Below are 56,692 nucleotides of genomic sequence, written 5' to 3' on the forward strand. Positions count from 1 at the left end.
GCAGTTCGGCCCGAACGAAGATCTCGACGCCTATCCGCGCACCCTGGCCGACGACCAGGCCAAGCTCGAGGCGGCCGGCTGCGACCTGCTGTTCACACCGTCCGTCGCCACGCTCTACCCCCGCGGGCTGAACGACCAGACCCGCGTCTGCGTCCCTGGCGTCAGCGAGGGGCTGTGCGGCGGCTCGCGGCCCGGCCATTTCGATGGCGTCTCCACCGTGGTCAGCATCCTGTTCAACCTGGTTCAGCCCGACGTGGCCTGCTTCGGCGAGAAGGACTACCAGCAGCTGGCGGTGATTCGCAAGCTGGTCGACGACCTGCACTTCCCCATCGAGATCGTCGGCGTGCCGATCGAGCGCGCCGACGACGGCCTGGCGCTGTCATCGCGCAACGGCTATCTCGACGAAGCCGAACGCGCCACAGCACCCGAGCTCCAGCGCACCCTGGCCATGCTGCGCGAGAAACTCGAGGCCGGCGAGCCCGTCGATGCGACCCTCGCGGCCGGCCTGACCCGGCTGCGCGAGGCCGGCTTCGTGCCCGACTACCTGGAGCTGCGTGCCGCCGACCTGGGGCCGGTGAGCGCCACCACCCGCGAAGCCGTGCTGCTCACCGCGGCCCGCCTGGGCACGACTCGCCTGATCGACAACCTGACCCTGACCCTGCCGCGCTGAGGCGGCGCGATACACCCGGAGGAAGAAGCCCGCATGTTCACCGTCATGCTCAAGGCCAAGCTGCACATGGCCCGCGTCACCCATGCCGTGCTCGACTACGAAGGCTCCTGCGCCATCGACGGCGAACTGCTGGACATGTCCGGCATCCGCGAGAACGAGCAGATCCAGATCTACAACGTCGCCAACGGCCAGCGCTTCACCACCTATGCCATTCGCGCCGAGGAGGGCTCGCGGGTCATCTCGATCAACGGCGCCGCCGCCCACCTGGCCGGCCCCGGCGACCGCGTGATCATTTGCAGCTATGCTCACTACAGCGAGGCCGAACTGGAGAATCACCAGCCGCGTCTCGTCTACCTGCAGGAAGGCAATGTCGTCAGCCACACCAGCAACGCCATTCCCGTCCAGTTCGCCTGACGGCCTGACGGCGCGACTGGGCTATCTCGGCATGAGGCATTGCCGCAGCGCACAATAGTCGCCTATGCTGAGCTCTCAGCGACCGTGAACGACTCAGGAGAATTCCAATGCAAGACGTGGTGATCGTTGCCGCCCGCCGTACCGCCATCGGCGCCTTTGGTGGCTCACTGGCCGGTATTCCCGCCAGTGATCTCGGCGCCCTGGTGATCAAGGACATCCTGGCCTCCACCGGCGTGGCCGCCGACCAGGTTGACGAGGTGCTGCTGGGCCAGGTACTTACCGCCGGCGTCGGCCAGAACCCGGCACGCCAGGCCGCCATCAAGGCCGGCCTGCCCGCCGCCGTTCCCGCCATGACCATCAACAAGGTGTGCGGTTCCGGCCTCAAGGCGCTGCACCTGGCGACCCAGGCGATCCGCTGCGGCGACGCCGAACTGATCCTCGCCGGCGGCCAGGAGAACATGTCCGCCTCGCCCCACGTGCTGCCCAACTCGCGCAACGGCCAGCGCATGGGCGACTGGAAGGCCATCGACACCATGGTCCACGACGGCCTGTGGGACGCCTTCAACAACTACCACATGGGCATTACCGCCGAGAACCTGGCCGAGAAGTACGGCATCACCCGCGAAGCCATGGACGAGTTCGCCGCCGCCTCCCAGCAGAAGGCCGCCGCCGCCATCAGGGAAGGACGCTTCAAGGGCCAGATCGTGCCGGTGGAGATCCCCCAGCGCAAGGGCGACCCGGTGGTCTTCGACACCGACGAGAACCCGCGCGAGGTCACCGCCGACAAGCTCGCCGGCATGCGCCCCGCGTTCAAGAAGGACGGCACCGTCACCGCCGGCAACGCCTCCTCGCTCAACGACGGCGCCGCCGTGGTGATGATCTGCTCCGCCGACAAGGCCCGTGAACTCGGCCTCGAGCCGCTGGCGCGCATCGCCGGCTACTCGAACGCCGGCGTCGACCCGTCGATCATGGGCATCGGCCCGGCACCGGCCACCCGCCGCTGCCTGGAGAAGGCCGGCTGGAGCCTGGACGATCTCGACCTGGTCGAGGCCAACGAAGCCTTCGCCGCCCAGGCGCTGTCGGTCAACAAGGAGCTCGGCTGGGACACTTCCAAGGTCAACGTCAACGGCGGCGCCATCGCGCTCGGCCACCCCATCGGCGCCTCCGGCTGCCGCGTGCTGGTGACCCTGCTGCACGAGATGATCGCCCGCGACGCCAAGAAGGGCCTGGCCACGCTGTGTATCGGCGGCGGCCAGGGTGTCGCCCTCGCCATTGAACGATAAGCAGAGCGGCGCCGCGAACAGGCCGTAGAGGGGCCCTACGCCAGGGATGGCGTCGGTAGCGCCCAGGGAAGGGTTTACCGCGCCCCCTCGATGGTCCGACACTTCGGCCCTGTTCCCGGATCAGCCGCGGCGCGTAAAAAAAACCGCCCCCATGGCCAGGCCATGGGGGCGGTTCGCTTTGCGGGGTCGAGTGGCGCTTACAGCGCGGTCTCGGCCTCGCCGGCTTCGAAGGCGGCCTTCTCTTCCGGCGTGATCTCCTTGATGGTGAGCTTCACGCGGTTGCGGTTGTCGATGTCGAGCACCTTGACCACCACCTCGTCACCCTCGTTGAGGAAGTCGCGCACGTCGTTGACCCGCTCGGGCACGATCTGCGAGATGTGCACCAGGCCGTCGGTCCCCGGCATGATGTTGACGAAGGCGCCGAAGTCGGCGATGCGCACCACCTTGCCCTTGTAGAGCTTGCCGATCTCGGCCTCGGCGGTGATCGACAGCACGATGTCGATGGCCTTCTTGGCCGCCGCCTTGTCTTCGGCGTAGATGCGCACGGTGCCGTCGTCGTCGAGGTCGATGGAGGCGCCGGTGTCCTCGCAGATCTTGCGGATGGTGGCGCCACCCTTGCCGATGACGTCGCGGATCTTCTCCGGGTCGATCTTGATGGTGGCCATCGAGGGCGCGTTCTCGGACACTTCGGAGCGGCTCTGGGCGATCACCGCGTTCATCTGCTCGAGGATGTGCAGGCGGGCCTCGTGGGCCTGCTGCAGGGCGATCTCCATGATCTCCTCGTTGATGCCCTCGATCTTGATGTCCATCTGCAGGGCGGTGACGCCGGCGGAGGAGCCTGCCACCTTGAAGTCCATGTCGCCGAGGTGGTCCTCGTCGCCGAGGATGTCGGTGAGCACGGCGAAGCCGTTCTCATCCTTCACCAGGCCCATGGCGATCCCCGCCACCGGCGCCTTCATCGGCACGCCGGCGTCCATCAGCGCCAGCGAGGCACCGCACACCGAGGCCATGGAGCTCGAGCCGTTGGACTCGGTGATCTCGGAGACCACGCGGATGGTGTAGGGGAAGTCCGCCTCGTCGGGCAGCATCGCCTGCACGCCGCGCCGTGCCAGGCGGCCGTGGCCGATCTCGCGGCGCTTGGGGCCGCCCATGAAGCCGGCCTCGCCCACGCTGTAGGGCGGGAAGTTGTAGTGCAGCAGGAAGCGATCCTTGCGCTCGCCTTCCAGCGATTCGATCAGCTGGGCGTCGCGCAGGGTCCCCAGGGTGGCGATGACGATCGCCTGGGTCTCGCCGCGGGTGAAGATTGCCGAGCCGTGGGTCTTGGGCAGGCTGCCCACCTCGATGGCCAGCGGCCGCACGGTCTTCTGGTCACGGCCGTCGATGCGCGGCTCGCCCTTGATCACACGCGAGCGCACCACGCGCTTCTCGAGGCTGGCGAAGGCGCCCTTCACCTCGTCGGCGTCGAACTGCCCCTCTTCCTCGCCGGCCAGCTGCTCCACCGCCTGCTCCTTGAGCGCGGCGAGCGCATCCTGGCGCGCCATCTTGTCGGTGATGCGGTAGGCTTCGCCGACCTTGGCCTCGAAGGCCGCGGCAACGGCCTGCTTGAGAGCGGTATTCTCGGCGGGCGGCTGCCACTCCCACTTGGGCTTGCCGGCTTCGGCGACCAGCTCGTTGATGGCGCGAATGGCCGTCTGCATCTCCTGGTGGCCGTAGAGCACGGCACCCAGCATCTCGTCCTCGAGCAGCTCATCGGCCTCGGACTCGACCATCAGCACGGCCTTCTCGGTGCCGGCGACGACCATGTCCAGCTCGGAGCTTGCCAGCTCCTCCACGGTGGGGTTGAGGAAGTAGCCTTTCTCTTCGTCGAAACCGACGCGAGCGGCACCGATGGGGCCGTTGAAGGGCACGCCGGAGATCGCCAGCGCCGCGGAAGTGCCGAGCATGGCGGCGATGTCCGGGTCATGGTTGCGGTCGGTGGAGAGCACCGTGCAGATGACCTGCACCTCGTTCATGAACCCCTTGGGGAACAGCGGGCGGATCGGGCGGTCGATCAGCCGCGAGGTGAGGGTCTCCTTCTCGGTGGGGCGCCCCTCGCGCTTGAAGAAGCCGCCGGGGATCTTGCCGACCGCGTAGGTCTTCTCCTGGTAGTGCACGGAGAGCGGGAAGAAATCCTGCCCGGGCTTGGTGTCCTTGCGGGCCACCACGGTGCACAGCACCACCGTGTCGTCCATGGTGACCATGACGGCCCCAGTGGCCTGACGGGCGATCCGCCCGGTTTCCAGGGTGACGGTGCTGCGACCGTACTGAAACGTTTTCTTGACCGGATTCACGGCGACTTCCTTCAACTTGTCTCTATTCACATGTATGGGTCGTTTTTGACTCGGCGACCATTTTAGGGGTTGACGCGCGCGAGAGCCACCTATACCGCCCCTTTTCCCCCTGACAAAACGCAAAACGGGCAGCCCAAGGCTGCCCGTTTCGTACCCGCTCAGCGTCGATTAACGACGCAGGCCCAGACGCTGGATCAGCGCCTGATAGCGCGACAGGTCCTTGCGCTTCAGGTAGTCCAGCAGCTTGCGGCGCTGGTTGACCATGCGGATCAGGCCACGACGGGAGTGGTGATCCTGCTTGTTGGTCTTGAAGTGGTCCTGCAGGCCGTCGATGTTGGCGCTCAGCAGGGCCACCTGAACCTCGGGGGAACCGGTGTCGTTGTCGCCACGGCCGAATTCCTTGACGATCTCGGCCTTCTGTTCAGCGGTAAGTGCCATCTGTGTCTCCAGTAAGCAATATGCCTGAAACGTGAATGTGTGAGACCACGCATATTTGCAGTCTCGGGCGTCTCTCCCTCGGGGCAGCTCGCGCCGCCCCTCAATCGGCTGCCGTACTGAGCAGCCGCTTCGGTGCCACCTCCTGTGGCCCCGTCACCACGCCGAGCCCGAGGAAGGTCTCGTCGCAGTAGAGTCTCGCCAGCTTGCCGGTCTTCTCGCCGACGGCATCGACGCTGGCCGCCTGGCCGTGGACGAGCCGCTGCCTGGCGCGCTCGTCGACCACGAGCTTGGGCAGATGCGCCACCAGCACGTCGACCGGCAGCAGCGCGGCCTCGCGCTCATCCTGGCCCGACAGCGCTTCCAGCGCCTCCAGCGGCAGCATGCCTTCGCTGTCGAAGGGGCCGGTGGCGAGTCGCCGCAGGGCGGTGATGTGAGCCCCGCTGCCGAGCGCACGGCCGATGTCCTCGGCCAGGGTGCGCACGTAGGTCCCCTTGCTGACCCGCACTTCCAGCTCGAAGGCATCGCCCTCGAAGGCAAGCAGCCGGGCATCATACACCGTCACGCGGCGCACTGCACGCTCGACGCTCTTGCCCTCGCGGGCCAGCTCGTAGAGCTTGCGCCCCCGGTGCTTGAGCGCCGAGTACATCGGCGGCATCTGCTCGATCTCGCCGCGAAAGCGCTCGAGCACCCGCTCGACATCCGCCGCCGTCAGCGCCGGCACCTCGCAGCGCTCGACCACCTCGCCCTCGGCGTCGCCGGTGGCGGTCACCGCACCGAGCTGCACCCGGGTACGGTAGACCTTGTCGGCCTCGAGCAGGTGCGCCGAGAACTTGGTCGCCTCGCCCAGGCATACCGGCAGCAGCCCGGTCGCCATCGGATCCAGCGTGCCGGTGTGGCCTGCCTTCTGCGCCTGCAGCAGGCGCCGGACCCGCTGCAGGGCGTGATTGCTCGACGCCCCCTTGGGCTTGTCGAGCAGCAGCACGCCGTTGATCGGCAGGCCGCGCCGACGCCGCGCCATCAGCCGCGCTCTCCCTCGTCGCCCGGGCCGTGCCCGTCGTCGGCGTGGCGGGCACGGTCGCTCTCGACCGCCTCGTCGATCAGCGAGGAGAGCCGCTGGCCGCGCACCACGCTCTCGTCGTAGTGGAAGCGCAGCTCCGGCACGTGACGCAGCTTGATGCGCCGGGCGATCTGGCTGCGCAGGAAGCCTGCTGCCTGGCGCAGCACCTTGAGGTTCTCCTTGATGCGCTCGGGGCTGTCCTCGCCGAGCAGGGTCACGTAGACGTCGGCATAGCCGAGGTCACGGCTGACCGTGACCCCGCTGACGGTGACCATGCCCAGGCGCGGGTCCTTGACCTCGCGCTGGATCAATACGGCCAGCTCCTTCTGCAGCTGGTCGCCGACCCGGTCGGTACGCTTGAACTCGCGCATGCTCCACCCCCGCTGCGATTACAGCGTCCGCTCGACCTTGACCTGGTCGAAGACCTCGATCTTGTCGCCGACCTGGACGTCGTTGTAGTTCTTGACGCCGATACCGCACTCCATGCCGCTGCGCACTTCCTGCACGTCGTCCTTGAAGCGGCGCAGCGACTCGAGCTCGCCCTCGTAGATGACGACGTTGTCGCGCAGCACGCGGATCTTCTTGTTGCGGAAGACGGTGCCCTCGACCACCATGCAGCCGGCCACGGCGCCGATCTTCGGCGCGCGGAAGACGTCGCGAACCTCGGCCACGCCGACGATCTCTTCCTTCCACTCCGGTGCCAGCATGCCGCTCATGGCCTGCTTGACCTCGTCGATCAGCTGGTAGATGACGCTGTAGTAGCGCAGGTCGAGGCCTTCGCGCTCGATGATCTCGCGGGCGGCGGCGTCGGCACGCACGTTGAAGCCGACCACGATGGCCTCGGAGGCCAGCGCCAGGTTGGCGTCGGTGCCGGTGATGCCACCCACGCCGGAGGAGACCACGGCCACCTGCACTTCGTCGGTGGAGAGCTCCTCGAGGGCACCCTTGATCGCCTCCAGCGAGCCCTGCACGTCGGCCTTGAGCACGATGTTGACCTTGGCCACCTCGTCCTGGCCCATCTGGCTGAACATGTTCTCCAGCTTGGCCTTCTGCTGGCGTGCCAGGCGCACTTCGCGGTACTTGCCCTGACGGAAGTTGGCGACCTCGCGGGCCTTCTTCTCGTCGGCCACGACCATGAAGTCGTCGCCGGCGTCCGGGGTGCCGTCGAGGCCCTGGATCTCCACCGGCATGGCGGGGCCCGCCTCGTCGACCTGCTGGCCGAGTTCGTTGGTCAGCGCACGCACGCGGCCGTAGTGCAGGCCGGCAAGCACGATGTCGCCCTTCTTCAGGGTGCCGTTCTGGACCAGCACGGTGGCCACCGGACCGCGCCCCTTGTCGAGGCGCGACTCGACCACCACGCCCTTGCCCGGCGCTTCCGGTACCGCCTTGAGCTCGAGCACCTCGGAGACCAGCTGGATCGCCTCCAGCAGATCCTCGATGCCTTCGCCGGACTTGGCCGAGACGTGGACGAACTGGGTGTCGCCGCCCCACTCCTCGGAGATCACGCCGTGCTGCGACAGCTCGTTCTTGACCCGGTCCGGGTCGGCCGCCGGCTTGTCGATCTTGTTGACCGCCACCACCATCGGCACGTCGGCCGCCTTGGAGTGCTCGATCGCCTCGATGGTCTGCGGCATGACGCCGTCGTCGGCCGCCACCACCAGGATGACCACGTCGGTGGCCTTGGCACCGCGGGCGCGCATCGCGGTGAACGCCGCGTGGCCCGGGGTATCGAGGAAGGTCACGCCGCCGTGCTCGTCCTCGACGTGGTAGGCGCCGATGTGCTGGGTGATGCCGCCGGCCTCGCCGGTGGCCACCTTGGCCTTGCGGATGTAGTCGAGCAGCGAGGTCTTGCCGTGGTCGACGTGGCCCATCACCGTGACCACCGGCGAACGGGTGATCTCCTCGCCCTCGTAGGAGATGCCTTCGAGCATCTCGGTCTCGAGCGCATCGTCCTTGATCAGCTTGGGCACGTGGCCCATCTCCTCGACGACGATGGCCGCGGTGTCCTGATCGATGGTCTGGTTGATGGTCACCGCCGCGCCCATGGTGAACATGGTCTTGATGACTTCGTTGGCCTTGATCGACATCTTGTCGGCCAGGTCGGCGACGCTGATCGACTCGGGGATCGAGACCTCACGCACGATTGGCTGCGTCGGCTTCTGGAAGCCGTGCTTGCCGCCACCGGCCTGACTGGAACCGCGGCGGCCACCGCGGCGCTCGGCGCGCTTGACCTTCTTGCCGCCGCCACGGCGCCGCTCCTCGCGGTCGCCGCGATCGTCGTCGTCACGATCATGGCGCCCCTTCTTGGCCGAGGCCTTCTTGGGCGGCGCGGTACGGCGGTCGGTGCGGCCCTCCTTGGGCGGCGCCGGCGGCTCGGGCTCGCCGGACGGCTCCTCGGAGCTTTCCAGAGCGGGCACCGGGATCTCGGGCTCAACCGCGGGCTTGGACGCCTCGGCCTTGGCGGCCTCCTCGCGCGCGGCCTGCTCGGCGGCACGCGCCTTGGCCTGCTCGGCCTCCTGGGCCTCGCGCTTGGCCTGTGAATCGGCCATGTCGCCCACCAGCTGACGCGGCCCGGACTCCTCTACCGGCTCGGGCGCCGGCACCTCTTCCTCGGCGCGCTTGACGTAGGTGCGCTTCTTGCGCACCTGCACCTCGATGGTCTTGCCGCGCTCGCCGGTCTTGATCCGGCTTCTGGTCTTGCGCGTCAAGGTGATGCGGTTGCGCGCGCCGGCCCCACTGCCACCGTGGCTCTTGGTCAGGTAGTCGAGCAGCTTGCGCTTGTCCTCCTCGGACACGGCATCGCTCTCGGACTTGTGCTCGAGCCCAGCTTCTTTCATCTGTTCCAGCAGGCGGGGCACGTCGCGGCCCACCTTCGCTGCAAAATCCTTAACGGTCATTTCCGACATCTCGACCCTCCTCAGCCCGTGACCCGTTTACTGTTCGTTCTCGAACCAGGGCGCACGGGCAGTCATGATCAGTGCTGCAGCGCGCTCCTCGTCCATGCCCTCGATGTCCATCAGATCGTCGACGGACTGCTCGGCGAGGTCCTCCATGGTGACGATGCCCCGACTGGCCAGGATGAAGGCCAGGTGACGTTCCATGCCATCCATCTCCAGCAGGTCGTCGGCCGGCTGTGCACCGTCCAGCTCCTCCTCGGAGGCAATGGCCAGCGTCAGCAGTTCATCCTTGGCTCGCGCACGCAGCTCTTCCACCAGCTCTTCGTCGAGCTCCTCGATCTCGAGGATCTCCTCGAGGGGCACGTAGGCGATCTCCTCCAGCGTGGTGAAGCCCTCCTCCACCAGCAGCCGGGCGAGATCCTCCTCGATGTCCAGGTGCTGGATGAAGTGCTCGACCAGGCTGTCGATCTCCTGCTCGCGCTTGTCCTCCGCCTCGCCCTCGGTCATGACGTTGATGCGCCAGCCGGTGAGTTCGGAAGCCAGGCGCACGTTCTGGCCGCTGCGACCGATGGCCTGGGCCAGGTTGTCCTCGGCCACGGCGACGTCCATGGCGTGCGCGTCCTCGTCGACCAGGATCGAGGCGACGTCGGCCGGTGCCATGGCGTTGATGACGAGCTGGGCGGGGTTGTCGTCCCACAGGATGATGTCGACCCGCTCGTTCTGCAGCTCGCTGGAGACCGCCTGGACGCGGGAGCCGCGCATGCCGACGCAGGCACCGACCGGGTCGATGCGGCGGTCGTTGGTCTTGACCGCGATCTTGGCCCGCGAACCGGGGTCACGCGCCGCGCCCTTGATCTCGATGAGCTGCTCGGCGATCTCCGGCACCTCGATCTTGAACAGCTCGATGATCAGCTCGGGGCAGGTCCGCGACAGGATCAGCTGCGCGCCACGCGCCTCGGCGTCGACCTTGAGCAGCAGCGCGCGAACCCGGTCGTTCATGCGGTAGCGCTCGCCGGGAATCATCTCGCTGCGCGGCAGGAACGCCTCGGCGTTGTCGCCGAGGTCGATGATCAGACCGTCGCGGGTGGTCTTCTTGACGATGCCGGCGACCAGCTCGCCCTCGCGCTCGGCGTACTGGCGCACCACCTCGGCGCGCTCGGCCTCGCGTACCTTCTGCACGATGACCTGCTTGGCGGTCTGGGCCGCAATACGGCCGAAGGCGGCGTTCTCGATCTGCTCCTCGACCACGTCCCCCAGCCCCAGCGGCGGGTCGCGGCGTTCGGCATAGGAGAGCTTGATCTCGGCGTCGGGATTCTCGAACTCGTCGTCCTCGATCACCTCCCAGCGGCGAAAGGTCTCGTACTCGCCCGTCTGGCGGTCGATATGCACCCTTACGCTGACCTCGCGCCCCTCGAAGCGCTTGCGCGATGCGCTGGCCAGCGCCGCTTCGACGGCCTCGAAGATCACGTTACGGGGCACGCCCTTTTCGTTGGAGATCGCATCCACGACCATCAGAATTTCTTTACTCATGCCTATGCCTCGCCAGAAAACCTGTTCTTGTGCACCAGCAACCTTGGCCGGCGACCTCAGTCTTCGAACCGGGGAACCACCCGTGCCTGATCGATGCTCTCGATGGGAAAGCAGTACTCCTCGCCGTCGAGCTGCAGCAGCACCTCGTCCTCTTCGACGCCGGCCAGCAGCCCCTGGAACTTGCGCCGCCCGTCGAAGGGAACACGCAGCTTGAGCGCTACCTGGTGCCCGGCGAAGCGCGCGAACTGATCGAGGGTGAAGAGCGGACGATCCATGCCCGGCGACGAAACCTCCAGGCGATACTCCCCCGGAATGGGATCCTCCACGTCGAGCACGGCACTGACCTGGCGACTGACGTCGGCGCAATGATCCACGCTCACCCCCTCGGCATGATCAATGTAGATCACCAGTCGGGAGTGCTTGCCCTGGGGTCGATAGTCGATGCCCCAGAGTTCGAAGCCCATGGCGGTGACCACCGGCTCGATCAGCGCATATAGCGCAGCGTCCTTGAGTGCCACAGAAAGCTCCTACAGCCGTTGCATCAGGCACCTGGCCGGGAGTGAACAGGAAAGCTAGGTGGCTGATTGGCGTTGCCCGAACAAGCCCTGCCGGCCAGGCCGACAGTAAGCTGCTAACAAAAAGCCCCTTCGCAGGAAGGGGCCTTTCACAAGAAACCTGTAGTACCACTTTCGGCATCCTGCATCCCGTTCGGATGCCTGCCGGAAGATGGTAGCGGGGACCGGATTTGAACCGATGACCTTCGGGTTATGAGCCCGACGAGCTACCAGACTGCTCCACCCCGCAACATTCCAGGTCGGCGATTGTAGGCGCGATGCGGGCCTGAGTCAAGGTGACTTGAGCCAAGCGGGCGCCTACCCTCTTCCTGGTGCCAATCCTGCTTCTGACGACTCGCGACCCCTCGGGCCGCAGCGTTTCAGATGGTGCCGAAGGCGGGACTTGAACCCGCACGACCGTAAGGTCACTACCCCCTCAAGATAGCGTGTCTACCAATTCCACCACTTCGGCTTGCTAGACTGCCGGAGCCGCGACTCAGCCGTCGCTTTCCTCCAGCACTGGCGCGGTATTATCCACATCATCCGCGTCGTCGTCAAGGGTAGGCAGCCCGCGCTGCTGCTCGATCAGACGCGAGTCGGGAATGCCCGCTTCCGGCGCCTGCCCCGCCTGGCTGGCGAAGTAGGCCAGGGTCAGCGAGGTGGCGAAAAAGGCCGCCGCCAGCACCGCCGTGGTGCGCGAGAGGAAACCGCCGCTGCCGCGCGAGCCGAACACGGTCTGGGACGCGCCGCCGCCGAAGGCCGCACCGGCCTCGGCGCCCTTGCCCTGCTGTAGCAGGATGAGAACGACCAGCGCGATGGCGATCGCCACATGGATCATGAGAATGGCAACTTGCATGGGTTCAACCTGCTGACTGACAAATGGCTAGGAAATCGTCGACCTTGAGCGAAGCACCGCCCACCAGGCCGCCGTCGATGTCGGGCTGGGCCAACAGCTCAGCCGCGTTGCCGGCGTTCATGCTGCCGCCGTACAGCAGGCGCAAGCCTGCCGCGAGGTCACGATCGAAGCCGGCCTGGTACTCCCGGATGGCGGCCATGACCTCCTGGGCCTGCTGCGGCGTAGCGGTACGCCCGGTACCGATGGCCCACACCGGCTCGTAGGCGATGATCACGCGCTCGCGCTGGTCGGGTTCGAGACGCGCCATCGCGTAGCCCACCTGGCGCAGCACGACCTCCTGGGTCCGGCCGGCATCGCGCTCTTCCAGGGTCTCGCCCACGCACAGGATCGGCGTGATGTCGACGTTGAGCGCCGCCAGCAGCCGGTCGAGCACGGCCTCGTCACCTTCGCGGTAGAGCTGGCGCCGCTCGGAGTGGCCCGCCAGGGCGTACTCGACGCCGAACTCCCTGAGCATGCGCCCGCTCACCTCGCCGGTGCGAGCCCCGGAGTGCAGGGGATTCAGCGTCTGAGCGCCTAGGCGCAGCGGGGTACCGTCGAAGGCACGCCGCGCCGCGTCCAGATAGGGAAAGGGCGGCAGGATCACCACGTCCAGCGAAGCCGGCAGCGTCGTTTCGGCAAAGGCGCGACCGAACTCTTCGACCAGCGCGGCCGAACCGTTCATCTTCCAGTTCCCGGCGATCAGCGGCGTTCGCATGCTGCGTCCTCTTTCAAAGTGGAGCGAAATGGTATAGGAGCCGCCAGGCCAAGACAACCGCCGCAGCGTGTGTCAACCCAGCTCGCCCTCGACCTGGGCGGCCAGGCGGCTCGCCAGCCCTTCGACGTCGAGGTGAGCCCGCCCCTCGACCATCACACGGATCAGCGGTTCGGTGCCCGAAGGGCGCAGCAACACGCGCCCCTCCTCGCCCAGCTCCGCCTCCACCGCCGCCACGGCGTCCTTGACCGCCGGGCTCGCCATCAGCGCCTTGGCATCACTGCCCGGCATCAGGCGCACGTTGACCAGCGCCTGGGGCACCTTCTCCAGGCCGGCAAGCAGCACCTTGAGCGGCTTGCCCTCGCTGATCATGAGCGCCAGCACCTGCAGCGCCGAGACGATGCCGTCGCCGGTGCTCTGCACGTCGGCACAGACGATGTGGCCTGAGGATTCACCGCCGAGCTGCCAGCCGTTCTCCACCAGGCGCTCGACCACGTAGCGGTCGCCGACCTTGGCGCGCTCGAAGGGAATGCCCATGCCCTCGAGCGCCATGGCCAGGCCGAAATTGGTCATCAAGGTACCGACCACACCGCCGACCAGCTGGCCACGCTCGTGGCGGTCACGAGCGATGAGGTAGAGGATGTCGTCGCCGTCGACCTCGCGGCCGTCGGCATCGACCATCAGCACGCGGTCGCCGTCACCGTCGAAGGCGATGCCGAGGTCGGCGCCCTGCTGGATCACCGCGGCGCGCAGCGTCGCCGGCGAGGTCGAGCCGACCTCGCGATTGATGTTGAGGCCGTCGGGGCTGGCCCCTACCAGGCTGACCTCGGCGCCCAGCTCGCGGAACACGCTGGGGGCGATGTGGTAGGTAGCGCCATGGGCGCAGTCGAGCACCATGCGCAGGCCGTGCAGGCTGACGCGGTTCGGGATGGTCGACTTGCAGAACTCGATGTAGCGGCCGGCGGCGTCGTCGATGCGCACCGCCTTGCCCAGCTTGCCCGCCGCTACCGTCGTCAATGGCTCCTCGAGCATCGCCTCGATGCGCTCCTCGAGCGCGTCGGGAAGCTTGGTGCCGTCGGTGGAGAAGAACTTGATGCCGTTGTCGGCGAAGGGGTTGTGCGACGCCGAGATGACGATACCGGCGTCGGCACGGAAGGTTCGGGTGAGATAGGCGATGCCGGGCGTCGGCATCGGGCCGAGCAGCGCCACGTCGACGCCGGCCGCCGACAGCCCCGCTTCGAGCGCCGATTCGAACATGTAGCCCGAGATACGGGTGTCCTTGCCGATCAGCACCCGGGCGCGCCCCGACTCGCGCGCCAGCACCCGCCCCATGGCCCAGCCCAGCTTGAGCATGAAGTCCGGGGTGATGGGATACTCTCCGACCGTACCTCGTATGCCATCCGTACCGAAGTATTTTCTAGTCATTCTCGCAGCCTTCCCTTAGCACGGCCCAGGTCATGTTCACCGCATCCATGACCGGGCCAACGTCATGAACGCGCAAGATGCGCGCGCCGCGCTCGACGGCCAGCGACGCCAGCGCCAGGCCGCCGGGCAGGCGCTCCTCCACCGGCCGGCCCAGCACCTTGCCGATCAGGCTCTTGCGCGACATGCCCACCAGCAGCGGCAGCTCGAGCTCGGCCAGGCGCTCCATGCGATGGAGCAGCCGCAGGTTGTGCTCGACGGTCTTGCCGAAGCCGAAACCGGGGTCGATCAGCAGGCGCTCGCGGCGCAGGCCGGCGGCCTCGCAGGCCGCCACCCGCTCGGCCAGAAAGCCATGCACCGCCTCCTCGATGGGCTCATCATAGCGGGGCGCCTGCTGCATGTCCTGCGGCTCACCCTGCATGTGCATCAGACACACCGGCAGCCCCGTGCCGAGCGCCGCCTCCAGCGCGCCCTCGCGCGCGAGCGAGCGAACGTCGTTGATCATGCCGGCGCCCAGCGCCGCGGTCTGGCGCATCACGTCGGGATTGCTGGTATCCACCGAGACCAGCGCATCGAGCTCGCATACCAGGCGCTCGACCACCGGCGCCACCCGGTCCAGCTCCTGCTGGGTGGAAACCGGCTGCGAGCCGGGACGGGTCGATTCGCCGCCCACGTCGATGATCGCCGCCCCCTCCGCCAGCATCTGCTCGGCGTGACGCAGGGCGTCATCGACGGCGACGTGGCGCCCGCCGTCGGAGAAGGAGTCGGGCGTGACGTTGAGTATGCCCATGATCCGGGGGTAGGAGAGGTCGAGGCGATGCCGCCCACACGGCAGCCAGGTCGGTGCGGGGTTGTCTGTCATGTCATGGATCCTGTGACGCAAGCCTGGGCCCGGGGCCCCATGGCAAAGGCGCCCCGTCGGGGCGCCTGCTTCGTACCGGTCGTCGTCACGACCCGGCGGGGCCGCCCAGCGGGTCGGAGGGACGGCGGCGGGGCCTCTCGTCTTCGTCCTCGTCGCCATGCCCGCCACCGGCACCGTCGCTCGGTTCCTGGGCGGATTCCTCGTCACGCTTGGGCTCGGCCTCGCCGCCGATGGGGGCGCCGGATCCGGAGTCGCCGTCTTCCCAATCCTTGGGCGGACGCGGCGTGCGGCCCTCCATGATGTCCCTGAGCTGGTCGGCGTCGATGGTCTCGTACTGCATCAGCGCCTCGGCCATGGCGTCGAGCTTGTCGCGATTCTCCTCGAGAATCTGCTGCGCCTTGGCGTAGCACTCGTCGATGATCTTGCGTACTTCCTTGTCGAGCCGGGTCGTGGTCTCGCCCGACTTGAGCTTGCCGCCGCCCTGACCCGGGCCGCCGAGGAACTGGTGCGACTCGTCCTCGTCGTACATGATCGGCCCCATCTCTTCGGAGAGGCCCCACTTGGCCACCATGTTGTGAGCCAGTTCGGTGGCGCGCTTGATGTCGTTCGAGGCCCCGGTGGTGACACCGTTCGGCCCCAGCGTCATCTCCTCGGCGATGCGCCCGCCGAACAGCGAACAGATCTGGCTGATGATCTGCTGGCGCGACAGGCTGTAGCGATCCTGTTCGGGCAGGAACATGGTTACGCCCAAGGCGCGGCCACGCGGGATGATGGTGACCTTGTAGACCGGATCGTGCTCCGGCATCACCAGGCCGATGATGGCGTGGCCCGACTCGTGGTAGGCGGTGTTGAGCTTCTCCTTGTCGGTCATGACCATGGAGCGGCGCTCGGCACCCATCATGATCTTGTCCTTGGCCAGCTCGAGCTCCTCCATGCCCACCAGGCGTTTGTTGCGCCGCGCGGCGAACAGCGCCGCCTCGTTGACCAGGTTGGCCAGGTCGGCGCCGGAGAAGCCCGGCGTGCCGCGGGCGATCAGCGACGGCTTGACGTCGTCGGCCAGCGGCACCTTGCGCAGGTGCACGTTGAGAATGTGTTCACGACCGCGGATGTCGGGCAGCGGCACCACCACCTGGCGGTCGAAGCGGCCCGGGCGCAGCAGCGCGGGGTCGAGCACGTCGGGCCGGTTGGTGGCGGCGATGACGATGATGCCCTCGTTGGCCTCGAAGCCGTCCATCTCCACCAGCAGCTGGTTCAGCGTCTGCTCGCGCTCGTCGTTGCCGCCGCCCATGCCGGCGCCGCGCGAGCGGCCCACGGCGTCGATCTCGTCGATGAAGATGATGCACGGCGCCTGCTTCTTGGCCTGCTCGAACATGTCACGCACGCGGGAGGCACCCACGCCGACGAACATCTCGACGAAGTCGGAGCCGGAGATCGAGAAGAATGGCACCTTGGCCTCGCCGGCGATGGACTTCGCCAGCAGCGTCTTGCCGGTGCCCGGCGGGCCCACCATCAGCACGCCGCGCGGGATGGTGCCGCCCAGGCGCTGGAACTTGGAGGGGTCGCGCAGGAAGTCGACCAGCTCCTCGACCTCCTCCTTGGCTTCGTCGCAGCCGGCGACGTCGGCGAAGGTGGTCTTGATCTGGTCCTGGGAGAGCAGCTTGGCCTTGGACTTGCCGAAGCTCATCGGGCCGCCCTTGCCGCCGGCGCCCCCCTGCATCTGGCGCATGAAGAACATGAAGATGGCGAGAATCAGCAGGATCGGGAAGCTGGCGATCAGCAGCCGCGTCCACAGGCTCTGCTGCTGCGGCTCCTTGCCCACCACGGTGACGTTGTTGGAGAGCAGGTCATCCATCAGCTTGGGATCTTCCGCCGCCGGCCGGATGGTCTGGAACTGCGACCCGTCGGCGCGCTCGCCGGTGATGGTGTAGCCATCGATGGTCACACTGCGGATCTGCTGGTTCTGCACCTGCTGGACGAACTGCGAATAGTTCATCGTCTGCGGCGTGCCATCGACAGAGAAATTGTTGAACACCGTCAGCAGCACCGCCGCGATGACCAACCACAGGATCAGATTCTTCGCCATATCGTTCAAGGGACCACCCTCATTGCAAGCATCTCTCGGCCGTAACGCCTGGCACCGTGACCACAAGGGACCACTGTATGACCACAGGCGGGCAGGGCATGTTCCTCCCGGCCTTCTTGCCCACACTGTGACACAGTTGGGCCGCGCTGTCCGGTCATTGCGCCGTTAGTCTGTCTCTATCGGAAGGGCCGAGCCGGCGGTGCCGGCTCAGCCGCGGAAACCATCCGCCAGCAGGTAGACCTCGCGCGAACGAGCGCGGGAGGCCTCCGGCTTGCGGGTCACCACCTTGCCGAAGCTGTCACGCAGCTCCTTCAGGTAAGCATCGAAGCCTTCGCCCTGGAACACCTTGGCCAGGAAACGGCCGCCGGGACGCAGGGTCTGGCGCGCCAGGTCCAGCGCCAGCTCCACCAGGTACATCGCCTGGGGCTGGTCGATGGCGCTCATACCACTCATATTGGGGGCCATGTCGGACATCACAAGGTCCACCGGGCGGCCGCCCAAGGCGGCGAGGATCGCCTCGAGCACCGCCTCCTCGGTGAAATCGCCCTGAATGAACTCGACGCCGGCCAGGGCATCCATCTCGAGGATATCCGAGGCGATGACCAGCCCCTCCGGCCCCACCCGGTCCGCCGCCACCTGGCTCCAGCCGCCGGGGGCGGCGCCCAGGTCGATCACGCTCATGCCGGGCTTGAACAGCCGGTCCTTGTCGTCGAGCGCAAGCAGCTTGTAGCTGGCGCGGCTACGGTAGCCGTCCTGCCAGCTCTGCTGCACGAAGCGGTCGTCGAAGTGTTCCTTGAGCCAGGAAGCCGAACTCTTGCTGGCAGCCGGCTTGCCACCGCGGGGCGGGGAAGTGGATCGAGCCACACGATCACCTTGACTGAAGCTGCCGAACCTCGCGAGCGCGCCGGCCCGGTTCGGTGGGATGCGGAGCGGGTCGAAGCCGAACTCGAGCCTCGCCCTGCTTTCGCCGGCGCGCGTTTCACCGTACCATGGCAGGTTACGCGCAACCGGGAAGACGCAAGATACCATGAGCTTGTCACAGGCACAAAAGAAAGCATTTCGCAGCATCGGTCATCACCTCAACCCGGTGGTGACGGTGTCGGAGAACGGGGTTTCCGAGGGCGTGCTGGCAGAGCTCGACCGGGCGCTCGCCGACCATGAGCTGATCAAGGTGAAGCTGGCCCTGGCCGAGCGCGACGACCGTGCCGCCATGCTCGAGGAGCTGCTCGCCGCCAGCGGCGCCGAGCGCGTGCAGACCATCGGCAAGATGGCGCTGCTCTACCGCAGAAACCCCCAGGCCAACCCCAAGCTCTCCAACGTCAAGCGCTTCGAGAACCATCACGGTCGCCACTAGGCGCCGACGCGCCAGCGGCGACCCCGGGCTCCGAGCTGCGGGGCACTCCACAAAAAGCCCGCGACAAACGGCCGCGGGCTTTTTGCTGGCTCGTCGCTCGTGGCTCAGCGATGCTCGACGCTCGAAATCTCGTACTCGACCTCGCCGCCCGGCGTGCTGACCACCACCACGTCGCCCTCCTCCTTGCCGATCAGGGCACGGGCGATGGGCGAGGTAACCGAGATCTTGCCGGCCTTGATGTCGGCCTCGTCCTCGCCGACGATCTGGTAGGAGACCTCCTCGTCGTTGCCGAGATTGATCAGCTCGACGGTGACGCCGAAGATCACCTTGCCGGTCTGCGGCAGCTTGTGCACGTCGATCACCTGGGCGCTCGCGAGCTTGCTCTCGATCTCCTGGATACGTCCTTCGATGAAGCCCTGCTGCTCGCGCGCCGCGTGGTATTCGGCATTCTCCTTGAGATCGCCGTGCTCACGGGCCTCGGCAATCGCCGCGATCACCCTGGGACGCGCCTCGCCCTTGAGCTCCTCGAGCTCCTTGCGCAGGCGTGCCTCACCGGCAACGGTCATCGGGACCTTGTTCATTGCGTTGCTCCTGCATGCAGTTCCTGTAGCCGCCGCACCGTAATTTCGTTGCCATATTCCAGCGCCATGCAAACGGCACTCGCCCCTGCCAGGGTGGTGGCATAGGGTACCTTGCGGGCCAGCGCGGTACGGCGGATGACCGAGGAGTCGTTGATCGCCTGGCGACCCTCGGTGGTATTGACGATATAGGCGATGTCGTCGTTCTTGAGCAGATCGACGATATGCGGACGACCTTCGTAAACCTTGTTGACGACCTCGACCTCGAGGCCGGCGGCTTCGAGGGCGGTAGCGGTACCGCGGGTCGCGCACAGGGTGAACCCCAAGCCTAGCAGAGAACGCGCCACCTCGATAACACCCGCCTTGTCAGGATCGCGCACCGAGAGGAACGCCTTGCGCTCGCCCGAAAGCGCCGGGATCGCCTCGCCGGCCCCCAGCTGCGCCTTGTAGAAGGCCTCGGCGAAGGTATCGCCCGAGCCCATCACCTCGCCGGTGGACTTCATCTCCGGCGACAGGATCGGGTCGACGCCGGGGAACTTGTTGAACGGGAATACCGCCTCCTTGACGCTGAAGAAGTGCGGCACGACCTCGCGGGTGAAACCCTGCTCGGCCAGCGTCTTGCCCGCCATGCAGCGTGCGGCGACCTGGGCCAGCGAGGTGCCGATGCACTTGGAGACGAAGGGCGCGGTGCGCGAGGCGCGCGGGTTGACCTCGATGACGTAGATCTCACCGTCCTGCCATGCCAGCTGCACGTTCATCAGCCCCACCACGCCGAGTTCGAGAGCCATTCGCTTGACCTGCTCGCGCATCTCGTCCTGCACCGCGGCGGGCAACGAGTAGGGCGGCAGCGCGCAGGCGGAGTCACCGGAGTGCACGCCGGCCTGCTCGATGTGCTGCATGATGCCGCCGATCACCACCTCGTGGCCGTCGGAGACGGCATCGATGTCGATCTCGATGGCGGCGTTGAGGAAGTGGTCGAGCAGCACCGGCGAATCGTTGGAGACCTTGACCGCGTGGGTCATGTAGTTCTCCAGCTCGTCGGCGGAGTAGACGATCTCCATGGCACGACCGCCGAGCACGTAGCTCGGGCGCACCACCAGCGGGTAGCCGATCGCCTCGGCCTTGACGAAGGCCTCGTCGAAGCTGCGCGCGGTGGCGTTGGGCGGCTGCTTCAGGCCCAGCTTGTCGATCATCTGCTGGAAGCGCTCGCGGTCCTCGGCGCGGTCGATGGCGTCCGGGGTGGTGCCGATGATCGGCACGCCGGCGGCCTCGAGCTCGCGGGCGAGCTTGAGCGGGGTCTGGCCGCCGAACTGCACGATCACGCCGACCGGCTGCTCCTTGTCGGCGATCTCCAGCACGTCCTCCAGGGTCACCGGCTCGAAATAGAGACGGTCGGAGGTGTCGTAGTCGGTGGAGACGGTCTCCGGGTTGCAGTTGACCATGATGGTTTCAAAGCCGTCGTCGCGCATGGCGAAGGCGGCGTGAACGCAACAGTAGTCGAACTCGATGCCCTGGCCGATACGGTTGGGTCCGCCGCCCAGCACCATGATCTTCTGGCGCTCGGAGACCTCGGCCTCGCACTCCTCCTCGTAGGTGGAGTACATGTAGGCGGTGTTTGATGCGAACTCGGCGGCGCAGGTGTCGACGCGCTTGTAGACCGGGCGAATCCCGGCCTTCTGGCGAGTCCTGCGGAACTCCTTCTCGGAGACGCCGAGCAGCTTGGCCAGGCGCGCGTCGGAGAAGCCCTTGCGCTTGAGACCGAACAGCTCCCGGGCGCTGAGCTCGGAGAGCGAGCGCCTGGCCACGTCCTGCTCGATGCGCACCAGGTCCTCGAGCTGGACCAGGAACCAGGGGTCGATCTTGGTCAGGGCGAAGATCTCCGCCACGCTCATGCCGCTGCGCATGGCATCGGCAACATAGAAGATGCGCTCGGCGCCGGCGGCCTGCAGCTCGCCCTTGATATGCGCCATGGCGTCGTCGCTGAATTCAGTGACCTTGGGGTCGAGGCCGTCGTTACCGGTCTCGAGCCCGCGCAGCGCCTTCTGCAGCGACTCCTGGAAGGTGCGCCCGATGGCCATCACCTCGCCCACCGACTTCATCTGGGTGGTCAGGCGGTCGTTGGCCTGGGGGAACTTCTCGAAGGTGAAGCGCGGGATCTTGGTGACCACGTAGTCGATGGACGGCTCGAACGAGGCCGGGGTGCGCCCGCCGGTGATGTCGTTGGAGAGCTCGTCCAGGGTATAGCCCACCGCCAGCTTGGCGGCGATCTTGGCGATCGGAAAGCCGGTGGCCTTGGACGCCAGCGCCGAGGAGCGCGACACCCGCGGGTTCATCTCGATCACGACCATGCGCCCGGTATCCGGGTCGACGCCGAACTGCACGTTGGAGCCGCCGGTCTCGACGCCGATCTCGCGCAGCACCGCCAGCGAGGCGTCGCGCATGATCTGGTACTCCTTGTCGGTCAGCGTCTGCGCCGGGGCCACGGTGATGGAGTCGCCGGTGTGCACGCCCATGGGGTCGAAGTTCTCGATCGAGCAGACGATGATGCAGTTGTCGTTCTTGTCACGAACGACCTCCATCTCGTACTCCTTCCAGCCCAGCAGCGACTCGTCGATCAGCAGCTCGTGGTTGTTGGAGAGCTCGAAGCCGCGGGTGCAGATCTCCTCGAACTCCTCCTTGTTGTAGGCCACGCCGCCGCCGGAGCCGCCCATGGTGTAGGAGGGACGGATGATCACCGGGAAGCCCAGCGACTCCTGGATGCGCCAGGCCTCCTCCATGCTGTGGGCGACTTCGGCCTTGGGACACTCCAGGCCGATGCGCTTCATGGCCTGGTCGAACAGGTCGCGGTCCTCGGCCTTGTTGATGGCGTCGGCGTTGGCGCCGATCATCTCCACGCCGTACTTCTCGAGCACGCCGTGCTTGTCCAGGTCGAGCGCGCAGTTGAGCGCGGTCTGGCCGCCCATGGTGGGCAGGATGGCGTCGGGGCGCTCGGCCTCGATGATCTTCTCCACCGCCTGCCAGGTGATCGGCTCGATGTAGGTGGCGTCGGCCATGGCCGGGTCGGTCATGATGGTGGCCGGGTTGGAGTTGACCAGGATGACCCGGAAGCCCTCCTCGCGCAGCGCCTTGCAGGCCTGGGCGCCGGAGTAGTCGAATTCGCACGCCTGGCCGATGACGATGGGGCCGGCGCCAATGATCAGGATGCTGTTGAGGTCGGTACGCTTGGGCATGTCGGTTCCCGCGGCTGGATTCGTTGAAATCAGGCGATTAAGACGGGGCGGCGCCGCTCAGCGGCGCTCGCGCATCATCGTCACGAAGCGGTCGAACAGCGGCGACACGTCGCGCGGTCCGGGGCTCGCTTCCGGGTGGCCCTGGAAGCTGAAGGCCGGACGGTCGGTCAGCTCGATGCCCTGCAGCGTGCCGTCGAACAGCGAGCGGTGAATGGCGCGCACGTTGCCCGGCAGGCTCGCTTCGTCGACGGCGAAGCCATGGTTCTGGCTGGTGATCATCACGCGGCCGCTGTCGAGGTCCTGCACCGGGTGGTTGGCACCGTGGTGGCCGTGATTCATCTTCACCGTCTTGGCGCCGGCGGCCAGCGCCAGCAGCTGGTGGCCCAGGCAGATGCCGAACACCGGCACGTTGGTCTCGAGGATCTCGCGGATCGCCGCGATGGCGTAGTCGCAGGGCTCGGGGTCGCCGGGGCCGTTGGCCAGCAGGATGCCGTCCGGGTTGCGCGCCAGCACCTCGGCGGCCGGGGTCTGGGCCGGCACCACGCTGAGGCGGCAGCCGCGCGAGGCGAGCATGCGCAGGATGTTGTACTTCACGCCGTAGTCGTAGACCACCACGTGGAAGGGACGCTCGCTGCCGCCGGCATCAACGTTGCCCTGGCCCAGCACCCACTCCGCCTCGCTCCACTCGTAGGCCTCGCGGCACGAGACCTCCTTGGCCAGGTCCATGCCCTTGAGGCCCGGAAAATCGCGCGCCGCCGCCAGGGCGCGCTCGACGGCGTCGTCGCCCTCGGCCTCGGCGCCGGCCAGGATCGCGCCGTTCTGAGCGCCCTTGTCGCGCAGGATGCGGGTCAGCCGGCGGGTGTCGATATCGGCGATGCCGAGCACGTTCTGGCCCTTCAGGTAATCGGAGAGCGACTGCTCGGAGCGGAAGTTGCTGGCGACCAGCGGCAGGTCGCGGATCACCAGGCCGGCAGCGGCGATCGAGCCCGACTCGACGTCTTCGGCGTTGATGCCGGTGTTGCCGATGTGCGGATAGGTGAGGGTCACGATCTGTCGGGTATAGGAGAGGTCGGTGAGGATCTCCTGATAGCCGGTCATGGCCGTATTGAACACCACCTCGCCGCTGGTTTGCCCATCGGCGCCGATGGCGGTGCCGTGAAACACACTGCCGTCTTCCAGGGCCAGTATCGCGGGTCTGTTCAATGCGGGGCTGTTCAAGACAAGGTCCTCCCATGCTGATGCGAGCCTGAGGGGCACAGGCTCGGCGGCTATCGTCACAGCGACAGATTCGGCTCGTAAAAAAGCGGGACGAAGCCGATAAGGAACCGGTTTCATCCCGCTTGTTGTCTGTTTGCTCGGGGGCTGGCCACGCAACAAGCGCGCAGTTGGACTGCTGTTTTCAGGCGCCCGGCCAAAATTTTGGAGATGTTACAGGATTCTGCCCTTCTCGACCACCCCTTTAGTCCAAGCCCAGCACGTCCTGCATACCGTACCGCCCGATGTTCTTGTCGGCGACCCAACGCGCCGCCCGCACCGCGCCCTTGGCGAAAGTCATGCGGCTAGAGGCCTTGTGGGTAATCTCGATGCGCTCGCCCTCGGTGGCGAACATCACCGTGTGCTCGCCGACGATATCGCCGGCGCGCACCGTGGCGAAGCCGATCTCCTTGTCGGTCCGCGGCCCGCACTGGCCGACGCGCTCGAACACGCCGTGCTCCTTCAGCGTGCGGCCGAGGCTCTCGGCCACCACCTCGCCCATCCTCAGCGCGGTGCCGGAGGGCGAGTCGACCTTGTGACGATGGTGGGCCTCGATCACTTCGATGTCGTAGCCCTCGTCGCCCAGCGCCCGGGCCGCGGTTTCGAGAAGCTTCAGGGTCAGGTTCACCCCCACGCTCATGTTGGGGGCAAAGACGAAGGGCAACCTGTCACGATAGCCGTCGAGTTCGGCCAGCTCGTCGTCGGCAAGCCCGGTGGTACCAATCACCATGCGCTTGTCGTGCGCCGCGCAGAAGGCCAGGTTGGCCAGCGTCACCCGCGGCGCGGTGAAGTCGATCAGCACATCGAAGTCGTCGACGATGGCGTCGAGGGAATCCACCGCGGCGACGCCCAGCTTGCCGAGTCCCGCCAGCTCGCCGATATCGGCCCCGGCCAGCGAACTGCCCGGCTCGACGATACCGCCGGCCAGGGTGGCGCCGGCATCCTGCTGCACGGCGTTGACCAGGGTGCGGCCCATGCGGCCGGCGACACCGACGATGGCGATACGGGTCATGCGGACTCCTGCGAAATCTGACGAGTGGGGATCGAGGCAGTATACCAGAGCCACGGCCCCACTGGCCGAGCGCTTGGGCAAGTCAGGCGCCGTCACCCACACTGGTCATAACGATATCCGAGCAAGGAGCGCCATGACGACGACACCGGAGCTGTCCCCCGACCACCCGCTGCCGGCGCTGCTGGAGCGCCACCGGCGCCTGCTGCTCACCGGTCCGCCCGGCAGTGGCAAGACCACCCTCGCGCGTCAGGTGGCCACCCACCTGGCCGAGCGCGGCGAGGTGTGTCACTGCCTCGCCGCCGACCCCGGCCTGCCCGGCTTCGGCCCGCCCGGTGCCATCTGCCTGGGGCGCTGGGACGTGCACCTGGGCGCCTGGCGCCTGGAAGCCCTCGAGGCGCTGACCACCCTCGACAGCGCCCGCTTCCGCCTGCCCCTGGTCGAGGCGGTACGCCGCCTGGCCCAGCGAGTCGGGCCCGGGGCGCTGCTGGTCGACGCCCCCGGCGTGGAGCGCGGCATCGGGGGCGCCGAGCTGCTGCCGGCGCTGGCCGGCGCCGCCGGCGTGGGTGCCGTGGTGCGCCTGGCGCCGGCCCACCAGCCCGATCCGTATCCCCATGAACGCGCCGCGCTGGGCCTCGCGACGCTGCAGCTGGCGGCCGACGCCGCGGCCCGGCACCCCGGCAAGCAGCAGCGCAAAGAGTGGCGCACCGCGGCGTGGGATGCCTACCTGGCGCAGGCGAAGGAGCAGGAGCTGCCCCTGGCAGCGCTGGCCATCCTCGGCACGCCGCCACCGAACGATGCCGCCCACGCCTGGCAGGGACGCCAGGTCGGCCTGCTCGACGCCACCGGCAACAGCCTGGCACTGGGCGAGGTGCTGGCGCTGGAGGGCGACATGCTGCGACTGCTGGCGCCCGCGCTGAGCGCCACGCCCCGCCGGCTGGTGATACGCGACGCCGTTCGTCGTCGCGAGGGCGGCCTCGGTACCGCCGCGCACGTCCCATCGCCACGCACGTCACCGACATGCCGCGAGGAGGAGCCGGCACTTACCCCGGCACTGGACGAGCAGTTCATCGGCCCGCGCCCGACGCTGCGCCTGGGCAACATGCGCGCCACGCTGGTCAACGGCGTGTTCGGCGACCCGCTGCTGCACCTGCGTCTGCGCCACCGCAAGCGCAGCCTGCTGTTCGACCTGGGCGATCCCGGCCGGCTGCCGGCACGGCTGGCCCACCAGGTCAGCGACGTGTTCGTCAGCCATGCCCACGCCGACCACATCGGCGGCTTCCTGTGGCTGCTGCGCTCACGCATCGGCGACTACTCGCCCTGCCGGGTCTACGGCCCGCCCGGGCTCGCCGGCCACCTGGACGGCTTTCTGCGCGGCATCCTGTGGGATCGGGTGGAGGAGAAGGCGCCCCGCTTCGAAGTCTTCGAGCTGCACGGCGAGCGCCTGGCACATTACCGCCTGGTGGCAGGCCAGCCGATGAAGGCGCTCTCCCCGCGCGAGGTGGACGCCGGTGTGATCCACGCCGAGCCCGGCTTTCGCGTCAGAGCGACCACCCTGGACCACGGCACTCCGGTACTGGCCTTCGCCTATGAGCCGGAAACCCAGCTCAAGGTGCGCAAGGAGGGGCTCGAGGCCCACGGCTGGGCGCCGGGACCCTGGCTCGGCGAGCTCAAGCAGCGCATGCTGGAGCGCGATGACGCGGGCGATATCGCGCTGCCCGATGGCAGCCGGCGCCCGGTCGCCGAGCTGGCGGAGCTGCTGCTGTTCTCGCAGCCGGGCCAGCGCCTGGTCTACGCCACCGACTTCGGCGACACCCCCGAGAACCGCGAGCGCCTGCGCTCGCTGGCCCAAGGCGCCGAGGTGCTGTTCTGCGAGGCCTCGTTCCGCGAGGATCAGGCCGAGCAGGCCCGGCGCACCGGCCACCTGACCGCCCGCGCCTGCGGCGAGATCGCCGCCGCGGCCGGGGTCGGCCAACTGGTGCCGTTCCACTTCTCGCGCCGCCACATGGAGGACGTGCAGGCGCTCTACGCCGAGATTCGCCGCCACTTCCCGCGGCTGGCCGCCACGCCTGGCAGCGAGCCGGATACCGAGGCACTGGATTAGCGCGCTTGAGCCCCTTTGCCATCCTGACGCAGCAGCAGGCCGATGGCAGCGAGCACCAGCGCGCTGCCCGGCAGCCAGTGCCAGCCGATCTGCTCGGGTGCGGTGGCGAACAGCAGCAACATCGAGACGAACGGCACCATGTAGCCGTAGGCGGTGACGGCGCCGGGCGTGAGTACCGCCGTGGCACGCTGCATCAGCCAGAAGGTGAGCGCACTGGAGAAGAGCCCGAGATAGATCACCAGGGTCAGGTCCTGCCAGCGCATCGCTATGAGCTGGCCGGCGGGCTCGATGGCGAGACCCAGCAGGCCGATGGCGAGCCCGCCCAGACCCAGGCTCCAGAAGGTGCGCACCGCCGCCGATTCGGGCAGCCACTCCCGCGCCAGTCCCCACTTGCTGAGCACCGGATAGAGCGCCGACGACACGCAGCCGAGGAAGAACACCGCCTCGCCGATGCCCAGCTGCATGGCTTCGCCATGACGGCGCGCCTCGGCAGCGGCGAGCCCCAGCGCGCCCGCCGCGCCCAGCGCGAGAATGGCCGGCAGCTGCCAGCCCGGCCGCTCGACGCGAAAGCCTAGCCCCAGCAGGTAGGCCAGCAGCGGCACGGTGACGTAGAGGGTGGCCATGGAGAGCGCGGTGGCATGGTGGGCGGCCCAGAACATGGCACCGAAGAAGCCGGCCAGGCACAGCCCCATCAGCGTGTAGAGCGGCAACACCCGCCAGGGCGGCAGGAACTCGGACGAGCGCCGCGCCAGCCACCACAGCCCGGCGCAGGCAATGGCGAAACGCAGAGCGGTGAGCGACAGCGGAGGAAGCTTGCCCATCAGTTCCACGGCGGGAAACGACAGCCCCACCAGCAGCGCCCAGAGCAGCATGCCCAGATGGGCCAGGCGCGGTGATATCGGCGCGCTCAATTTTCCCAGACGATGGCCAGGTCCTCGTCGCCCGCCATGCGCTGCAGGTGGGAATCCACCACGCCCTCCAGGCGATCGAGGGTCTCCTCGTCCAGCGCCTCGATGGCCACCAGCAGCTTGCCCGGTGCCACGCGCATCACACAGGAGCCCTCCTCGAACGCCACGCGGCTCTCCTCCTCGCCCTGCTCCACCTCCAGCTTGTGCGCCCAGTGCTTGCACAGCCGGCTCATCAGCCTCGCCCCGGACTCGGTAGCGATCTCGGCACGCGACATCGGCATAACAACGATCTCCCTTCGCATTGAAGTTAACAGACTAAGACGCCGGGGCGGGTTGGCGCCAGACCCGCGGTGCAGGGCTACACGAAACGATTGGTTCGATTAGTTGACTCCTTGCAACCCGGCCGACGTGGTAACTTGATTTCAGAATTGCATGGGGAGAAAGGAAGACAATGAAATGCTCGACGCACTTGCCTACCTAACTCGCTTGAGAGTTGGGCAACGCCGGGGGCATCCGGCACCCAACAAGCCTTGCTTGTTATTAGCGATCATCTGCGAAATCCAGACTGGCCATGTCGCATCGAACCGGGTCATCCTCGACGCCCGCTTGTTGGCGCGCTACCACGATATCTACGAAGTGCTTACTGGCGAGCGGCACAAGGCCAGTGCCTGGCTTCCCTTGTGGCACCTTCGCAGCGACAAGGGACCATCTGGGAAACTCTGGTCACCCGAATATGCGGAAAAGGTTGCTGGACTGGCAAGCCAGCTCGGCCAACCGAAGTCCCTCAATCAACTCTTGGAGCGCTTCCGCTCTGCGCGGCTCGATCCCGTGCTCTTCTCGGCGCTACAGGACCGACAGTCGGCCGATGAGGCTTGCGCCCTGATCGCTCAATGCTATCTAGCATCGGATCCGACGGCCTACGAAGACCTCCTGACCTACCTTGAGACGGCGCTGGCCAGCGGCGAATATGAGAAGCATCCCGAGCGGCTGAAGGGCAATATCCAAGAATCACACAAGAAGTATGCTCGCTCCGTCGCCTTCCGCTCCTTGGTACTGGAGGCCTACGACTACCGATGCGCAGCCAGCCGGCTGCGCTATATCACTCCGGATTACCGCTACCTGGTGGAAGCGGCCCACTTGATACCTTTCTCCGAGAGCCAGGACGACCGTCCCGTCAATGGCCTGGCTCTGACCCCCAACCTGCACTGGGCAATGGATAATCACTTGATCGCCCCTGGTCCCGACCATCGCTGGCACCTTAGTCCCACGGTTGATCCCTTGGTGGCCGACAACCGCTGGCTCTGGGAGCTGGACGGACTACCTTTGGTGTTGCCCCGGGATCCGCAGCGGCAACCGGCCAGAGAAGCCCTGGCCTGGCGACTAGATCATCTGGAGCGCTGAGCCACGACATAATAAGGCCCCGACATCTGGGGCGATGCCGGGGCCTTGTTAGCATGAGAAGCAGGAGCCCTTTACGGCTTCATGTCCTCGAAGAACTTCTTCACGCCGTCGAAGAAGCTGGTCTTCTTCGGCGAGTGGCTGCGGCTGTTGCTGCCGTCGAGGCTCTCCTGGAGCTGGCGCAGCAGTGCCTTCTGCTCCTCGTTGAGGTTGACAGGTGTCTCCACCACCACCTTGCACAGCAGGTCGCCGGGGGGGCCTCCGCGTACCGGCTTGACGCCCTTGCCGCGCAGGCGGAACAGCTTGCCGGTCTGGGTCTCGGGCGGGATCTTGAGCTTGACCCGGCCGTCCAGCGTGGGCACCTCGAGTTCGCCGCCCAGGGCGGCGTCGACGAAGTTGATCGGCACCTCGCACTGCAGGTGCTTGCCGTCGCGCTGGAAGATGTGGTGCGGCTTGATCGCCACCTGCACGTAGAGATCGCCCGGCGGGCCGCCGTTGATGCCCGATTCGCCCTCGCCATTGAGACGAATGCGATCGCCGCTGTCCACCCCGGCGGGGATCTTCACCGACAGGGTGCGGGTCTCGCGCGTGCGGCCCTCGCCGTGGCACTTGTGGCACGGCACCTTGATGTGCACGCCGCTGCCGTGACAGGTCGGGCAGGTCTGCTGCACGGCGAAGAAGCCCTGCTGCATGCGCACCTGGCCGTGGCCGTTGCAGGTGGGGCAGGTCTCCTTGGTGGAACCCGGCTCGGCACCGCTGCCGTCGCAGCGGTCGCACTCCACGTGGCGCGGCACGCGGATATCGACCGTGGTACCGGCGACGGCGCTCTCGAGATCGAGCTCGAGATTGTAGCGCAGGTCGCTGCCGCGCTGCGGGGCATGGGGGCTGCGCCGGCCACCGCCGCCGCCGAAGATGTCGCCGAAGACGTCGCCGAAGATGTCGCTGAAGCCGCCGGCGCCCGCGCCGCCGAAACCGCCGCCACCGAAGCCGCCGGCCTGGCCGTCGACCCCGGCATGGCCGAACTGGTCGTAGGCGGCGCGCTTCTCGCCGTCGGAGAGGATTTCGTAGGCCTCGGACACCTCACGGAAGCGCTCGGCCGCCGTGTCATCGTCCGGATTGCGGTCCGGATGGTACTTCTGCGCCAGCCGTCGGTAGGCCTTCTTGATGTCCTTCGTGTCGGCGCCCCGCTCGACGCCGAGCACCTCGTAATAATCGCGTTTGGACATGGGTCCATGCGCCTCCTGGTCTAGGCAGATCTGCCCGATCCGCGGAAACGGCAACGCGGGAGTCGTCCCCCCGCGCTACCGTCGTCCGTGGCATCGCCTTGGCGATTACTGCTTCTTCTGGTCGTCGTTGACTTCTTCGTACTCCGCGTCGACCACGTCCTCATCCGGCTTGCCATCGCCCCCGGCCTGCTCGCCGCCGGCCTGCTGAGCGGCTTCGGCCTGCTCGGCGTACATCTTCTGGGCGAGCTGGCCGGACGCCTCGGTCAGCGCATCGAGCTTGGCCTGGATGGCGTCCTTGTCGTCGCCCTTGAGCGCCTCTTCCAGCTCACTGATGGCGCTTTCGATGGCCTGCTTCTCCTCGTCGCTGGCCTTGTCGCCGGCCTCGCTGAGGGTCTTGCGCGAGGCGTGGATCATGCCGTCGGCCTGATTGCGCAGCTGGACGAGTTCCTCGAACTTCTTGTCCTCGTCGGCATGCGCCTCGGCGTCGCGGACCATCTGCTCGATCTCCTCATCCGAGAGCCCGCTGGAGGCCTTGATGACGATCGACTGCTCCTTGCCGGTGGCCTTGTCCTTGGCCGAGACGTTGAGGATGCCGTTGGCGTCGAGGTCGAACGCCACCTCGATCTGCGGCACGCCGCGCGGCGCCGGCGGGATGTCGGCCAGGTCGAAGCGGCCCAGCGACTTGTTCTGGCCGGCCTGCTTGCGCTCGCCCTGCAGCACGTGGATGGTCACGGCGGTCTGGTTGTCGTCCGCGGTCGAGAAGGTCTGGGTCTTCTTGGTCGGGATGGTGGTGTTCTTCTCGATCAGCGGGGTCATCACGCCGCCCAGGGTCTCGATCCCCAGGGTCAGCGGAGTGACGTCGAGCAGCAGCACGTCCTTGACGTCGCCGCCCAGCACGCCGCCCTGGATCGCCGCGCCCACGGCCACGGCCTCGTCCGGGTTGACGTCCTTGCGCGCCTCCTTGCCGAAGAAGTCGGCCACCTTCTTCTGCACCAGCGGCATGCGGGTCTGGCCACCGACCAGGATCACGTCGTCGATCTCGTTGGCGGACAGCCCGGCGTCGGCCAGCGCGGTCTTGCACGGCCCCATGGAGCGCTGCACCAGCTCCTCCACCAGCGACTCCAGCTTGGCCCGGGTCACCTTCACGTTGAGGTGCTTGGGCCCGGTGTTGTCGGCGGTGATGTAGGGCAGGTTGACGTCGGTCTGCTGCGCGCTTGACAGCTCGATCTTGGCCTTCTCGGCGGCTTCCTTGAGGCGCTGCATGGCCAGGTTGTCGCCGGAGAGATCGATGCCGCTGTCGGCCTTGAACTGATCGACCAGGTAGTTGATCAGCTTCATGTCGAAGTCTTCACCGCCGAGGAAGGTGTCGCCGTTGGTGGCCAGCACCTCGAACTGGGTCTCGCCGTCGACGTCGGCCACCTCGATGATCGAGATGTCGAAGGTACCGCCGCCCAGGTCGTACACGGCGATGGTCTTGTCGCCGCGCGCCTTGTCCATGCCGTAGGCCAGCGCCGCCGCAGTGGGCTCGTTGATGATGCGCTTGACCTCGAGGCCGGCGATGCGCCCGGCATCCTTGGTGGCCTGGCGCTGGCTGTCGTTGAAGTAGGCCGGCACCGTGATCACCGCCTCGGTGACGGTCTCGCCCAGGTAGTCCTCGGCGGTCTTCTTCATCTTCTTCAGCACTTCGGCGCTGACCTGCGGCGGTGCCAGCTTCTTGCCCTTGACCTCAACCCAGGCGTCGCCGTTGTCGGCCTCGACGATGCCGTAGGGCACCATCTTGATGTCCTTCTGCACCACGTCGTCCTTGTAGCGGCGACCGATCAGGCGCTTGATGGCGTACAGGGTGTTCTGCGGGTTGGTGACCGCTTGGCGCTTGGCCGCCTGCCCCACCAGGATCTCGCCATCATCGGTGTAGGCGATGATGGAAGGCGTGGTGCGGGCGCCCTCGGCGTTCTCGATCACCTTGGCGCTGTCGCCGTCGAGCACGGCCACGCAGGAGTTGGTGGTCCCCAGGTCAATACCGATGATGCGTCCCATAGGAAATCCTCGAAAATTCGTTTGCCTTGAATCATCTCAGCGGCAGCTGCCGCGGTTGACGTCTATCTGGGGGGCGTGAATGCGCTTTTCAAGCCCCACCCCCGTTTTCATCCGCTCGGCTCAGCCGGCCGCCTGGCTGACCACGACCATGGCCGGGCGCACCAGGCGACCGTTGAGCGTGTAGCCCTTCTGCACCACTTCCATCACGCTGTTGGGCTCGAGCTCGGGATTGGGCACCATGGCCATCGCCTCGTGATACTGCGGGTCGAACGGCTCGCCGGCAGGGTCGAGCCGCTCGACGCCGAACTTGGCCAGCACGTCCTGCTGCATCTTCAGCGTCATGGCCACGCCCTCGCGGTGGGCTTCGCTGGCGTCGTCGCCCATGGCCTCGAGCGCCTTCTCCAGGCTGTCGACCACCGGCAGCAGCTCCTTGACGAAGCGCTCCAGGGCGAACTTGCGCGCCTTCTCGGCCTCCTGTTCGGCGCGGCGGCGTACGTTCTGCGCCTCGGCGGCAGCGCGTAGCGCCTGGTCCTTGGCCTCGGCCAGGCTCTGCTCCAGCTCCTCGACCTGGGCGGCCAGCATGTCGGCCTCGGGATTGTCGCTCACCGTCGCCGGCTCCTCGGCGGCGACGGACTCGTCATCGTCAAGGCCGACCGCGTCGTCCAGCTCGCCTTCCATCGGCTCCGGCCGGGCCTCCTCCTCGCGCCGTTCCAGCTCGTCGTCAAGCGGGGTCTGGGGTTCTTTAGCCATGCGCATCTCCTGAAGCGTGGTTCGGCCATGCGGCCGCAACGGTTTCGATTGGGCGAAAGCCTGGTCTGCCGCCTATATGGGGGCCCTGCCCGCAATCTCAAGAGACCCGCGAGGCTCATGTGCCAGAGGAAGCGTTGAGCGGCAGTCTCGACTACTGTATAAAAACGCAATACCGTGTATGGATATCCAGCCCTGTCGCGGCTACCGGGAGGCCCCATGCTGACGCAGCTTGCCATTCGCGATTTCGCCATCGTCGATACGCTCGACCTGGAACTTGCCGGCGGCATGACCGCCATCACCGGGGAGACCGGGGCGGGCAAGTCGATCCTGCTCGGCGCCCTGGGGCTGTGCCTGGGCGAGCGTGCCGATGCCGGCAGCGTGCGCCACGGCTGCGAGCGCGCCGACCTCTCGGCGCGCTTCGACATCGCCACGCTGCCCGCCGCCCGGCGCTGGCTCGAGGAACGCGAGCTGCCCGCCGACGACTGCCTGCTGCGCCGCGTGGTAACCGCGGGCGGCCGCTCGAAGGCGTGGATCAACGGCCAGCCGGCCACGGTGGCCGACCTCAAGGCGCTCGGCGAGCATCTGGTCGAGATCCACGGCCAGCATGCCCATCAGCTGCTGCTGCGCGAGGAGACCCACCTGCGCCTGCTCGACGATTTCGCCGGCAACCGCAGCGCCGTCAACCAGCTCGGAGAGACCTTCCGCCGCTGGCAGTCGGCCCGGCGCCGCCTCAGGCAGCTGACCGAGAGCGGCGACGAGGTGCAGGCGCGCCGCCAGCTGCTGCGCTATCAGGTCGAGGAGCTCGACGCCCTGGCCCTGGGCGAGGAGGAACTCGCCACTCTGGAGCACGAGCAGGAGCAGCTCGCCCACGCCGAGGAGACGCTGCGCGAGGCGCAGTTTGCCGCCGAGTGCTGCGACGGTGACGAAGGCGGCGTGCTGACGCTGCTCCACCAGGCCACCCAACACCTCGACCCGCTGCCGGGCAGCGACCGAGGCGCGCTGGCCGAGGTGCTCGCCATGCTGGGCGAGGCACGCATCCAGATCGAGGAGGCCGTGCGCGAGCTCAACCGCTTCGCCGACGCCACCGAGCTCGACCCGGAGCGCTTGGCCTGGGTGGAGTCGCGGCTGGGCGAGGTGCATCGCATCGCGCGCAAGCATCACGTGATGCCTGAAGAGCTGCCCGCGCTGCATCGCCGGCTGCAGGCCGAGCTGGCGGGCCTCGAAGGGAGCGAGCATGACCTCGAGGCGCTGCGCGCCGAAGTGGAGGCCCTGCGCGACGGCTGGCGCGAGCGGGCGCGCACGGTCGGCGAGGCTCGCCGCCAGGCGGCGGGAAAATTCGGCAAGGCGGTGCAGGAGCAGCTCGCCTTCCTGGCCATGGGCAAGGCACGCTTCGAGGTGGAAGTGGAGGCGCGGCAGTCGCCGCAGCCGGACGGCATGGAGGCGGTGCGCTTCCTGATCAGTGCCAACCCCGGCCAGCCGCCGCGGCCGCTGGCCAAGGTCGCCTCTGGCGGCGAGCTGTCGCGCATCAGCCTGGCGATCCAGGTGGTCGCGGCACGCCACTCGACCATACCCAGCCTGGTGTTCGACGAGGTCGACGTGGGCATCTCTGGCGCCACCGCGGAGATCGTCGGCCAGCTGTTGCGCCGGCTGGGCGAGAACGGCCAGGTGATGACCGTGACCCACCTGCCTCAGGTGGCGGCCCAGGCCCATCATCACCTACACATCGAGAAGCGGGCCAAGCGCGACTCCACCCTGACGCGCATGGCGCTGCTCGACGAGGCCGGCCGGGTCAGCGAGCTGGCGCGCATGCTCGGCGGGGTCAACCTCTCCGACCGCACCCTGGCTCACGCTCGAGAGATGCTCGATGCCAGCCAGCAGGGCGCCGCCCACTAACCCGCTCCAGCCTCTTAACGCAAGCGGCCCCGATCGAGGATCGGGGCCGCCATGGCGCTGATTCGGCACTCACCCACGCCTCACTTGCGCGGCGAACCCTCCTGGCGCGTGGCATTGGAGCCGCGCGGACGCACGTAGAGCACCAGAGCATGATCGACGAGTTCGAAGCCGTGCTCCTCGGCAATCTCCTGCTGACGGCGCTCGATGGTCTCGTCGAAGAACTCGATGATCTCGCCACTGTCGAGGCACACCATGTGGTCGTGGTGCTCCTCCTGGGAGATCTCGAACACGGCATGGCCGCCATCGAAGTTGTGGCGAATCACCAGGCCCGCCGACTCGAACTGGGTCAGCACGCGATAAACGGTCGCCAGGCCGACGTCTTCCCCGGCTTCCAGCAGGGTCTTGTAGACATCCTCAGCGCTCAGGTGATGCTGACCCGTGGCATTCTCGAGGATCTGCAGGATCTTCACTCGCGGCAGGGTGACCTTGAGGCCCGCCTTGCGCAGTTCATGGTTCTGGTCGGCCATGTTCGCTCTTCGCAGTATCAGGTAGGGTCGGGTATGATCGACCGAATCCACGATAGTGAAGAACGGACACAAATGCAAAAGCTGATCAAAACCCTCCCGCTCGTCATCGCCCTGACCGTCGTCAGCGGCTGCGTCTACAAGCGCGACCTTCCCCAGGGCAACTACATCACCGAGGGCATGGTCCAGCAGCTCCAGCCCGGCCTGAGCCGCGCCCAGGTCGTCGACCTGCTGGGCCGGCCGCTGCTGGAAGCGCCCTTCGACGCCAACCAGTGGGACTATGTGTTCCGCCTCGACGAAGCCTACGGCGGCGTGCAGCAGCGCCGATTGACGCTGACCTTCGCCGGCGACCGCCTGGTCAACGTGCAGCAGGAAGGGGATTTCTCCGAGGACATCGAGCTGCGGGCGCAGGACGATCTCGGCCCGGCGGCCGAGAGCGCCGACCCCGCCGGCATGCTGCCCGAGAGCCAGCCGCAGGCCGTGCCCGAGCGCGCCCCGGACGCCGGCGGCACCCTGCCGCAAGGCGGCGAGCCGGCCTCCAGCGAACCGCTGGACATGTAACGCCGCGGCTGCACTAGCGCCCGGCGCGCCGGGCACGCGCCTCCATGGGGTCGACCTCAAGAGGACGATAGACCTCGACCCGGTCGCCAGCGCGCAGGCGATGGTCATCGGGGTCGCGCAGCCGCTTGCCGAAGATCCCCAGGTCCGCCTCGGCAAAGGTCGCGGGCGGCACCTCGGGGAAGAGGTCGTCCAGCTTGGCCAGGGCGACGGCCTGGCGCGCCGTGGTGCCCGGCGGCACCTCGAGCGTCACGATGCGCTGCCTCTCGGGCAGGGCAAAGGCGACCTCCACCTCGAGCTTCGCCTCAGCGGCCATAGATTTCGTCGGCCCGGCGGGTGAAGGCATCGACCAACTGCCCCGCCACCTGCTGAAACAGTTTGCCGAAGGCCATGCCCAGCAGCCGGTTGGCGAACTCGAACTCCATTTCCAGGCACACCTTGCAGGTACCCTCGCCCATCGGCAGGAACAGCCAGCGCCCGCGCAGGCGCTTGAACGGCCCGCTGACCAGCGACATCTCGATGCGCTCGGGTTCGATCAGGTCGTTGCGGGTGGTGAAGCTCTGCTCGAGGCCCGCCCGTCCCAGGGTCATCTCACCGATCAGGTGCGACTCGTCGCGCTCGAGCAGCCGAGCCCGCCGACAGCCCGGCAGGAACTCGGGGTAGCGCTCGAAGTCGTTGACCAGTTCGAACATGTCCTGAGGGGTGTGCCGCACCAGGGCGGACCGATTGACCATTGGCATTGAGCTCTCCGCTGACTTCACAGTGCCCAGGGCGTATCATGAGCGGTTATTTCACGCCTTGAATGGTACCACGCTTCCCCTCAGATCGAGGCAGCGTGACACGGCAGAACATGACATGAGGTTCCATGGCCAACAAGAAAGCCAAGGGCAAGGGTCCCGGCGGCAACGTCATCGCCCAGAACAAGAAGGCTCGCTTCGAGTATCACATCGACGAGACCTTCGAGGCCGGCCTGGTGCTGGCCGGCTGGGAGGTGAAGAGCCTGCGCGCCGGCAAGGCCCAGCTCACCGATACCTATATCCTGGTGAAGGACGGCGAGGCGTGGCTGCTGGGCAGCCACATCACACCGCTCAACACCGCCAGCACTCACGAGATCGCCGACCCCTCGCGCACGCGCAAGCTGCTGCTGCACAGGAAGGAGATCGCCAAGATCTTCTCGCGCTCGCAGGAGAAGGGGCACACCTGCGTGCCGCTCAAGCTCTACTGGAAGGGCAACCGGGTGAAGTGCGAGCTGGCGCTGGTGACGGGCAAGAAGCTGCACGACAAGCGCGCCACCGAGAAGGACCGCGACTGGCAGCGCCAGAAGGGTCGCATCATGCGGGAACATACCAAGGCCTGAGCGGTCATAGTGAGCGACACCGTGACTGGCTCCCCGAAATCGGCAAGAATCGGGGAATGCGTGGAACCAACCCACCCGGCAGGTGTCATAGAAGTGCCCATGCTGATATGATGGGCCTGCTACGGGGGCGACATGGCTTCGACGCCGGTGACAACCTCCTAGGTGCATGCCGAGAGCGTGATGTATCTCGTAAATCCAACATCACGACTAAATAGTCGCAAACGACGACACCTACGCTCAGGGCGCCCTGGCAGCTTAAACCTGCTAGCGGTTAGTCCGGCCCCAAAGCGATGTGCCCATTCATCGCGGAGGGGATACGAGCTAAAAATGATGGGATCGCGGTTGGCGACGTCCTCTCGTCAATCGCTAAACCTTCGAGGAATCGCGTCGCTGGATCCTGCCCGTCGGAGCCAGTGGCGTTAAATGAAAAGACGGACCTAAGCATGTAGAGCCGAAGAGCGAGTGCCGGCGGACGCGGGTTCGATCCCCGCCGCCTCCACCAATCAAGCGAAAAAAGCACCCCTCGGGGTGCTTTTTTCGTTTCTGCTGGCGCCCGCATGAGCGCGGGCGTGAGGTGGTGCCGTCAAGCGAAGCTGTGGAACACCGGTGGCAGGGCCTCGTCGATGTAGGTGTCGTTGAACTCGACCAGCCGCGCCAAGGCGTCCGGGTCGGGCAGGACCGTGTGCTGGCGGTCACGGATCACCAGCCCCTCGTCGCGCAGCATGGAGAAGGTGCGGCTGACGTGCACCGCACTCAGCCCCAGGGCATCGCCGATCTGCTCCTGGGAGAGCGGCATGTGGAAACCATTCTCCTTGACCGCCCCGATCCGCTTGAGGCGCAGGTAGAGCTCGTAGAGGAAGTGCGCCAGCCGTTCGTGGGCGGCGTAGCGGCCCAGGTAGACCAGCCGCTCGGTGAGAATCGCCTGCTGCCGCACCGCCGTTGCCATGATGCCGGCCGCTAGCGCCGGCGAGCGGCCGAAGAGCTCGAAGAGCTGCTGGTGCGTGAACGGGCTGACCACGCCGTCGTTGATCATCGCCACGCCCGCCAGACGGCGCGAGAAGCCGAAATCCCGTATACCAATGATGTCGCCGGGTAGATAGACCTTCAGTATCTGCATCGATCCATTGCCGAGATTGCGGTAGGAGTAGGCCCAGCCCTCCTTGACCACGCAGAACAGGTCCACGTCCGCACTCTCCTGCCACAGCACTTCCCCGGCCGACACGCGCCTTGGATTGAGCTCGAGGCCCAGCAACAGGGCCTTGTCCTCCGCCGTCAACACGGCGTGAAGACCAAGCCCCTGCATCACTACACTGTCGAGTAGGGTCACACTCTGCCTCTCCGGCTTGTGGTTAAGTGGCGTCATACTAAAACATAAGCTTATATAGAGATTCATAACGCAGGTTATCGACGCTCGAGAATGGCCAAACGGATGCCGGAGCGAGGCGAGGGAGGCGCAGCGAGCCCGTGTCAGCGCTCGCCATTCGGCCAGCGCCGCCCGCCCCCTGCTTTGGTCTAATGGGCCATGACGAAATCACTTGCCCCCGGCTTCACGGGGGGCCATTATCTGCGCGCAAGCGACGAGCGAGACCGGGGTGGCATCGGGCACGGGCATACGAGATGGCCGAAACTCCGATAAGACCCTACGCTTTCATACACATCCCCGATCTGGATTCGAGAGGCCCATGAGCAAAGTCCTGATTATCGGCGCCGGTGGCGTCGGAGGCGTCGTCACCCACAAGTGTGCACAGCATCCCGAAGTGTTCAGCGAGATCTGCCTGGCCAGTCGCAACGAAGACAAGTGCAAGGCCATCGCCGCCCAGCTGGATCGCCCGATCCAGACGGCCCAGGTGGACGCCGACAGCGTCGAGGCCCTGGTGGCGCTGATCGAGTCGTTCAAGCCGGACGTGCTGATCCACGTGGCCCTGCCCTATCAGGACCTGACCATCATGGAGGCATGCCTCAAGACCGGCGTGCCCTACCTCGACACTGCCAACTACGAGCACCCGGACGAGGCCAAGTTCGAGTACAAGGAGCAGTGGGCGTTCCACGACCGCTACGCCGAGGCCGGCAACATGGCCACCCTGGGCTGCGGCTTCGACCCGGGCATGACCAACATCTACTGCGCCTACGCCCAGAAGAACCTGTTCGACGAGATCCACCGCATCGACATCCTGGATGCCAACGGCGGTGATCACGGCTATCCCTTCGCCACCAACTTCAACCCCGAGATCAACATTCGCGAGATCACCGCGAACGGTCGCTACTGGGAGAAGGGCGAGTGGAAGGAGACCGCGCCGCTGGCCGAGAAGCGCAAGTTCGACTTCGACGGCATCGGCGAGAAGGACATCTACCTGCTCTACCACGAGGAGCTCGAATCGCTCAGCCAGAACATCAAGGGGCTGGAGCGCATCCGCTTCTGGATGACCTTCTCCGAGAAGTACATCACCCACCTCAAGGTGCTCGAGAACGTCGGCATGACCCGCATCGAGCCGATCAAGGTGGGCGATTGCGAGATCGCCCCGCTGCAGTTCCTCAAGGCGGTGCTGCCCGACCCGGCCTCGCTCGGCCCGCGGACCAAGGGCAAGACCAACATCGGCATCATTGCCGACGGCATCAAGGACGGCAAGCGGCGCAAGGTGTACATCTACAACATCTGCGACCATGAGGCCTGCTACCGCGAGGTGCAGTCCCAGGCGATCTCCTACACCACCGGCGTGCCGGCGGTGACCGGCGCCATGCTGATGCTGGAGGGGATCTGGAAGGGCGCGGGCGTGTTCAACGTCGAGCAGCTCGACCCCGACCCCTTCATGGCGCGCATCGGCGACATGGGCCTGCCGTGGCAGATGGTCGAGCTCGACCCCGACCACGATCCGCTGGCCTGATCCGCCATGACAGCAAGCGACATGGACGAACCGGTCTACCCGTTCGACCTCGACGCCTGCCCCTCGCCGGCCTACGTGGTCGACGACGCGCTGCTGCGCCGCAACCTGGAGTTGCTCAGGCAGGTCCAGGAGGAGAGCGGCGCGCGGATCCTGCTGGCGCTGAAGGGCTTCGCCATGTGGGACACCTTCCCGCTGGTGAGCCAGTATCTGGTGGGCACCACCGCCAGCGGGCAGGACGAGGCGCGCCTGGGCGCGGAGACCTTCGGCGGCGAGGTGCACGTCTACTCGCCGGCCTTCACCGCCGAGGAGATGGAGGTGGTCCTGCAGTATGCCGACCACATCAGCTTCAACTCCCCGGGGCAGTGGCAGCGCTACCGCGACACTGTCGCGGCGGCGGCGCGCCGGGTCTCCTGCGGGCTACGGGTGAACCCCGAGTACTCCGAAGGCAAGGTGGCCATCTACGACCCCTGCGCGCCCGGCTCACGGCTGGGCACGCGGGCGACGGACTTCGAGGGCGCCGATCTCGCCGGGCTGGAGGGCCTGCACTTCCACACCCTGTGCGAACAGAACAGCGACGCCCTGGAACGCACGCTGGAGGCATTCGAGGCCAAGTTCGGGCGTTATCTCGCCGACAAGCAGTGGGTCAATTTCGGCGGCGGGCATCACATCACCCGCCCCGACTACGACGTCGAACGACTGGTACGGGTGATTCGCGGCTTCCGCCAGCGCCACCCGCACCTCACCGTCTACCTGGAGCCTGGCGAGGCGATCGCGCTGAACACCGGCTACCTGGTCTGCACGGTGCTGGATATCGTCGACAACGACGGCCCCAACGCCATCCTCGACACCTCGGCCACCGCGCACATGCCCGACGTGCTGGAGATGCCCTACCGGCCGCAGATCATCGGCGCCGGCGAACCGGGCGAGAAGGCCCATACCTACCGCCTGGGCGGCACCACCTGCCTGGCCGGCGACGTGATCGGCCGCTACTCGTTCGACACACCGCTGGCCATCGGCGATCGCCTGGTGTTCACCGACATGGCCCACTACACCATGGTCAAGACCACCACCTTCAACGGCATTCGCTTGCCGTCGATCTGCCGGATCGACGAAGTCAGCCGCGAGGTGCGCACGGTGAAGCGCTTCGGCTATGAAGCCTACAAGGAGCGCCTCAGCTAGGCGCGCCGGCACGAGAAAGCCCCTGCTGGGGCTTTTTTCGTATCTGCACCGCCAATTGCACGGCATGCCGGCCTCCCCTTTCCCCGGTCGGCGTTATGCCCCATGGTGTAGGGCACGACGTCACCAGACAGGGAGAGCCCGACATGACGACCGTGTTCAAGTTCGGCGGCGCCTCGATCAAGGATGCCGATGCCATACGCCACCTGACCCCGCTGATCGAGAAGCACACCGATAGGCCGCTGGTCGTGGTGGTCTCGGCCATGGGCAAGACCACCAACAAGCTGGAAGCGCTGCTTGCCGCCGCCCGCAGCGAAGGCAAGGAAGAGGCCTACCGCGAGTGCTTCGAGGCCCTGCAGGCGGACCACCACGAGGCGATGGAGGTGCTGTTCGGCGATTCTCGTGACTCACCGGCCGAGCGCGTCGATGCCCTGTTCGACGAGCTCGACGCCCTGCACCGCAAGCACCGAGCCAGCCCCTATGCCAGGCACTACGACCAGACCGTGTGCTACGGCGAGCTGATCTCCACCACCATCGTCGCGGCCTGGCTCAACCACTGCGGTATCGCCACCGACTGGCACGATGCCCGCGAACTGGTGCGCACCGACGCCTGTCATCAGGCCGCCAATCTCGACTGGGCCGCCACCGCCGACGCCATTCGCGGGCGTCTGAGGGGCAGCGAACGCGTGATCCTGACCCAGGGCTTCATCGGCGGCACCGAGCAGGGTGAGGCCACCACCCTGGGCCGCGAGGGCTCGGACTTCAGCGCGGCGATCTTCGCCCACTGCCTCGATGCCCGCGAGGTGGTGATCTGGAAGGACGTCACCGGCCTGTTCAACGCCGACCCCAGGCGCTTCGACAACGCCATACAGCTCGAGCGCCTCTCCTACGCCGAGGCCACCGAACTGGCCTGGCATGGCGCCAAGGTGATCCACCCCAAGACCCTGGGGCCGCTGCAGGAGAAGTCGATTCCGCTGACGGTGCGCTCCTTCGAGACGCCCGATGCCGCGCCCAGCGTGATCGACGCCGAGCGCCGTTTCGATGCCGAGGCGCCCTGCTGCATCCTGCGTGAAGAGCAGGTCTGGGTAGAGGTGCTGCCGCGCGATTTCGCCTTCATGGACGAACCGCGCCAGCACGACATTCTCGGCCGGCTGGTGGAGGCCGGCCTGCATGCCAATCTGGTCGACAGCAGCGCCATGCGCTTCGCCCTCTGTCTCGACGACAAGCCCGAGCGGCTCGAGCAGCTGATCGACTCGCTCGAGGCCGACTACGAAATCAACCGCGAGGATGGGCTGACGCTGCTGACCGTGCGCCATCCCCGGCCGGGGATGATGGATATCCTCAGCGAGGGTCGCGAAGCGCTGGCCGAGCGGCGCAACGCCACCACCGCCCAGCGCCTGTTCCGCAGCAGCGACTGCCCCGAGACCTGGCATATCCCCGAATCCCGTTAGACAGATGGAGCGTTAGACGGAAGGACGCCAAACGGAGCGGACCGCGCCTGCCATCGTCAGGCGCGGTCCGCTTGCTCTGTCGGCTGGGCGATCAATCGTCGAGGTCGATATCGTCCTCGTCGGTGGCCGCTCCGGTCACGGCACCGGCACCGGCACCGATCGCCGCACCGCGTACCACGCTGCCTCCCGTGGCGGCACCCGCGGCACCGCCCACGGCAGCCCCGACGCCGGCACCGCTGGCGGCGCGCTCACCGGTGCTGGTACCGCAGCCGGCCAGGGTCAGCATCAACGCCGCCAGGCCGGCTACCCACATGCCTCGACTTCCCAATCCATAGCGTTTCATGACATACCTCCCGATCCATGGATGCACGATTCCAGCGTAGTCAAGGCGGGTGTCAGTGAGCAAAGTGACGTCTATCGGCGACAAGCACGGTCCGTTTCGACGAATCGCAGCTCCCTGGCTCGTACCGCCTGATATGCCGCTCCGATAGCACAAAGCGCCGGGACGGTTCCCGTCCCAGCGCTCATCTGCATGGCGTCACCGCTTCACATCACCCCTCACGCCGCCTCGCGCTTGGCGTCACTCGCGGCCTGCATGGCGAGCGCAGTGTCGAGCATGCGGTTGGAGAAGCCCCACTCGTTATCGTACCAGGCCATCACCTTCACCAGGCGGCCGTTCACCCGGGTGTGGTTGGCGTCGAAGGTGGAGGAGTTGGCGTCGTGGTTGAAATCGATCGATACCAGCGGCTGGGCGTTCACCGCCAGCACCGGTGAGGCGTCGGCGGCCTTGGCCAGGATGGCGTTGATCTCTTCCTTGGTGGTATCGCGCCCGGCGGTGAAGACCAGGTCCACCAGCGAGACGTTGATCACCGGCACCCGCACCGCCAGGCCGTCGAACTTGCCGGCCAGCTCCGGCAGCACCAGGCCGACCGCGGCGGCAGCGCCGGTCTTGGTCGGAATCATCGAGTGCGTGGCGCTACGCGCCCGGTAGGGGTCGCTGTGATAGACGTCAGACAGGTTCTGATCGTTGGTGTAGGCGTGCACCGTGGTCATCAGGCCGTTCTCGATGCCCACCGTGTCGTTGAGCGCCTTGGCCACGGGGGCCAGGCAGTTGGTGGTGCAGGAGGCGTTGGAGACCACCTTGTGCTCGGGCTTGAGCACGTCCTCGTTGACGCCGTAGACCACGGTGGCATCGGCGTCCGGGCTCGGCGCGGAGATGAGCACGCGCTTGGCGCCCGCGTCGAGATGCTTGGCGGCGGCCTCGCGCTTGGTGAACAGGCCGGTGCACTCCATCACCAGGTCGACGCCCAGCGTCTTCCAGGGCAGCGCAGCCGGGTCGCGCTGGGAGAGGATGGCGATGCGGTCGCCATCCACGCTCAGGCTCTCCTCGTCGTGCTCCACCTTGAAGGGAAAATGACCGTGCACAGTGTCGTGGCGCAGCAGGTGGGCGTTGAGGGCAGGGTCGCCCAGGTCGTTGATGGCCACCACTTCCACCCGGTTGCGGTAGCCGTTCTCGTACAGAGCACGCAGCACGTTACGACCGATACGACCGAAGCCGTTGATGGCGATCTTGAGCGTCATGTCCTCTCTCCTCCAGAGCGTCTCTGTCGTTTTCAGGTAGCGGATAGAGCCGGTGGGCAGAGATCGGGCATCGGTGATGCCGGCTGGGCAGCCTGCGGCTCCTGTTAAGTCTGTCTCCTAAATGTGACGCAAACCGATCAGGGACTCAAGAATTTTTTAGTAACTTTACAACATAAGCGGTTGGGTGAATCGATACACCTAGATTGGCCCGCGCACCTCGAGACGCTTCGCAACCTAGCAAAATCGCCATGCCGGGCAGGGCGGAGGGAGGCCATCTCATGCCGCGGCACAATGTAGTAAACTTACCGCAAAACCGATATGGTTGTAGTCTGACAACATTTCCTTCCCTTCAGGAGGCGCCTCGACATGCCGAAGCCACCGCCGCACACTCCCATCCGCCGCACCAAGATCGTCGCCACCCTGGGCCCGGCCAGCGACCGCGAGGGCGTGCTGGAGGCGATGATCCGCGCCGGCGTCGACGTGGTGCGCCTCAACTTCTCCCACGGCAGCGCCGCCGACCACCGCCGCCGGCTGATCGCCGTGCGCCAGATCGCCGACCGCCTGGGGCGCAGCGTCGCCGCCCTGGGCGACCTGCAGGGGCCCAAGATCCGCATCGCCCGCTTCCAGGACGGCGCCGTGGTGCTCGAGGAGGGCCAGCCCTTCGTCCTCGACATGGCGCTGGCCGGCGACGCCGGCGACACCACCCGCGTCGGCTGCGACTACAAGCAGCTGATCGACGACGTCGCCCCCGGCGACCGCCTGCTGCTCGACGACGGCCGCCTGGTGCTCGACGTGGAGCGGGTCGAGGGGGCGCAGGTCCACACCACCGTGGTCACCGGCGGCAAGCTCTCCAACAACAAGGGCATCAACAAGCAGGGCGGCGGGCTCTCGGCCCCGGCGCTCACCGACAAGGACAAGGCCGACCTCGCGACCGCCATCGAGATCGGCGTGGATTATCTCGCCGTCTCCTTCCCGCGGCATGCCGAGGACATGCACGAGGCGCGCCGGCTGCTCGGCGAGGCGGGCAAGGAGATCGGCCTGGTCGCCAAGCTCGAGCGCGCCGAGGCGGTGGCCGACGACGCCACGCTCAACGGCATCATCGAGGCCAGCGAGGCGGTGATGGTGGCGCGCGGCGATCTCGGCGTGGAGATCGGCGACGAGAAGCTGATCGGCATGCAGAAGCGCATCATCAAGCGCGCCCGCACCCTCAACCGCGCGGTGATCACCGCGACCCAGATGATGGAGTCGATGATCGGCTCGCCGCTGCCCACCCGCGCCGAGGTGTTCGACGTCGCCAACGCCGTGCTCGACGGCACCGACGCGGTGATGCTCTCGGCCGAGACCGCCGCCGGCGACTACCCGGTGGAGACGCTGGAAGCCATGCGCCGGGTGTGCCTCGGCGCCGAGCGCGAGCGCATCGCCCAGGAGTCGGGCCACCGCATCCACGAGGGCTTCTCGCGCATCGACGAGACCATCGCGCTCTCCGCCATGTACGCCGCCAACCACCTCAGCGGGGTGGCCGCCATCGCCTGCATGACCTCGACCGGCTACACGCCCTTGATCGCCTCGCGCATCCGCTCGGGGCTGCCCATCGTCGGGCTCGCCCACAGCCCCGTGGCCCAGCGCCGCATGGCGCTCTACCGCGGGGTGGTCTCGCTGCCGTTCGACACCACGGCGATGGCGGCCGGCGAACTCAACGACCGGGCGCTTTCGCTGCTGGTGGAACAGGGGATTGCCGAACCGGGCGATCATGTCATCCTGACCCGGGGCGACCACATGAACGCCCACGGTGGAACCAATACCCTGAAGATCCTCGAGGTAGGCCAGCCATGACCGACAGCCGCCCCCAACGCAGCGTGCGCCGCACCCTGCCGGCACGCAAGCGCATCGCCCTGATCGCCCACGACGGCAAGAAGGCAGAGCTGCTGGAGTGGGCCGAACGCTGGCGCGACACCCTGGCCGCCCACCAGCTGGTGGGCACCGGCACCACCGCCGGGCGCCTCTCGGCCAGCCTCGGGCTCGAGGTGGAGGGGTTGATGAGCGGCCCGCTGGGCGGGGACCAGCAGATCGGCGCGCGCATCACCGAGCAGCGTCTCGACCTGCTGATCTTCTTCTGGGACCCGTTCGCCCCGCAGCCCCACGACCCCGACGTCAAGGCGCTGCTGCGCCTGGCCGCGCTGTGGAACGTGCCGGTGGCGTGCAATGCCGCCAGCGCCGATTTCCTGGTCAGCTCGCCGTGGCTCGCCCAACCTTACGAGATGGCCATTCCCGACGCCGCTGCGTGGGTGGCCTCTCGCCGTCCCGAACAGGCTCCGTAGAAAAGAACTCGTACAGAACAAAGCGACCGGCGGGCCCGGCCCGCGACTCTTGTGAGGACACCATGTTCCAGCTCACCCGCAGCGTTACCTGGCAGGCTCTCGAGCGGCTGCAACAGGCCACCGCCAACGACCGCATCAGCGACTATTTCACCGCCGACCCGCAGCGCTTCGACAAGATGAGCCTGCGCGTCGGCGGGCTGTTCCTCGACTACTCCAAGCACCACGTCTCCGAGGCGGTGCTGACCAAGCTGCTCGAGCTGGCCGACCATTCGGCGCTGGTGCAGCGCCGCGCACAGATGTTCTCCGGCGACATCATCAACGTCACCGAGGACCGCCCGGTGCTGCACACCGCGCTGCGCAACCTCGGCGAAGGGCCGCTGATGGTCGACGGCAAGGACGTGATGCCCGAGATCCAGCGCACCCGCGAGCAGCTCCGCCGCTTCTCCGAGGCGGTGCGCAGCGGCGAGTGGCGCGGCTACAGCGGCGAGCGCATCCGGGACGTGGTCAACATCGGCATCGGCGGCTCGGACCTGGGCCCCAACATGGCCTGCCGCGCGCTGCTCAAGTACCGTCAGAGCGACCTCAACTTCCACTTCGTCTCCAACGTCGATGGCGCCCACATCCAGAAGGTGCTGTCGCGCCTCGACCCGGCCACCACGCTGTTCATCGTCTCGACCAAGACCTTCTCCACCCAGGAGACGCTGCTCAACGCCAAGACCGCGCGGCGCTGGTTCGTCGAGACCGCGGGCGAGGACGCCGACGTGGGCGCCCACTTCGTCGCCGCCTCGACCAACCGCAAGGCGGCCATGGAGTTCGGCATCCGCGAGGAGAACGTGTTCGAGTTCTGGGCCTGGGTCGGCGGGCGCTACTCGATGTGGTCCTCCATCGGCCTGCCCATCGCGCTCTCCATCGGCTTCGACGGCTTCATGGAGATGCTCGAGGGCGCCTACGAGATGGACCAGCACTTCATCGAGGCGCCCAACGCCCGCAACATGCCGGTGCTGATGGCGCTGATCGGCATCTGGTACATCAACTTCCACGGCGCCGAGACCCAGGCGATCGTGCCCTACGACCAGGCGCTGCATCAGCTGCCCGCCTTCCTGCAGCAGCTCGACATGGAGTCCAACGGCAAGTCGGTGGACATCTTCGGCCATCCGGTCAACTACAAGACCGGGCCCATCGTCTGGGGCCAGACCGGCTCCAACGGCCAGCACGCCTTCTTCCAGCTGCTGCACCAGGGCACCCGCTATGTGCCGATCGACTTCATCGCCTCGCTCAAGCCCGAGCCGGGCATGGAGGAGCACCACTTCGCCCTGCTCACCAACATGCTGGCCCAGGCCAACGCCTTCATGATGGGAAGCCAGGAGGGTAGCCAGCTCGACCCCTACAGCTGCCCCGGCAACCGTCCCTCCAGCGTGCTGCTGCTCGACGAGCTGACGCCGCGCAATCTCGGCGCGCTGATCGCGCTCTATGAGCACAAGGTGTTCGTCCAGGGGGTGATCTGGAACATCAACTCCTTCGACCAGTGGGGCGTGCAGCTGGGCAAGCGCATCGCCGGCGAGATCAGCGAGCGCATCGACGAGCACAGCCAGGACTTCGACGCCTCGACCCAGGGCCTGCTGGCGCTGGTGCGCGAGCGCTTCCGCTCCGCTCCCGAGAGGGTTGAACCCGCCAAGGCGGGCAAACCGGAAAAGAAGACGGCAAAGACCAGGCGCTGAAAAGGAGGCGTAAAAGGCAGGCCAGGAAGGCAGCGAAAGCGGCCCGTCAGCGGTGGCGGGCCCGCCCGAAACGGTCGCCCCACCAGGCCGCCGCCAGCCACAGCGGCACGCTTAGCACAACGTAGGCCAGCGCCAGTCCGGGACGGCCGCGCTCGAGCAGATGCAGCGTCTCCAGGCCGAACAGCGAGAAGGTGGTGAAGCCGCCGCAGAAGCCGGCCACCAGGAACGGCTGCCAGCGCGCCACCCGGCCCGTGCGGCGACAGGCGGCATGGGCGGCAAACGCGGCAATCAGCCACGAGCCGAGCAGGTTCACTGCGAGCGTGCCCCAGGGAAAGGCGGGGCCCAAGGCCGCCAGCGAGCCCAGCGACAGCAGCCAGCGCAGCACGCTGCCCAGCGCGCTGCCGACGGCGACCGCCGCATAGCGCTGCCAGCCGCTCATGCCAGCCCCTCCACCAGCCGCCAGCCCAGCGCGGCCAGGGCGAGCCCGGCGATCAGCGTCGCCGATACGTTGGCCAGCGCCGCGCGCCAACGCCCGCTCTGCCACAGCGCCAGGCTCTGCAGGCTCAGCGAGGAGACGGTGGTATAGCTCCCCAGCAGCCCCACCACCAGCAGCGCCCAGCCGCCTGACAAGCCCGCATCCGCGGGCAGGCCGAACCAGCCGGCCAGCCCGCCCGCCAGCAGCGCCCCGCTGAGATTGACGACCAGCGTGCCCCACGGAAACCCCGTGCCCGCCCGCTGGGCCAGTAGATCGGACAGCGCCAGCCTCGCCATGCCGCCCAGCGCGCCCCCGGCTGCCACGATCAGCAGCAGCCCCGTATGTGACCCCATGTCGTCCCCTCGCCGACCCTGCCAGCCGATGCTAGCCGAGTCGGCGGATGCAAACAAAAAAAGAGGCCATCCGGAGGGAGGATGGCCAAGGGGATGTAGAGCTTCGTTCAGGGAATCGCGCCCTGGGGAAGGGCGCAGGACAAATATGACACATTAACTTCATCGTGTACAATGCCTGCACAAGTAATCGTTGCCATTCGTTCCCGGCGCCCTGACGCCCTATCATGAGCGGGACGGAATATATATTGCTCCCTGCCCGACACGCCCGAGACGGAGGTCACGCGTGATAGCACACCGGTTTGTCCCCTGGCTGTTCGGCTGGCTGATCCTCGCCCTGCTGGTCACCGCACCGGCCCTGGCCCAGCCCGCCGACGACGCCGCCGTTCCCGCCCCCGAAGCCCTTGCCGAGCTGCTCGAGAACGAGCAGACACGACAGCAATTGATCGACCATCTGCGCCGCCAGGCGGCCGACCCGGCACTGGCCGATGCCGAGTCGGCCCCGGAGCAGATCTCGCTACCCAGGCGGCTGGCCGAAATGACCAGCCGCGTCGTCAGCGATGTCGGCGGCGAGGTGAGCAACCTGTTCGGCATCGTGGCGGGGCTGTTCAGCGCCGACACCGATACCGCCGCCCTGGACTGGGGCGACTTCGCCACGGCCGTGATCAACCTGGGGCTGGTGATCCTGGCCACCTTCGTCCTGTTCCTGGCGTTCCGGCACCTGTCGCGACCGCTCTTCTCGCGTCTGAGCCGATGGTCGCGGCACGAGGGCAGCGGCCTCAATCCGATCATTCGCCTGGTGCTCTGCGTCGCCGTCGCTGCGCTGGTCGACGTGCTGGTGGTCGCGCTGGCCTACGTGGGAGGCAACCTGATCGCCACCTTCGCCGTGGGCGAAACCGGCGAACTGTCGACCCGCGCCTCGCTGTTCCTCAATGCCTTCCTGATCATCGAACTGATCAAGGCGGCCCTGCGCATGCTGTTCTCGTCGCGCTACGAGGGGCTCAGGCTACTGCCCATCTCGGCCGGCGAAGCCTCCTACTGGAACCGCTGGATGGCACGCCTGGTCGGCCTGGTCGGCTACGGCCTGCTGGTGGTGGTGCCGCTGGTCGGTTTCTACCTGGCGCCCACGCTGGGCCAGGGTCTCGGCGCGCTGATCATGTTCATCGCCTTCCTCTATGCCGTGGGCGTGGTCCTCAAGAACCGCACCCGTATTCGCGATGAACTCTTTGCCATGGCGGCCCGCTCCGACTTCACCGCCACCCGGATCTCGCTGCAGCTGTTCGCCCGCACCTGGCACCTGTTCGCCCTGGCCTATTTCCTGATGGTGCTGGTGCTGACCCTGACGCGACCGGCGGATGCCCTGCCCTTCGTGCTCTTCGCCACGCTCAAGACGGTGGCGGTGGTCGTGGTCGGCATGCTGCTGTCGAGCCTGCTGACCCAGTCCATCGGACGGCGTATCCGGCTCTCCGACGACCTGCGCCGCAAGCTGCCGCTGCTCGAGCCGCGCCTCAACAGCTACGTGCCCAACGCACTGAGGGTCATCCGTACCGTGATCCTGGCGGCGGTCGTGCTGCTGGTGCTCAACGCCTGGGGCGCCTTCGACCTGGCCGCCTGGTACGCCTCCGAGGCGGGACGCGGACTGGTCGGCAAGCTGATCAGCGTGGCGGTGATCCTGCTGGTCGCCATCGCCGTGTGGCTGGCCCTGGCCAGCCTGATCGAGCACAAGCTCAACCCCGAGACCGGCAAGGGCGAGCCCGATGCCCGCGCCAAGACGCTGCTGTCGCTGTTTCGCAACGCCCTGGCGATCGCCCTGATCACCATGACCGGGATGATCGTGCTATCCGAGATCGGCATCAACATCGGCCCGCTGATTGCCGGCGCCGGCGTGCTCGGCCTGGCCATCGGCTTCGGCGCCCAGAAGCTGGTACAGGACATCATCACCGGTATCTTCATTCAGGTGGAGAACGCCATGAACACCGGCGACGTGGTCACGGTGGGAGGGATCACCGGCACCGCCGAGCGGCTCAGCATCCGCTCGGTAGGCATCCGCGACCTGGCGGGGGCCTATCACATCGTGCCCTTCTCCAGCGTCGACACCGTCTCCAACTACATGCGCGAGTTCGGCTACCACGTGGGCGAGTACGGCATCGCCTATCGCGAGAGCATCGACGAGGCGATCGTCGCACTGCGCGACGCCTTCGACGAACTGGCCGCCGACGACGACCACAAGATGAACATCGTCGCCCCGCTGGAAGTGGCCGGCGTCGTGGCGCTGGCCGACAGCTCGGTGAACATCCGCGTGCGCATCAAGACCACCCCGGGTACCCAGTGGGGCGTGGGGCGCGCCTACAACCGCCTGGTCAAGCTGCACTTCGACGCCAAGGGCATCGAGATCCCCTTCCCCCACACCACGCTCTACTTCGGTGTGGGCAAGGAGGCCGAGGCACCGCCGGCCAACGTGCGCCTGATGCGGCAGGACTTCGACATCGACGGACGCCCCGGCGGCCAGCCCCGCTCCGGCGAGAGCAGCCGCGAAGGCGAGGACGATCCGCGCGCGAAGCCCAACCCCGAGTTCAGGGGCGACTACGAAGAGCGGGAGTGAGTCCTCGAGGTTCGTGATCCCGCCGGCATGAACGCCTCCCACCGCCCTGCGGTGGGAGGCGTTGTCGTCTCGGCCCTCGCATCGCCCGGCGCGGCAGGAAGAATCCCGCCACGTGCCTATACTGTTGCTGAGTTCCGGCGCAGCGCAGCCTGCACTCCGCCAGAGCCATCGCGCATGCTTCGAAGGCGTTCAAGGGATGGGACCACCATGACAAGCAAAGCACGAGGCACCGCCTACGGTGCCTGGCTGCTGCTCGCGATTTCAGCCATCTCGCTGATTCTCGCGGCAGTCGCCACGTTCAACGAAGGCAACGGCATCGCTCATACTCCGGGCACCTATCTGGTGCTGACCTCCACCGCACTGCTGCTGGTCGGGTCGCTGCTGCTGGCCCTGTGGCACGGCTTGCCACGCTGGCTGGGCGGGCTGCTCACTTTCCTGCTGTTGCTCGACCTGCTGGGTACGGGCCTGGCGGCCTACCTGCTGCAGACCGAGTGGCTGCTGGGCGCCGTGGGGGTCGGGCTCGTGGCGTGGCTCATTCATGTGATTGCCGATCCCGCTACGGGCACGCGCAACCAGCACAAGACGCAACGCCAGGGGGCCGCTTCATGACACGCCAGGACGTCATCACCCTTTTCTCCTCGCTGCTGCTGGCGGGCGCCATCGGCTACGCACAGGCGCAGGAGGCCCCCTCCACCGACGAGGAAGGCGGCCAGCCACAGGGTATCACCGAGACCCAAGACGACGAGTCCGAACAGGACGCCAGCGACGACGAAGCGCAAGCGGACCAGGACGCGGACGACAGCGAAGAATCCTCGGTGACGCCGACCGGCCCCGGCGGACGCGTCGAGACCGGGCCCGCCGGCGACGCGCCCGACGGCGGGGAGCCCTCGCCGCCCCGCACCGGACCGGACGCCTGGATGGAATCGCCGGACAGCTGGGCGACCTTCAACGGCGACCTGCGCGCCCAGAAGTACACGCCGGCCGACCAGATCACGCCGGAGAACGTCGGCGAGCTCGAGCCGGCCTGGGAGTACCACACCGGCGACGTCGCGGATGGCAGCGACGAGATTCCGATGTCGGTGTGGTCGGCGACCCCGCTGTTCGTCAACGACACGCTCTACCTGGGCACCCCCTTCTACCGCATCATCGCTCTCGATCCCGGCAGCGGCGAAGAGAAGTGGACCTTCGCCCCCGAGGCGCCCCTCGAAGCGCTGACCCAGCCCAACATGAAGGGCCGCGGCGTGGCCTACTGGGAGGCCGACGAGCCCCGTGCGGGCGAGGCCTGCGAGAAGAGGGTCTACGTCGGCACCATGGACGCCAAGCTCTATGGCGTCGATGCCGACACGGGAGAGCCCTGTGCCGACTTCGGCGACGGCGGCATGGTCGACGTCAACCAGTGGAACACCGTCAACGACAAGTGGCCGCTGTCGCTGTTCCAGCCGCCCACGGTGTACAACGACACCCTGTTCCTCGGCTGGGCCGGCAAGGACTGGGAGGACGCCGTCGCGCCGCCAGGAACCGTCTTCGCGCTCGATGCCCGCACCGGCGAGCGCAAGTGGACCTTCCATGCGCTGCCCGAGGAGGTGGTCGAGCGGACCGGCACGGCCAATGTCTGGGCCTCGATGTCGCTGGACCCCGAGAGCGGACTGCTGTATATCCCGATCAGCTCGCCGAGCCCCAACTACTACGGCGGCGAACGCACCGAGGAGCTGCCGTTGGCCACCTCGGTGACGGCGCTCGACACCGAGACCGGCGAGGTGGTGTGGAGCCGGCAGCTCGTGCATCACGACATCTGGGACTACGATACCGTCGCCCCTCCCACCCTGGTCGACATCGAAAAGGATGGCGAGACGGTGCCCGCCCTGGTGCAGCCGTCCAAGCAGGGCTTTTTGTTCGTGCTGAACCGGGAGACCGGCGAACCCGTGTACCCGATCGAGGAGCGCGAGGTGCCGGCTTCGGATGCCGAGGGGGAGCAAGCCGCGCCGACCCAGCCGTTCGTCGACGTGCCCGAGCCGGTGATCCCCGACGAGTGGCCGGGGATCTCGAAACTGGCCGACATCGTCGGCCTGGGCGAGTGCAGCCGCAAGGCCGAGGGGCTGCGCTACGAAGGGCGCTTCACGCCGCCGAGCGTCGAAGGTACGCTCGCCTACCCACCGACGACGGGAGGCTCGCAGTGGGGCGGTGGCGCCGTCGATCCCGAAAGCGGCGTGTTCGTGATCAACTCCAACAGCGTGGTGCAGATCTACCGCCTCATTCCGCGCGACGAGTATGAGCAGCGGGAGCAGTCGGGCGAGACGGGCGGCTACTACGCCCAGGGCGACACGGCCTACGGCTTCCAGCTCGAGACATTCCTCAACTGGGCCGGCATGCCATGCTGGAAGCCCCCCTACGGCACCCTTGCCGCCTACGACCTCACCACCGGCGAGCGCTTGTGGAACGAACCGTTCGGCCAGGTGCAGAAGCACGGCTTCTATATGCCGGAGTCGTGGGGGTCGGTCACCATCGGCGCGCCGGTGATCACCCGCTCGGGGCTGATCTTCATCGGCGCCTCGATGGATTCACGCGTGCGCGCGATCGACCTGGAGAGCGGCGAGGTGCTGTGGAAGCATCTGGTCGATGCTCCCGCCGTCTCGATGCCGGCGGTCTACACCTACCAGGGCAAGCAGTACGTCACCTTCGCGGTGGGCGGCAATTCCATCCTGCTGCCCAAGGTGAGCGATCAGGTCATCGCCTTCGCCTTGCCCGATTGACCCGGCGTCGCATGACGACGCAGGGGCGCCTCACGGCGCCCCTGCGGTCCCGGTGTCGGCGAATCAGTCCTTCGCCCCGCCGGCCTTCTCCGGCTGGACGGCCGGCTCGACCGGCTGCGGCAGTGAGGGCAGCGACTTGTCGAGCAGCTCGACGCTCTGGCGATAGTAGAGCTGGCTCTTGTTGTGCTCGCCCAGGTTGGCATAAAGCCGCGCCAGCTCGGCACACACCACGCCGCTGGGGCGCTGCCGCTGGCTCGCCTCGAAGTACTCCTGGGCCTTGCCCCAGTAGGCGTTGCGCAGCGCCAGGCGGCCCAGGGTGAGCAGCAGGTCGGGGTCGTTGGGGCGCTCCTGCAGCCACTTCTCGGCATGCACCAGTTGACGCGCCGGGTCGACGTCGAGCAGCCCGTAGCGCAGCACCAGGCGGCTGTCCCAGTGCTCCTTGAGCGAATGGCGCAGCAGGCGCTCGGCGATCCCCTCCTCGTTGCCGCGCACCAATGCCTCGGTATAGAGCACCACCAGCTCGACGTTGCCGCGCAGCGCATCCGGCATGTCGGCCCACAGGTTGCGGATGCGTTCGACGTTGCCCGGGTCGCGCGCCTCGTGAACCAGCAGCTCCTTGTAGGCGCGCAGCTCCAGTTGGGTGCGCTCCTGGGGCGAGATCAGCTGACGCGACGCCAGCCGCGGCATCAGCCGGCGCAGGCCGTCCCAGTCGTTGACGCTGAGATAGGCCTGCTTGAGCTGCTTGAGCACCTGGGGGTGGTTGGGCATCTGACGATCGAGGCGGGTCAGGATCGCCAGGGCCTCCTCGTACTGCTGGCGATCCAGCATCAGTTGGACCTGCATCAGGCCCACCGCGCTATCGGCCCCCTCGGTGGAGAGATGGGCCCGCTTGAGCAGCGTGTCGGCCTGTTCGTAGCGCCCCTGATAGTGGGCTGCCAAGGCGGCGGAGAGGTAGTTGACCAGCGGCGTGCTGGAGTCGTCGGCCGCCTTGACCAGTGACTTCTCGGCACGCTTCCAGCGGCCTTCGGCCAGCGCCACCAGCCCGCGCACGGTACGCTTCATGGCGTTACGGTGACGGGTGCGGCGGTTCCACACCTTGAGCCGGCTGACAGGATGACGCAGGCGCATCAGCACCCGCAGGGCGAAGTGCAGAATCAGGAATACCGCCAGCAGCAGCACCAGACCGAACCAGAAGGAGGTCTGGTAGGAGGTGTCGCCCACCCGCACCAGCCAGTAGCCCGGCAGCGAGACCATCAACTGGCCGAACAGGGCTCCCAGCGCCAGGCCGAGGAGAACGATCAGCAGCAATTTTCTCATGCCTCATCTCCCTGGCCGCCGCGCGAACCGAAACGACGCTCGATGAATTCGGCCAGGGCCTGCTGGGAACCGCTGATGTCGGGGAGCTCGGGCTGGATGGTCTCGCCCTTGAGCGCCCGGAGCCGCTCGACGACGGCCTGCACCTCGCTGCGCTCGGTGTCGTAGTAGCCCTCGATCAGGGCCAGCGCCTTGTCGATGCTGGCTTCATAGAGCTCCTGTTCCTCCTTGAGCAGCGCCAGCTGGGCCTGCTCCAGCACCAGGCGCGCGCTCTGGCGCAGGTAGGACTCCTGTTCCGGTGTGATCAGCCCCTCGAGCGCCTCGTCGTGATGGCGAATGACGACCAGCTCCTTGAGCTCCTGGCCGAAGCGCGAGAGCTGATCCTGCCAGCCGCCGCTGGGGGCCTCCTCGATGCCGGAACGTGCCGGGATCTCCTCCAGCTCGCGCGACAGCGGCAGCTGCGCCAGGCGCTGCTGCTGGGCGTCGAGCGCCAGGTAGAGGCCGGTTCGGTCGACCTGGGGCACGCCGTCGAGGATGGCAAGCTCCGAGGCGATGGCGCGACGGATGGAGAGCAGTGCCGGGTTGTCGGCCTCGTTCAGGCGCGCATCGGCGGTGCGCAGCAGCGCCTTGGCCCCTTCCACGTCGCGCTCGAGCTGCAGGCGCTGGTTGGCCAGGCGCAGCAGGTAGGCGGCCTCGGCATGGATCCATTCTCGCTCGTCGGTGTCCTGGGTGCTGGACAGCTCGTCGA

Annotated in this window: 50 protein-coding genes, 2 tRNA genes and 1 other RNA gene (2 of these 53 cut by a window edge); 19 read left to right on the forward strand and 34 right to left on the reverse strand. The window is 67.2% G+C overall.

Going from position 1 to position 56,692, the window contains the following annotated elements; translation table 11 throughout:
• The 3 genes from panC to HNO51_RS19700 all read left to right on the forward strand — a co-directional run.
• On the forward strand, positions 1-670 hold the 3' portion of the coding sequence (gene panC, locus HNO51_RS19690) for a pantoate--beta-alanine ligase (protein ID WP_197448829.1). It extends 179 nt beyond the left edge of the window; 670 of the gene's 849 nt are visible here — the last part of the coding sequence; its start codon lies off the left edge, out of view; its stop codon occupies positions 668-670.
• 33 nt (positions 671-703) lie between these two features.
• A complete protein-coding gene (gene panD / locus HNO51_RS19695; protein ID WP_197448830.1) occupies positions 704-1,084 on the forward strand; it encodes an aspartate 1-decarboxylase in 381 nt (126 codons plus the stop codon).
• A 107-nt stretch (positions 1,085-1,191) separates the two neighbouring features.
• On the forward strand, positions 1,192-2,367 hold the full coding sequence (locus HNO51_RS19700) for an acetyl-CoA C-acetyltransferase (protein WP_209538145.1): 1,176 nt from the start codon (positions 1,192-1,194) through the stop codon (positions 2,365-2,367).
• Between the two features lie 197 nt (positions 2,368-2,564).
• Here the strand turns inward: HNO51_RS19700 and pnp are convergent, their stop codons facing one another.
• From pnp to rlmE, 15 genes are all read right to left on the reverse strand, one after another.
• The gene (gene pnp, locus HNO51_RS19705; protein ID WP_197448832.1) at positions 2,565-4,697 is read right to left on the reverse strand and encodes a polyribonucleotide nucleotidyltransferase; all 2,133 of its coding nucleotides are present in this window, start codon (positions 4,695-4,697) and stop codon (positions 2,565-2,567) included.
• Between the two features lie 168 nt (positions 4,698-4,865).
• On the reverse strand, positions 4,866-5,135 hold the full coding sequence (gene rpsO / locus HNO51_RS19710; protein WP_111415227.1) for a 30S ribosomal protein S15: 270 nt from the start codon (positions 5,133-5,135) through the stop codon (positions 4,866-4,868).
• Positions 5,136-5,235: 100 nt separating this feature from the next.
• Positions 5,236-6,153 carry a tRNA pseudouridine(55) synthase TruB gene (gene truB, locus HNO51_RS19715; RefSeq protein ID WP_209538146.1) on the reverse strand — a complete coding sequence of 306 codons (918 nt, stop codon included), beginning with the start codon at positions 6,151-6,153 and terminating at the stop codon, positions 5,236-5,238.
• Entirely contained in the window at positions 6,153-6,563 is a 411-nt protein-coding gene (rbfA, locus tag HNO51_RS19720) for a 30S ribosome-binding factor RbfA (protein WP_197448834.1), read from the reverse strand. Before rbfA ends, truB begins: the two co-directional genes overlap by 1 nt.
• Positions 6,564-6,581: 18 nt before the next feature.
• Complete coding sequence (infB, locus tag HNO51_RS19725) at positions 6,582-9,098, reverse strand: translation initiation factor IF-2 (RefSeq protein ID WP_197448835.1); 2,517 nt, start codon at positions 9,096-9,098, stop codon at positions 6,582-6,584.
• Positions 9,099-9,125: 27 nt separating this feature from the next.
• The gene (gene nusA / locus HNO51_RS19730) at positions 9,126-10,619 is read right to left on the reverse strand and encodes a transcription termination factor NusA (RefSeq protein ID WP_197448836.1); all 1,494 of its coding nucleotides are present in this window, start codon (positions 10,617-10,619) and stop codon (positions 9,126-9,128) included.
• Between the two features lie 56 nt (positions 10,620-10,675).
• Entirely contained in the window at positions 10,676-11,137 is a 462-nt protein-coding gene (rimP, locus tag HNO51_RS19735; RefSeq protein ID WP_197448837.1) for a ribosome maturation factor RimP, read from the reverse strand.
• Between the two features lie 209 nt (positions 11,138-11,346).
• Positions 11,347-11,423: transfer RNA gene (locus HNO51_RS19740), tRNA-Met, on the reverse strand.
• A gap of 135 nt (positions 11,424-11,558) precedes the next feature.
• Positions 11,559-11,645: transfer RNA gene (locus HNO51_RS19745), tRNA-Leu, on the reverse strand.
• Positions 11,646-11,669: 24 nt separating this feature from the next.
• On the reverse strand, positions 11,670-12,029 hold the full coding sequence (gene secG / locus HNO51_RS19750) for a preprotein translocase subunit SecG (RefSeq protein ID WP_197448838.1): 360 nt from the start codon (positions 12,027-12,029) through the stop codon (positions 11,670-11,672).
• Between the two features lie 4 nt (positions 12,030-12,033).
• Positions 12,034-12,783 carry a triose-phosphate isomerase gene (gene tpiA / locus HNO51_RS19755; RefSeq protein ID WP_197448839.1) on the reverse strand — a complete coding sequence of 250 codons (750 nt, stop codon included), beginning with the start codon at positions 12,781-12,783 and terminating at the stop codon, positions 12,034-12,036.
• Between the two features lie 72 nt (positions 12,784-12,855).
• Positions 12,856-14,205, reverse strand: coding sequence for a phosphoglucosamine mutase (gene glmM, locus HNO51_RS19760; protein ID WP_197448840.1), 1,350 nt, complete (start codon positions 14,203-14,205; stop codon positions 12,856-12,858).
• Positions 14,198-15,064 (reverse strand): dihydropteroate synthase, encoded by an 867-nt coding sequence (folP, locus tag HNO51_RS19765; protein WP_479688690.1) that lies wholly within the window; start codon positions 15,062-15,064, stop codon positions 14,198-14,200. Before folP ends, glmM begins: the two co-directional genes overlap by 8 nt.
• A gap of 85 nt (positions 15,065-15,149) precedes the next feature.
• Positions 15,150-17,156, reverse strand: a complete 2,007-nt coding sequence (ftsH, locus tag HNO51_RS19770; protein ID WP_197448841.1) for an ATP-dependent zinc metalloprotease FtsH — start codon at positions 17,154-17,156, stop codon at positions 15,150-15,152.
• 198 nt (positions 17,157-17,354) lie between these two features.
• Positions 17,355-18,011 (reverse strand): 23S rRNA (uridine(2552)-2'-O)-methyltransferase RlmE, encoded by a 657-nt coding sequence (gene rlmE / locus HNO51_RS19775; RefSeq protein WP_197448842.1) that lies wholly within the window; start codon positions 18,009-18,011, stop codon positions 17,355-17,357.
• Positions 18,012-18,174: 163 nt separating this feature from the next.
• On the opposite strand from rlmE, the gene yhbY reads away from it, so the two are divergent.
• Complete coding sequence (gene yhbY, locus HNO51_RS19780) at positions 18,175-18,501, forward strand: ribosome assembly RNA-binding protein YhbY (protein WP_111415216.1); 327 nt, start codon at positions 18,175-18,177, stop codon at positions 18,499-18,501.
• A gap of 104 nt (positions 18,502-18,605) precedes the next feature.
• Here the strand turns inward: yhbY and greA are convergent, their stop codons facing one another.
• The 4 genes from greA to dapB form a co-directional block, all read right to left on the reverse strand.
• The gene (gene greA, locus HNO51_RS19785) at positions 18,606-19,082 is read right to left on the reverse strand and encodes a transcription elongation factor GreA (protein ID WP_197448843.1); all 477 of its coding nucleotides are present in this window, start codon (positions 19,080-19,082) and stop codon (positions 18,606-18,608) included.
• Positions 19,079-22,309, reverse strand: a complete 3,231-nt coding sequence (gene carB / locus HNO51_RS19790; protein ID WP_197448844.1) for a carbamoyl-phosphate synthase large subunit — start codon at positions 22,307-22,309, stop codon at positions 19,079-19,081. Before carB ends, greA begins: the two co-directional genes overlap by 4 nt.
• A 57-nt stretch (positions 22,310-22,366) precedes the next feature.
• A complete protein-coding gene (carA, locus tag HNO51_RS19795; RefSeq protein WP_209539274.1) occupies positions 22,367-23,512 on the reverse strand; it encodes a glutamine-hydrolyzing carbamoyl-phosphate synthase small subunit in 1,146 nt (381 codons plus the stop codon).
• A gap of 256 nt (positions 23,513-23,768) precedes the next feature.
• A complete protein-coding gene (gene dapB, locus HNO51_RS19800) occupies positions 23,769-24,575 on the reverse strand; it encodes a 4-hydroxy-tetrahydrodipicolinate reductase (protein ID WP_209538147.1) in 807 nt (268 codons plus the stop codon).
• Positions 24,576-24,708: 133 nt separating this feature from the next.
• Between dapB and HNO51_RS19805 the strand changes: the two genes are divergently transcribed.
• The gene (locus HNO51_RS19805) at positions 24,709-26,676 is read left to right on the forward strand and encodes an MBL fold metallo-hydrolase (RefSeq protein ID WP_209538148.1); all 1,968 of its coding nucleotides are present in this window, start codon (positions 24,709-24,711) and stop codon (positions 26,674-26,676) included.
• Here HNO51_RS19805 and HNO51_RS19810 read toward each other — a convergent pair.
• Positions 26,673-27,587, reverse strand: coding sequence for a DMT family transporter (locus HNO51_RS19810; protein WP_234283687.1), 915 nt, complete (start codon positions 27,585-27,587; stop codon positions 26,673-26,675). The two genes, HNO51_RS19805 and HNO51_RS19810, sit on opposite strands and share 4 nt — an antisense overlap.
• Positions 27,584-27,865, reverse strand: coding sequence for a DUF2218 domain-containing protein (locus HNO51_RS19815; RefSeq protein ID WP_197448847.1), 282 nt, complete (start codon positions 27,863-27,865; stop codon positions 27,584-27,586). Before HNO51_RS19815 ends, HNO51_RS19810 begins: the two co-directional genes overlap by 4 nt.
• A 175-nt stretch (positions 27,866-28,040) precedes the next feature.
• Between HNO51_RS19815 and HNO51_RS19820 the strand changes: the two genes are divergently transcribed.
• The gene (locus HNO51_RS19820) at positions 28,041-28,985 is read left to right on the forward strand and encodes an HNH endonuclease (protein WP_197448848.1); all 945 of its coding nucleotides are present in this window, start codon (positions 28,041-28,043) and stop codon (positions 28,983-28,985) included.
• A 71-nt stretch (positions 28,986-29,056) separates the two neighbouring features.
• Here HNO51_RS19820 and dnaJ read toward each other — a convergent pair whose 3' ends face one another.
• The 3 genes from dnaJ to grpE form a co-directional block, all read right to left on the reverse strand.
• Positions 29,057-30,208, reverse strand: coding sequence for a molecular chaperone DnaJ (gene dnaJ / locus HNO51_RS19825; protein WP_197448849.1), 1,152 nt, complete (start codon positions 30,206-30,208; stop codon positions 29,057-29,059).
• Between the two features lie 105 nt (positions 30,209-30,313).
• Entirely contained in the window at positions 30,314-32,245 is a 1,932-nt protein-coding gene (gene dnaK / locus HNO51_RS19830; RefSeq protein WP_197448850.1) for a molecular chaperone DnaK, read from the reverse strand.
• Between the two features lie 120 nt (positions 32,246-32,365).
• The gene (grpE, locus tag HNO51_RS19835; RefSeq protein WP_197448851.1) at positions 32,366-32,995 is read right to left on the reverse strand and encodes a nucleotide exchange factor GrpE; all 630 of its coding nucleotides are present in this window, start codon (positions 32,993-32,995) and stop codon (positions 32,366-32,368) included.
• Positions 32,996-33,211: 216 nt separating this feature from the next.
• Between grpE and recN the strand changes: the two genes are divergently transcribed.
• Positions 33,212-34,888: a DNA repair protein RecN gene (gene recN, locus HNO51_RS19840; RefSeq protein WP_197448852.1), complete on the forward strand. Its 1,677-nt coding sequence runs from the start codon at positions 33,212-33,214 to the stop codon at positions 34,886-34,888.
• A gap of 80 nt (positions 34,889-34,968) precedes the next feature.
• On the opposite strand, the gene fur is transcribed toward recN, so the two are convergent.
• Positions 34,969-35,415, reverse strand: a complete 447-nt coding sequence (gene fur / locus HNO51_RS19845) for a ferric iron uptake transcriptional regulator (protein WP_159555291.1) — start codon at positions 35,413-35,415, stop codon at positions 34,969-34,971.
• A 72-nt stretch (positions 35,416-35,487) separates the two neighbouring features.
• Between fur and HNO51_RS19850 the strand changes: the two genes are divergently transcribed.
• A complete protein-coding gene (locus HNO51_RS19850; protein ID WP_197448853.1) occupies positions 35,488-35,973 on the forward strand; it encodes an outer membrane protein assembly factor BamE in 486 nt (161 codons plus the stop codon).
• Between the two features lie 13 nt (positions 35,974-35,986).
• Here HNO51_RS19850 and HNO51_RS19855 read toward each other — a convergent pair whose 3' ends face one another.
• Together HNO51_RS19855 and HNO51_RS19860 are read right to left on the reverse strand one after the other, a co-directional pair.
• Positions 35,987-36,286, reverse strand: coding sequence for an RnfH family protein (locus tag HNO51_RS19855; protein WP_197448854.1), 300 nt, complete (start codon positions 36,284-36,286; stop codon positions 35,987-35,989).
• Complete coding sequence (locus HNO51_RS19860; protein ID WP_197448855.1) at positions 36,276-36,710, reverse strand: type II toxin-antitoxin system RatA family toxin; 435 nt, start codon at positions 36,708-36,710, stop codon at positions 36,276-36,278. The genes HNO51_RS19855 and HNO51_RS19860 overlap by 11 nt, the downstream gene beginning before the upstream one ends.
• A 125-nt stretch (positions 36,711-36,835) precedes the next feature.
• Here HNO51_RS19860 and smpB point away from each other — a divergent pair, with 125 nt between their 5' ends.
• Complete coding sequence (smpB, locus tag HNO51_RS19865) at positions 36,836-37,327, forward strand: SsrA-binding protein SmpB (RefSeq protein WP_197448856.1); 492 nt, start codon at positions 36,836-36,838, stop codon at positions 37,325-37,327.
• Between the two features lie 123 nt (positions 37,328-37,450).
• Positions 37,451-37,829: a transfer-messenger RNA gene (gene ssrA, locus HNO51_RS19870) on the forward strand.
• Between the two features lie 81 nt (positions 37,830-37,910).
• Here ssrA and HNO51_RS19875 read toward each other — a convergent pair.
• A complete protein-coding gene (locus HNO51_RS19875; RefSeq protein ID WP_330932866.1) occupies positions 37,911-38,654 on the reverse strand; it encodes a Crp/Fnr family transcriptional regulator in 744 nt (247 codons plus the stop codon).
• 355 nt (positions 38,655-39,009) lie between these two features.
• Here HNO51_RS19875 and HNO51_RS19880 point away from each other — a divergent pair, with 355 nt between their 5' ends.
• The 3 genes from HNO51_RS19880 (at position 39,010) to HNO51_RS19890 (ending at position 42,836) form a co-directional block, all read left to right on the forward strand.
• A complete protein-coding gene (locus HNO51_RS19880) occupies positions 39,010-40,209 on the forward strand; it encodes a saccharopine dehydrogenase family protein (RefSeq protein WP_197448857.1) in 1,200 nt (399 codons plus the stop codon).
• Between the two features lie 6 nt (positions 40,210-40,215).
• Complete coding sequence (gene nspC / locus HNO51_RS19885) at positions 40,216-41,388, forward strand: carboxynorspermidine decarboxylase (protein WP_234283686.1); 1,173 nt, start codon at positions 40,216-40,218, stop codon at positions 41,386-41,388.
• Positions 41,389-41,531: 143 nt separating this feature from the next.
• A complete protein-coding gene (locus HNO51_RS19890) occupies positions 41,532-42,836 on the forward strand; it encodes an aspartate kinase (RefSeq protein WP_197448858.1) in 1,305 nt (434 codons plus the stop codon).
• 91 nt (positions 42,837-42,927) lie between these two features.
• On the opposite strand, the gene HNO51_RS19895 is transcribed toward HNO51_RS19890, so the two are convergent.
• Together HNO51_RS19895 and gap are read right to left on the reverse strand one after the other, a co-directional pair.
• Positions 42,928-43,179: a hypothetical protein gene (locus HNO51_RS19895; protein WP_197448859.1), complete on the reverse strand. Its 252-nt coding sequence runs from the start codon at positions 43,177-43,179 to the stop codon at positions 42,928-42,930.
• A 215-nt stretch (positions 43,180-43,394) separates the two neighbouring features.
• Entirely contained in the window at positions 43,395-44,417 is a 1,023-nt protein-coding gene (gene gap, locus HNO51_RS19900; protein WP_197448860.1) for a type I glyceraldehyde-3-phosphate dehydrogenase, read from the reverse strand.
• A 366-nt stretch (positions 44,418-44,783) separates the two neighbouring features.
• Between gap and pyk the strand changes: the two genes are divergently transcribed.
• From pyk to pgi, 3 genes are all read left to right on the forward strand, one after another.
• Positions 44,784-46,250, forward strand: a complete 1,467-nt coding sequence (gene pyk / locus HNO51_RS19905) for a pyruvate kinase (RefSeq protein ID WP_197448861.1) — start codon at positions 44,784-44,786, stop codon at positions 46,248-46,250.
• Entirely contained in the window at positions 46,247-46,735 is a 489-nt protein-coding gene (locus tag HNO51_RS19910) for a methylglyoxal synthase (protein WP_197448862.1), read from the forward strand. The genes pyk and HNO51_RS19910 overlap by 4 nt, the downstream gene beginning before the upstream one ends.
• A 62-nt stretch (positions 46,736-46,797) precedes the next feature.
• Positions 46,798-48,453: a glucose-6-phosphate isomerase gene (gene pgi, locus HNO51_RS19915; protein WP_197448863.1), complete on the forward strand. Its 1,656-nt coding sequence runs from the start codon at positions 46,798-46,800 to the stop codon at positions 48,451-48,453.
• Positions 48,454-48,499: 46 nt separating this feature from the next.
• Here the strand turns inward: pgi and crcB are convergent, their stop codons facing one another.
• Positions 48,500-48,892, reverse strand: a complete 393-nt coding sequence (gene crcB, locus HNO51_RS19920) for a fluoride efflux transporter CrcB (protein WP_197448864.1) — start codon at positions 48,890-48,892, stop codon at positions 48,500-48,502.
• Positions 48,889-49,281 carry a CrcB family protein gene (locus HNO51_RS19925; RefSeq protein WP_197448865.1) on the reverse strand — a complete coding sequence of 131 codons (393 nt, stop codon included), beginning with the start codon at positions 49,279-49,281 and terminating at the stop codon, positions 48,889-48,891. The genes crcB and HNO51_RS19925 overlap by 4 nt, the downstream gene beginning before the upstream one ends.
• Before the next feature lie 283 nt (positions 49,282-49,564).
• Here HNO51_RS19925 and ybiO point away from each other — a divergent pair, with 283 nt between their 5' ends.
• From ybiO to HNO51_RS19940, 3 genes are all read left to right on the forward strand, one after another.
• On the forward strand, positions 49,565-51,880 hold the full coding sequence (ybiO, locus tag HNO51_RS19930; RefSeq protein WP_197448866.1) for a mechanosensitive channel protein: 2,316 nt from the start codon (positions 49,565-49,567) through the stop codon (positions 51,878-51,880).
• Between the two features lie 207 nt (positions 51,881-52,087).
• Positions 52,088-52,489: a hypothetical protein gene (locus HNO51_RS19935; protein WP_197448867.1), complete on the forward strand. Its 402-nt coding sequence runs from the start codon at positions 52,088-52,090 to the stop codon at positions 52,487-52,489.
• A complete protein-coding gene (locus tag HNO51_RS19940) occupies positions 52,486-54,630 on the forward strand; it encodes a pyrroloquinoline quinone-dependent dehydrogenase (RefSeq protein ID WP_209538149.1) in 2,145 nt (714 codons plus the stop codon). The genes HNO51_RS19935 and HNO51_RS19940 overlap by 4 nt, the downstream gene beginning before the upstream one ends.
• Positions 54,631-54,693: 63 nt before the next feature.
• Here the strand turns inward: HNO51_RS19940 and HNO51_RS19945 are convergent, their stop codons facing one another.
• Complete coding sequence (locus tag HNO51_RS19945; RefSeq protein ID WP_197448869.1) at positions 54,694-55,947, reverse strand: heme biosynthesis HemY N-terminal domain-containing protein; 1,254 nt, start codon at positions 55,945-55,947, stop codon at positions 54,694-54,696.
• Positions 55,944-56,692, reverse strand: partial view of a uroporphyrinogen-III C-methyltransferase gene (locus HNO51_RS19950; RefSeq protein ID WP_209538150.1) — the final stretch only. It continues 823 nt past the right edge of the window; the window shows 749 of its 1,572 coding nt (coding positions 824-1,572); the start codon falls outside the window, past its right edge; it ends in the stop codon at positions 55,944-55,946. Before HNO51_RS19950 ends, HNO51_RS19945 begins: the two co-directional genes overlap by 4 nt.

Source organism: Billgrantia sulfidoxydans, from assembly GCF_017868775.1.
In the GTDB taxonomy this organism is placed as follows: domain Bacteria; phylum Pseudomonadota; class Gammaproteobacteria; order Pseudomonadales; family Halomonadaceae; genus Halomonas; species Halomonas sulfidoxydans.

Excerpts from the sequence above, each read along its gene's own strand:
- panD (WP_197448830.1), top strand. The coding sequence starts at position 704 with ATGTTCACCGTCATGCTCAAGGCCAAGCTGCACATGGCCCGCGTCACC.
- HNO51_RS19700 (WP_209538145.1), top strand. The coding sequence starts at position 1,192 with ATGCAAGACGTGGTGATCGTTGCCGCCCGCCGTACCGCCATCGGCGCC.
- rpsO (WP_111415227.1), bottom strand. The coding sequence starts at position 5,135 with ATGGCACTTACCGCTGAACAGAAGGCCGAGATCGTCAAGGAATTCGGC.
- truB (WP_209538146.1), bottom strand. The coding sequence starts at position 6,153 with ATGGCGCGGCGTCGGCGCGGCCTGCCGATCAACGGCGTGCTGCTGCTC.
- rbfA (WP_197448834.1), bottom strand. The coding sequence starts at position 6,563 with ATGCGCGAGTTCAAGCGTACCGACCGGGTCGGCGACCAGCTGCAGAAG.
- infB (WP_197448835.1), bottom strand. The coding sequence starts at position 9,098 with ATGTCGGAAATGACCGTTAAGGATTTTGCAGCGAAGGTGGGCCGCGAC.
- nusA (WP_197448836.1), bottom strand. The coding sequence starts at position 10,619 with ATGAGTAAAGAAATTCTGATGGTCGTGGATGCGATCTCCAACGAAAAG.
- secG (WP_197448838.1), bottom strand. The coding sequence starts at position 12,029 with ATGCAAGTTGCCATTCTCATGATCCATGTGGCGATCGCCATCGCGCTG.
- tpiA (WP_197448839.1), bottom strand. The coding sequence starts at position 12,783 with ATGCGAACGCCGCTGATCGCCGGGAACTGGAAGATGAACGGTTCGGCC.
- glmM (WP_197448840.1), bottom strand. The coding sequence starts at position 14,205 with ATGACTAGAAAATACTTCGGTACGGATGGCATACGAGGTACGGTCGGA.
- folP (WP_479688690.1), bottom strand. The coding sequence starts at position 15,064 with ATGACAGACAACCCCGCACCGACCTGGCTGCCGTGTGGGCGGCATCGC.
- yhbY (WP_111415216.1), top strand. The coding sequence starts at position 18,175 with ATGAGCTTGTCACAGGCACAAAAGAAAGCATTTCGCAGCATCGGTCAT.
- greA (WP_197448843.1), bottom strand. The coding sequence starts at position 19,082 with ATGAACAAGGTCCCGATGACCGTTGCCGGTGAGGCACGCCTGCGCAAG.
- carB (WP_197448844.1), bottom strand. The coding sequence starts at position 22,309 with ATGCCCAAGCGTACCGACCTCAACAGCATCCTGATCATTGGCGCCGGC.
- dapB (WP_209538147.1), bottom strand. The coding sequence starts at position 24,575 with ATGACCCGTATCGCCATCGTCGGTGTCGCCGGCCGCATGGGCCGCACC.
- HNO51_RS19805 (WP_209538148.1), top strand. The coding sequence starts at position 24,709 with ATGACGACGACACCGGAGCTGTCCCCCGACCACCCGCTGCCGGCGCTG.
- HNO51_RS19815 (WP_197448847.1), bottom strand. The coding sequence starts at position 27,865 with ATGCCGATGTCGCGTGCCGAGATCGCTACCGAGTCCGGGGCGAGGCTG.
- HNO51_RS19820 (WP_197448848.1), top strand. The coding sequence starts at position 28,041 with ATGCTCGACGCACTTGCCTACCTAACTCGCTTGAGAGTTGGGCAACGC.
- dnaJ (WP_197448849.1), bottom strand. The coding sequence starts at position 30,208 with ATGTCCAAACGCGATTATTACGAGGTGCTCGGCGTCGAGCGGGGCGCC.
- dnaK (WP_197448850.1), bottom strand. The coding sequence starts at position 32,245 with ATGGGACGCATCATCGGTATTGACCTGGGGACCACCAACTCCTGCGTG.
- grpE (WP_197448851.1), bottom strand. The coding sequence starts at position 32,995 with ATGGCTAAAGAACCCCAGACCCCGCTTGACGACGAGCTGGAACGGCGC.
- recN (WP_197448852.1), top strand. The coding sequence starts at position 33,212 with ATGCTGACGCAGCTTGCCATTCGCGATTTCGCCATCGTCGATACGCTC.
- fur (WP_159555291.1), bottom strand. The coding sequence starts at position 35,415 with ATGGCCGACCAGAACCATGAACTGCGCAAGGCGGGCCTCAAGGTCACC.
- HNO51_RS19850 (WP_197448853.1), top strand. The coding sequence starts at position 35,488 with ATGCAAAAGCTGATCAAAACCCTCCCGCTCGTCATCGCCCTGACCGTC.
- HNO51_RS19855 (WP_197448854.1), bottom strand. The coding sequence starts at position 36,286 with ATGGCCGCTGAGGCGAAGCTCGAGGTGGAGGTCGCCTTTGCCCTGCCC.
- HNO51_RS19860 (WP_197448855.1), bottom strand. The coding sequence starts at position 36,710 with ATGCCAATGGTCAATCGGTCCGCCCTGGTGCGGCACACCCCTCAGGAC.
- smpB (WP_197448856.1), top strand. The coding sequence starts at position 36,836 with ATGGCCAACAAGAAAGCCAAGGGCAAGGGTCCCGGCGGCAACGTCATC.
- HNO51_RS19880 (WP_197448857.1), top strand. The coding sequence starts at position 39,010 with ATGAGCAAAGTCCTGATTATCGGCGCCGGTGGCGTCGGAGGCGTCGTC.
- nspC (WP_234283686.1), top strand. The coding sequence starts at position 40,216 with ATGACAGCAAGCGACATGGACGAACCGGTCTACCCGTTCGACCTCGAC.
- HNO51_RS19890 (WP_197448858.1), top strand. The coding sequence starts at position 41,532 with ATGACGACCGTGTTCAAGTTCGGCGGCGCCTCGATCAAGGATGCCGAT.
- HNO51_RS19895 (WP_197448859.1), bottom strand. The coding sequence starts at position 43,179 with ATGAAACGCTATGGATTGGGAAGTCGAGGCATGTGGGTAGCCGGCCTG.
- gap (WP_197448860.1), bottom strand. The coding sequence starts at position 44,417 with ATGACGCTCAAGATCGCCATCAACGGCTTCGGTCGTATCGGTCGTAAC.
- pyk (WP_197448861.1), top strand. The coding sequence starts at position 44,784 with ATGCCGAAGCCACCGCCGCACACTCCCATCCGCCGCACCAAGATCGTC.
- HNO51_RS19910 (WP_197448862.1), top strand. The coding sequence starts at position 46,247 with ATGACCGACAGCCGCCCCCAACGCAGCGTGCGCCGCACCCTGCCGGCA.
- pgi (WP_197448863.1), top strand. The coding sequence starts at position 46,798 with ATGTTCCAGCTCACCCGCAGCGTTACCTGGCAGGCTCTCGAGCGGCTG.
- crcB (WP_197448864.1), bottom strand. The coding sequence starts at position 48,892 with ATGAGCGGCTGGCAGCGCTATGCGGCGGTCGCCGTCGGCAGCGCGCTG.
- HNO51_RS19925 (WP_197448865.1), bottom strand. The coding sequence starts at position 49,281 with ATGGGGTCACATACGGGGCTGCTGCTGATCGTGGCAGCCGGGGGCGCG.
- HNO51_RS19935 (WP_197448867.1), top strand. The coding sequence starts at position 52,088 with ATGACAAGCAAAGCACGAGGCACCGCCTACGGTGCCTGGCTGCTGCTC.
- HNO51_RS19940 (WP_209538149.1), top strand. The coding sequence starts at position 52,486 with ATGACACGCCAGGACGTCATCACCCTTTTCTCCTCGCTGCTGCTGGCG.
- HNO51_RS19945 (WP_197448869.1), bottom strand. The coding sequence starts at position 55,947 with ATGAGAAAATTGCTGCTGATCGTTCTCCTCGGCCTGGCGCTGGGAGCC.